The following is a 57,280-nucleotide window of genomic DNA, read 5'->3' as shown; positions in this document are numbered from 1 at the left end:
CTTCGGCGCGTATCCGAACGCCTTGTGCGCCAGCTTGACCACCGCCGGGTCGCGATCGGGCGGGGTCATCGGCACCGCCGCCTCGAGCGTGGCAGCGATATGCGTCAGCGCGGCGATCCGCGCCGCCTTCTTGTTGTTGCCGTCGATCACCTTCCACGGCGCCCAGCGCGTATCGGTCTGTTCGAACATGTCGTGCATCGCGGCCAGATACGCCTTGCGCTTCGACCGGTTGCGATAATCCTCGGCGCCCGTCTTCCACCGCTTCCACGGATCGTCGAGCCGGTCGGCAAAGCGCTTGTCCTGCTCCGCCTGCGTGACGTGCACGAACAGCTTGACCAGATGCGTGCCGCTGCCGGTCAGCTGCGCCTCGAATTCGTTGATCTCGTCATACCCCTTGCGCCACTCGCCCTCGCTCGCGAAACCCTCGACGCGCTCGACGAGCACGCGGCCGTACCAGCTGCGGTCGAAGATCGAGATTTCGCGGTTGCCCGGCAGCCGTTTCCAGAAGCGCCAGAGGAAATGGCGCGCCTTTTCCTCCTCGCTCGGGGCGCCGATCGGCCACACTTCGAAAAAGCGCGGGTCGAGCGACGCGGTCAGCCGCTGGATGATTCCGCCCTTGCCCGCAGCATCCCAGCCTTCGAGCATGATGACGCTGCGTTGCCGGTGCGCGATATGCGCCGCCTGCAACCGTTCGAGACGGCCCTGCAACGCGGCAAGGTCGTCGGCGTAGGCGCCGTCATATCTGGCGCCGGATTCGAAGTCGGAGAGCGAAATGGTCATGCCGCACCCTAACCGATGGGACGGCCGAAGACCAAGGCCGAGATCGCCGCCTGTCGCCCTTTGGGACAGGACGGGCCCCGGGCAGATGCGTCAAAGCGCCGTGGCGATGAGTGCGGCGATGCGCCCGGGGTCTTCCATCGGGATGAAGTGGCTGCGTTCGGCCCAATGTTCGTCGCGCGCAGCGTTCAGCGCGGCGCCAAGCCCGGGCCAGGTCGGGCTGACCGAGAAATCGAGGCCGTTCGCGCGCTCGCCCGTCCGCGCGCGGATCACGCTGACCGGCGCCGCGATCCGTCCGAACCAGCCGTGCGGATCGGTACGCAGCGCGCTCAGATAGACCGACGCCTCGACCGCGGGGGGGCATGCGAGATCCCAACCCTCGCCATCCGCGGCGGGCAGCAGGCCGTGGCGGCAATAGTCGCCGAGCACCTCGGGCTGCCAGTGCATATAGGGCGGCCGCTGCGCAAAATGCGCGGCCATCGCCTCCCAGCCATCCCAGCGGTTCCGCCGCCGCGCGACCGGATGTTCGGCGGGGTCGGGCAGCGGCGCATCGGCGGCGCCCGCATAAAAGCCCGGCTCCATGATCACCGGATCGATCAGGAAGAGATGCCGGAAGGCTTGCGGCCGTTCGGCGGCGAGCCGGGTGAGCAGATAGCCGCCCATGCTGTGCCCGCAGCCGACGAGCGGCGTGCCCGCGAAGCGATCGACGAGCGGCAGCAGGAAATCGGCGGTGACCGACCAGTCGAACAATGCCGGCGGCTTCGCGCTGCGCCCGTGGCCGAGGCTGTCGGGCGCGATGACATGCGTCCCCGCGGGCAGGGCCGCGACAACGCGGTCCCACAGCCGCGCGTGGAAGCCCGTCGCGTGGAGCAGCAGCACCGACGGCCGGTCCGACGGGACACCCCATTCGAACCAGCTGATCTCGCCCGCCGGCGTTTCCAGCCGGTGCTCGCGCGACGCGTCGCTCATGCTCAGCCCTTCGGGCCGTCCACGATGCGGATGCTCAGTTCCTTGAGCTGCTTTTCGCTGACCGGCGCGGGTGCGCCCATCATCAGGTCCTCGGCCTTCTGGGTCATCGGGAAAACGATGACTTCGCGGATGTTGGGCTCGTCGGCGAGCAGCATCACGATGCGGTCGACGCCCGGCGCCGACCCGCCGTGCGGCGGCGCGCCGAACTTGAAGGCGTTGATCATGCCGCTGAAGTTCGCGTCGACGTCGGCCTGCGAATAGCCCGCGATCTCGAACGCCTTGTACATGATGTCGGGGCGATGGTTGCGGATCGCGCCCGACGACAGTTCGACACCGTTGCAGACGATGTCATACTGATAGGCGAGGATATCGAGCGGATCCTTGTTCGTCAGCGCGTCCATCTCGCCCTGCGGCATCGAGAAGGGATTGTGGCTGAAATCGATCTTGCCGGTGTCCTCGTCGGCCTCGAACATCGGGAAGTCGACGATCCAGCAGAATTCGAAGCGGCTCTTGTCGATGAGATCCAGCTGATCGGCGACGCGCGTGCGCGCAAGGCCGGCGAGTTTCGCCGCCTTCGCTTCGACGCCCGCGGCGAAAAAGATGCCGTCGTTCGGGCCGAGGCCCATCGCGTCGGCGATCGCCTTCATGCCGTCCTGGCCATGGTTGTTGGCGATCGGGCCGCCGAACACGCCGTCCTTCTGCGTCGCATAGCCGAGCCCCGGGAAGCCTTCCGACTGCGCCCAGCTGTTCATCTCGTCGAAGAACTTCCGGCTCTTTTCATGCGTTTCGGGGGCGGCGACGGCGCGGACGACCTGGCCTTCCTCGACCATCGTCGCGAAGCGGCCAAAGCCCGATCCCTTGAAGAAATCGCCCACGTCATGGACGAGCAGCGGGTTGCGGAGGTCGGGCTTGTCGCTGCCGTATTTGAGCATCGATTCGCGGTACGGGATGCGCTTGAACGGCAGCGGCGATACGGTGCGGCCCTTGCCGTCGAAATCGGCGAATTCCTCGAACACGCCGTGCAGCACGGGTTCGATGGCGGCGAAGACGTCGTCCTGCGTGACGAAGCTCATCTCGAAATCGAGCTGGTAGAATTCACCGGGGCTGCGGTCGGCGCGCGCATCCTCGTCGCGGAAACAGGGCGCGATCTGGAAATAGCGGTCGAAACCCGCGACCATCAGCAGCTGCTTGAACATCTGCGGCGCCTGCGGCAGCGCATAGAATTTGCCGGGATGGACGCGGCTGGGCACCAGATAGTCGCGCGCGCCCTCGGGGCTCGACGCGGTCAGGATCGGCGTCTGGAATTCGGTGAAGCCCTGATCGATCATGCGGCGGCGCAGCGACGAAATCACGTTCGACCGCAGCACGATATTCTTGTGCAGCCGCTCGCGGCGGAGATCGAGGAAGCGGTTGGTGAGGCGGATTTCCTCGGGATATTCGGTCTCGCCGAACACCGGGAGCGGCAGGCGGTCGGCGGCCGACTGGACGGTCACCGCGCTCGGATAGATTTCGATCTCGCCGGTCGCGAGCTTCGGGTTGAGCGTCTCGGGCGAGCGCGCCGCGACCTTGCCGGTGAAGGTCAGAACCGATTCGGGGCCGAGGGCATTGACCGTCGGATAGAGGTCCGAACCCGTCTCCACGACGATCTGGGTGATGCCATAATGGTCGCGCAGATCGACGAAGAGGACATTCGCATGCTCGCGCGTCCGGTGCACCCAGCCAGAGAGACGAACTTCCTCACCGACGTTGGCGGCGCGAAGATCGGCGCATGTATGGGTACGATAGGCGTGCATTTCAGGGTCTTTCAATGTCCGGGAAGGCGCGCGGGAAATACGCGCCGATATGGCCGCGCCTAAGGCAGGTCGGCGCGCCATTTGTCAAGGGTCGAGGCGGATTCAGACCGTCAGGCCGAAGCCGTCGAGCACCGCGCTGCCGAACAGCGCGCGATGCGACGGATCGGGCAGCAGCCGGTCGCGCGCGGCGCGCCAGCGCCCGAGGTCCGCGCCATAGTCGGCGGCGATGCGGGCGGCGTCGAGGCGGCAGCTCTTGGCCCAATGGCGCGTGAAGGCCACCCCCTCGCGATCGAGCCGTTCGACGACGCGCGCATAGGCGTCGGCGGTGCGCTGGCTGCGCGGACCGTCGAAGTCGATCACCGCATTGTGCGCGAAACGCGCGGGCGCGAGCAGCCCCTCCGCGCGTTCCATGAACCGCACCGTGACCGCAGTCGACCCGCCGTGGCGGGTAAAGACGGCGCAGATCAGTTCGAACACATGCGCAAGATCGGCGCGGTCGATCGTCACCGAGGCGTTGAACAGGTCGGCGAGCGGACGATGCGTGTCGAGCCCCTCGCCCCAGGTGCCGAGGACCGGCGGATCGTCGACATCGGGCCCCGCGGCATAGCCCTGCTTCATCGCGAATTGCAGCAGCGCGCCGCGCGCCCACGGCCAGTCGTCGAGCAGGCGTCCGAGCAGGCTGAGCGCGTCATACCCCGCGCCGAGCTCGCCCGGCGTCGCGTGGGGATAGTCGGGCCGCCAGGGCTCGCGGTAGAGAAAGCGCAGCATCGCCGGCCGCTTGAACGGCTTGTACGGGTTGACGATCATCTGGACGAAGTCGGGATCGCGGTCGAGCGCATAGGCCGCCGAGAAGCGCCGAAAATCGCCCGCCGCGAGCCAGTCGAGCGCGGCGCAGTCGACGCGCCGCAGATTCTGGATCGGGCGCACGAGGAATTTCGGCACGCTGTCGACGACGAGCGCGGTGATGATGCCGAGCGCGCCCACCGGCAACTGAACCGCGGCAAAGACGTCGTCGTCGCGCAGCGGGACCGATCCGGTCGCGGCGATGAAGGCGTCGCCCATCACCCCCGCCGCGGGTTCGACCCAGTGGATGCCAGCCGGCGTCACGACCTGCACCGCGCGGATATGATCCTGAATGCCGCCGTGCGCCACCATCGACCCGTGCGTGCCCGTCGCGGCGGCGCCCGCGAAGGTCTGGCCGTTGCCCGCGCCGCTGGTCCACAGCGAACGCCCCTGTTCCTCGAGCTTGTCCGACACCTCGTCGACGAGCGCCCCGGCCTCGACCAGCATCAGCCCCGACGCGTCGATGCCCGGCCGCACATCGGCAGCCCCGATGCGGAAGCAGCGGTTGAAGCGGCGCGTGTGGAGCAGCCAGGCGTCGGCGCAGATGTTGACGTTCGACGGCGACCAGCCAGCCCCCAGCGGCCGCACGCGCCGGCCCTGCTGCTGCGCACGCGCGAGCCAGTCGTGCACCGCCGCCGCCGCCGCCGCCAGTTCGTCGCGTCCGCGCGCGGCATCGCCGCTGCGCAGCGCAAAGCGCGTCGCGCCCTCGCACACGCCGGTGCCGTGATAATTGGTCCAGTCGCCGGGTTCGCCAAGCTGCACGATCGGCATCACGCGTCTCCCAGCGGCAGGATGCCGGCATGCGCGCGCCATGCGACGGTGACCGGTCGCACGAGCCCCGCGGTCGCGAGCGCCACGAGAATCTGGCGCCGCGTCGCATAGACCCGCACGTCGCAAAGCCCGTGGTCGGATTCGGGGGTCACGAAGGGCTGTCGCGCCTCCGCCGCCAGCCCCCACCAGCGCAGCGTGACGACCATGCGGTACTCGTCGAGCGGCCGCGGATTGGCGATCGATACGAAAACATCCGCCTGCCCCGCCAGATACTGGCCGAAAAGCAGGATGATAGCGAGCGCCGCAAGCGCCCAGCCGGCCCACATCATATCCAAATCCCCTTCGTCTTTCCCCCGCCGGCATTCCGGCTCCGCGACCCGAAGAGTACAGGCAATTTTTCCTGCCAGTATACGTCAACTAGCTGTATAGGCGCGGCATGCAAGTCCATCCGCTCATCGAAACCAGCGCCGCGCTCGTCGAATTCTGCGACCTCATCAAGAACAGCGATTTCATCGCGGTCGATACCGAGTTCATGCGCGAGAACACCTTCTGGCCCGAACTCTGCCTGATCCAGGTCGCCGACAGCGCGCATGCCGCCGCGATCGATCCGATGGCACCCGGGATCGACCTCCAGCCGCTGCTCGCGATGCTCGTCGACAATGAGGATATCCTCAAGGTCTTCCACGCCGGCGGACAGGATGTCGAAATCATCTTCAACATGACCGGCAAGACGCCGCACCCGATCTTCGACACGCAGATCGGCCAGATGGCGCTGGGACAGGCCGAACAGGTCGGCTATTCGAACCTTGTCGAGGCATGGCTCGGGCTGCACCTCGACAAGGGTGCGCGCTTCACCGACTGGAGCCGCCGCCCGCTCGACAAGCGCCAGATCGATTATGCGATCGGCGACGTCACGCATCTCGCGAAGATCTTTCCGATGATGCTCAAGAAACTCGTCAAGACGGGCCGCGGCCACTGGCTCGACGAGGAGATGGAAAAGCTGGCCGATCCGTCGAACTATAATGTCGACCCCGAAGAGGCCTGGCACCGGATCAAGATTCCCTCGCGCAAGCCCGACGTCCTCGGGCGGCTGAAGGCGCTGGCGGCATGGCGCGAACGCGAGGCGCGGAACAAGAATCTGCCGCGCGGCCGCATCGTCAAGGATGAGACGCTCGCCGATCTCGCCGCGCATCCGCCAAAGGACCAGGACGGGCTCGGCCGCGTTCGCGGGTTGTCGGCGACGTGGAAATCGAACGACATCGGCGGCCGCCTGATGGACGCGCTCGACCATGCCCAGCCGCTCGGCCGCGACGACATGCCCGACCGTGCGCCGCGCGGCCCCGGGCTCGGCAAGGAAGGCGTGCTCGTCGCCGACCTGCTCAAGCTGCTGCTCAAGATTCGCGCGCGCGAACTCAATGTCGCTGCCCGGCTGATCGCGCGCAGCGACGATCTCGAAGCGCTCGCCGCCGGCCGCCGCGACGGCATTCCGATGCTGCAGGGCTGGCGCAACGAGGTGTTCGGCCATGCCGCGCTCGATCTGGTCGAAGGACGCATGGGCTTTGCGGTCAAGAACGGCAAGCTGGTGATGAGCGAGATCGACACCGCTGCCGCAACCCCGGTCGACGCCGCCTCCTAGAGCATCATGCGGTAAATTCGCATCATCCCCGGGCCCGTTTGTGCTGAGCCCGTCGGGCCGAGGGCGGCCGCAGGGCTACCCCCGTTCCTCTTCCTTCACCGTTGGAAGAAAGAACGCCCCGCGACAGGCTCGGGGCGAACGGTGCATATGCAACGCACGATATCCTAAAGCAGGACCAGTTCGGGCTTGGCGTCGAGCGTCTGCGCGAGCGCGCGCAAGCGGCGATCGACCGACTCGCCCGCCAGATGGTGCCAGCCGGACTCGAGGCCGAGGACCAGCTTGCCGTCGACGTGCGCGATGCGGCTCGCCTGCAGCGGCGCCTCGAGGCCGCCGGTCAGGCGCTGCGCAAGACGGATCGCAAGTCCCCATTGGCGCGCCCGCGCAAGGCGCGCTTCCGAAACCAGCGTCCCCATCGCCGGGAAATCGGCGTCGGCGCCGCCGAAGCCGGCGTGCAGCGCGCGCGCGAGCAGGATGCGGCCGGGAATGTCGATGCCGCGCCAATTGCCGTGAAGACCGATCTCGGTGCCGCGTTCGGCTCGGAAATCGGGGTTCGCCGACCAAGCGACATCGCTGAGCAGGCTCGCGGCGAGCCGGATGCGGCTGTCGGATTCGGCCTCCGACGCGAAGAGCGGCGCGATCCACCCGGCGATGGCGGGACCGTGCGGCGCGAAGCGCGCGAGGCGGCGTCCCTCGAACTCGGCGGCGACGATCAGCGGGTCCTGCGCGCGCGTCGCGGCATCGAGCGCCTGGTAGAGCAAGCCTTCGCGCAGCCCCGACGAGGAGACCGTCATTTCGGGCGCGTCGATGATGTTGGCGAGGCTGGCGAGCAACGCGGCCGCGTCGGGCAGCGTCGCGGCGCGGTTCGAGGCCATTCCGGGGATCGCCCGCAATTCCTCGAAACTCAGTCGCTTGGTCGCCCGGAGCAGGCGGCGCAGCGCGGTACGCGGCAGCGCGTGCTGATCGAGCACCGCGAGCGGGTCCTTCGTCAGTTCGAGATCGAGGCGCGCGAGCGCGCGCCACGAGCCACCGACCAGATAGAGCGGCTGCCCCGCACAATCGCCCGGCCAGCCCTTTTCGCGCAGCATCTTGCGCAGCGTGCGTTCGAACGCCTGCGGACCGCCCTTGCGGAGCGCCGGAAGGCGCAGCACGCCGAGCGGGAAGCTGTTGCGGCGTCCGACCTGTCCGTCCGCGACCTGCGCGAGTTCGAGGCTGCCGCCGCCAAGGTCGATCGCGATACCCCGCGCGTCGGGAATCGCCGCCAGCACGCCGTGTCCCGCGGCCTCGGCCTCTTCCTGTCCCGACAGGAGGCGGATATCGAGCCCCGCCTCGGCGGCACCGGCGATGAAGTCGGGGCCGTTGGTCGCATCGCGGACCGCGGCGGTCGCGACGCATTGCAGGTCCGCGACCTCCATATGCCTCGCGAGCAGCGCGTAGCGGCGCAGCGCATAGAGGCCGCGCTCGGCGTCCTCGGGCGCGATGCGGCCATCGATCGCCAGCCCGCGGCCAAGACCCGCGGCGACCTTTTCATTGAAGATCACCGCGGGTGCGCGCGGCGGACCTTCATAGACGACGAGACGCACCGAGTTGGACCCGATGTCGATGACGGCCGAACGGTGAACCTTCGGAGCGGGGGTACGACGCAAGGTTTCAGTCTTCGCGCATGTTGAGGAGCAAAGTCGGCACATCCTGGCGCTGGTGCAGCGCGGTGCCGCGGCCCGAGAGCGACGGATTGGTCATGAAATAGCGATGCAGGTTGAACGGCTTGTCACTCGGGGTCAGGCGCACATAGGTTCCATCGGGTTGCAATACCCAGCTTTGTTCATTGTCGATCAGGTTCGCGACGAGCACCTGGTCCAATATCTGGTCGTGAACGGTCGGGTTCTCGATCGGGATCATATATTCGACGCGGCGGTCGAAGTTGCGCGGCATCCAGTCGGCGCTGGAGATATAGAGTTTTGCTGCGCTGTGCGGCAGGCGCGCGCCATTGGCGAAGGCCCAGATGCGGCTGTGTTCGAGGAAGCGGCCGACGACCGATTTGACGCGGATCGTCTCCGACAGGCCGGGCACGCCCGGACGCAGGCAGCAGATGCCGCGCACGATGAGCTCGACGGGAACCCCCGCCGCGCTCGCCTCATAGAGCTTGTCGATGATGTCGGGATCGACGAGGCTGTTCATCTTGGCCCACAGCCCCGACGGACGCCCTGCCCCGGCCGCTGCGATCTCGGCGTCGATCAGCTGGCACAGGTGCTGGCGCATGTTGAGCGGCGACATGGTGATCATGTCGAGCCGCTCGGGTTCGACATAGCCGGTGATGTAATTGAACAGCTGCGCCGCATCGCGCCCGGCGCGCGGGTCGGCGGTGAAAAAGCTGAGGTCGGTATAGATGCGCGCGGTGACGGGGTGATAATTGCCGGTGCCGAAGTGGCAGTAGGTGCGATACCGCTGTCCCTCGCGGCGCACGACCATCGAGATCTTGGCGTGCGTCTTCCACTCGATGAAGCCGTAGACGACCTGTACCCCGGCGCGTTCGAGCTGGTTCGCCCAGAGCAGATTCTGCTCCTCGTCGAAGCGCGCCTTGAGTTCGACCACCGCGGTCACCGACTTGCCCGCCTCGGCCGCCTCGATCAGCGCGCGGATCACCGGCGACTGGTCGCCGGCGCGATAGAGCGTCTGCTTGATCGCAACGACGTCGGGGTCGGCCGCCGCCTGCCGCAGGAAGGCGAGCACGACGTCGAAGCTTTCATAGGGATGGTGGACGAGAATGTCCTTCGAGCGGATCGCCGCAAAACAATCGCCGCCATGCTCGCGGATGCGTTCGGGAAAGCGCGCCGAAAAGGCGGGGAATTTGAGGTCGGGACGGTCGACCTCGACCAGCGCCGACAGCGCCGCGAGCCCGACGAAGCCGTCGATCTTGGCGACGATCGCCTCATGTCCCTGGATATCGGCATTGAGCACCGCAGCGAGTTCGCCGGGCATGTCGGCTTCGAGTTCGAGCAGGATGACGCGCCCGCGGCGGCGGCGGCGGATCGCGGTGCGGAACAGGCGGACGAGATCCTCGGCCTCTTCCTCGAGTTCGATGTCGCTGTCGCGGATGATGCGGAACACCCCGCGCGAGCGGACGCGAAAGCCGGGGAAGAGCACGTCGGCGAAGATTTCGATCAGATATTCGATCGGCACGAACGCCCCCGCCTCGCCCGGGACGGGAACGAAGCGCGCGAGCGACGGCGGGATCATCACCAGTTCGCGGACCGTTTCGCCGTCGGTGCGGCGTTCGAGGTCGAAGATGACACCGAGCCCGCGGTTGGGGATGAAGGGAAAGGGGTGCGCGGGGTCGAGCACCTGCGGGGTCAGGATCGGGAAGATCTGGTCGATGAAATATTGGCGCAGCCGGGTGCGCAGCGCCTCGACGTCGGAGCCCTCGCCATGGACGATGATCCCCTGTTCGCCGAGCAGATCGTGGAGCCGCTGCCACTCGCCCTGCTGCTGGTCGACGAGGCGGTTCACCTCGGCCTCGATTTCGGCAAGCTGTTGCCCCGGCGAGCGCCCGTCGGCACTGGGATCGTCGATGCCCTGGAGCTGCTGCCCCTTGAGCCCGGCGACGCGGACCATGAAGAATTCGTCGAGGTTGCTGCCCGAGATCGACAGGAAGCGCAGCCGTTCGAGCAGCGGATGCGCGGGATTGAGCGCCTCCTCCATCACCCGCCGGTTGAAGGCGAGCCAGCTGAGTTCGCGGTTGAAGAAGCGTTCGGGGCCGAAGCGGGGCTGCCCGGCATCGGCATCATTGTCTGCACGCAAGGGTCCGCCGGCTGTCGACATTCTTTCTTCGTCCTGTCGTTGCGGAGCGTTCAGTCGCGCTCCAGGAGATCGGGATCGATCAGCCCCTGTGACAGTAATGTTTCACGCGTAAGACGGATTCCGATGCCGCGCCCGCGTTCGAGCGACGCGGCGTCGAGCGCGGCGACGACGCGGTGGAGCATCGCGTAGCTGCGCTCCATGCGCGGCACGATATAGGCGGCGACCTCGGGCGCGAGCGCCATGCCGCGCTGCGCGAACAGCGCCTCGATCAGGTCGCGCGCAAGGCAGTCGTCGGGCTCGCCGATCGCGAGCACCGGCACCGCGCGCAGCCGCGAGGCCAGATCGGGAAGCCCGATTCCCCAGTCGGCCGGCGGCGCATCGGCGATGATCAGCAGCGGCGCGCCGCTCGCCTGCGCGGCGTTCCAGGCATGGAACATCGCCTCTTCGGACACGCTCGCCGGGCCGTCGATCACGCGCCCGCCGGTCTCGCGCACGAAGAGCCGGCCCATCAGGCTGCGCCCCGATCCGCGCGGACCGGTGAGCACCGCGGTGCGCACCGGCCAGGTCGAGACGTGGCGCAGATAGCGCACGGCATCGGCATTGCTGGTGCCGACGATCAGCGGACCGTCGTTGCTGCCCCCCGCGCTCCAGTCGAGCGGGAGCGCGATCTGTCCCGAGGCGCGTGCCATCAGCGGCTGATCCTGAACGTGTTGCCGCTTCCCTGAACCTTGAAGCCGCGCGCCTCGAGCGCCGCCTTGAGCGCGGCGCCGTCGCCGCGGAAGGTCACGCGCATCACCGACGTGCCGCCGAGCGCGAGGCTGGAGGTCGACGCCGACTGGACACCCGATACCCCCGCGACCGCGCGTTCGGTCGACGATACCGATTCGACGTCGGGCGAATTATACTGGACGGTGAAGCTCTGCGCGCCCGCCGAGGGCGTCGTCGCCGCCGTGCTGCTGTCGGTTTCGGCGGGCAGCGCGTCGCCGTCGGCCGGTGCCTCGGGCAGTTCCTCGACCGCCACGGGTTTTTCGAGCACCAGATAGGTGTCGGTGCGCAGCACGCCGGCGGCGAGCGCCTGCGTGTAGATTTCGTCCATCCGCGCGACCGCCTTTTCCATCATGTCGGGCAGCGCGCGCGGGCTCGGCCCGGTCATGGTGAAGCTGGAAATCAGCTTGTTGTCGGGTCCGAAGCGCGCGGTGAAATGGCCGGTGACCGGCCCGCCCGGATAGCTATATTCGACGCGCGCGATCGGCGTCAGCACGTCGGCAGCGCCATATTGGTCGAGGATCACGCGCCACCAGACGCGGCCGCGGCGACCGGTCTGCCCCGCATTGAGCAACAGCGTGTCGACGCCCGTGCCCGCGGTGCGGACATAGTCGATCGCGCTCTGTCCGGTGTTGTATTCGGCCCAGGCGCGTTGCCACGCGCTGCGATGTTCGAACACCTGCGGCAGGCCGTCGATCGAATAGACGGGGATGACGAGCAAGGGCGGCGAGCGCAGCGTGCGGCCGCTGACCCCCAGGATCTGGCCCGCGCGGACGCGGTCGAACTGGACGCCCAACGTCGCGACATAGCGGCGCGGCCCGATCTGTTCCCTTTCGACGACGATCGCGGTGACGATGCCGTCGAGCACCGAATCGCCGAGCGCCGGGCCATCGCTGCCGTTGGTCTTGCGATAGAGCTGCGCCCACGCCTTGCGCTGTGCCTCGCGCCAGCCCTTTTCGCGCGCATCGTCGGCATTGTCGCCGGTCACGTCGACCTGGATGCCGCCGGTCAGGAAGTCGCCGCTGCTGTTGATCGGCGTGATGCCGCGGTCGCCGCGCGCGATCTGGCCCTGCACCACGCCGACGACGAGCGCGAGGGCGATCACACCGAGAAGCGCGGCGATCCGCCAGTCGCGGCGCAGCAGGCCGGCCGGGTCGAAACGCGAAAGCGAGCGGGGGAAAGCGGCGGAAGTCATCTCGTCTCTGTGCTTTGCCCCGAACCGGGGGGCGCGGGCAAGGAAATCATGGCATTTGTCGGCTGAAACCGTTAGTCGCGCGTGCCATGGATTCCAAGCACAACCAACCCGCCGCCTATACTTATGCGCAGGCCGGTGTCTCGATCGACGCCGGCAATGCGCTGGTCCGTGCCATTGCTCCGCTCGCCCGTGCGACGCGCCGCCCCGGCGCCGACGCCGACCTCGGCGGATTCGGCGGCTTCTTCGACCTGAAGGCGGCCGGGTTCAACGACCCGCTGCTCGTCGCCGCCAACGACGGCGTCGGCACCAAGCTCAAGCTCGCGATCGATTCGGGGCAGCATGACGGGGTCGGGATCGACCTTGTCGCGATGTGCGTGAACGATCTGATCGTCCAGGGCGCAGAGCCGCTGTTTTTCCTCGACTATTATGCGACCGGAAAGCTCGACAACGACGTCGCGACCGCCGTGGTCGCGAGCATCGCCGAGGGGTGCAAGCAGGCCGGCTGCGCGCTGATCGGCGGCGAGACCGCCGAAATGCCGGGCATGTACAGCGAAGGCGACTATGACCTTGCGGGCTTCTGCGTCGGTGCGGTCGAGCGCGATCAGGTACTCACCGCCGACAAGGTCGCGGCGGGCGACGTCATCCTCGGCCTCGCCTCGTCGGGGGTGCATTCGAACGGCTTTTCGCTCGTCCGGCGGCTCGCTGCCGACAAGGGGTGGAAACTCGACCGCCCCGCCCTGTTCGACCAGAATATCCGCCTGATCGACGCGCTGATGGCGCCGACGCGCATCTATGTGAAAAGCCTTCTCCCGCTGGTGAAGACCGGCAAGGTGCACGCGCTCGCCCACATCACCGGCGGCGGGCTGCTCGAGAATATCCCGCGCATCCTGCCCGTGACGCTGCACGCGCATATCGACGCCGACGCCTGGGACCAGCCGCGACTGATGGCGTTCCTGCAGGCGCAGGGCAATATCGAGCCCGAGGAAATGGCGCGTACCTTCAACTGCGGGATCGGCATGGCGGTCGTCGTCGCCGAAGCCGATGTCGACAGCGTTACCGCGGCGCTGACCGAAGCGGGCGAGACCGTCCATCGCATCGGCCATATCGCCGAGGGACCAAAGGGCTGCACCGTCACCGGCGGTGCCGAGACGTGGAGCGCGATGGGCGCGTGGAGTGCCACGCACAATGCATGAAATCCTCCCTGTTGCACAGCAATGGGGAGGTGGCAGCCCCGCAGGGGCTGACGGAGGAGCAATGCGCGCAACGTTTCCGCCCCTCCACCACGCCCTTTGGGCGCGGTCCCCCTCCCCACGCTTCGCGCAGGGAGGATTGGCGTGAAGGCCAAAGTCGCCGTCCTGATCTCGGGCGCCGGAACCAATATGGCGGCGCTGCTCTATGCCGCGAAAGCCGCCGACTGCCCCTATGAACTGGTGCTGGTCGCAAGCAATGTTCCGGGCGCGGCGGGGCTCGCCATCGCGAAGGCCGAGGGCATCGCGACCTGGGCGCATTCGCACAAGGGGCTGGACCGCGACGCCTTCGACGCGCTGGTCGACGAACAATTGCGCGCAGCGGGCGCCGAGTTCGTCGCGCTGGCGGGTTATATGCGCATCCTCAGCGACGATTTCGTCGCGCGCTGGGCGGGCCGGATGCTCAACATCCACCCCAGCCTGCTGCCCCGATACAAGGGGCTGAACACGCACGCGCAGGCGATCGGCGCCGGCGACTCGCATGGCGGATGCAGCGTCCATGTCGTCACCCCCGCGCTCGACGACGGGCCTGTGCTCGCGCAGACCCCGGTGGCGATCGCCCCGGGCGACGATGCCGAAAGCCTCGCCCGGCGCGTGCAGTTCGCCGAACATCAGCTTTACCCCGCGACGCTCGCCGCTTTCGTGATGCGCGAACGCTCGCCCGACTGGCTGCGCGACCGGGTGCGCGAGCTCGCGATGGCGCTGCCCGAGGCCGACGAGGTGACCTCGCACGGCATGCCGTGCTTCGGCATCGCGAAGGGCAAGAAATTCGCCTATTTCACCGAGGATCATCACGGCGACGGCAAGATCGCGCTGCTGGTCAAGATCAGTGGCGCCGACGAACAGGCGGCGTTGATCGAGATGGACGCGGAACGCTATTATCGCCCCGCCTATTTCGGCGACGGCTGGGTCGGCATAAGGCTCGACCTCGGCGATACCGACTGGGACGCGATCGGCGAATGGCTGCGCAAGAGCTGGCTCGCGGTGGCGCCGAAGAAGCTGGCGGGGCTGATGGGGGTTGCGGAGGAGTTTTGATGGTCGCTATTTCAGTTCACGACACTATAGCCCAGCAATTCCGCGATCAGTTCGTTTGTATCGACGGGCAATATTATTTCTCCGTGCCAAACATTGACTGGATGCTACCGGTCGATGAAAATATTCCATGGAAGAAAGAAAATCTGTTCGGAACGATTTATGGCTTTATGCGCGCCATTGTATGGGCACTGACCATCGGAATGGCGATCTACATTTTTCTTCATCAGAGCTGGTCCTCCTTCTTAATTCTGATACCGTTCTTTATCGTCGGGACATCTGTCCACGTATTAGCGCTTGTGCTCCCTAACCTCGACCTTTGGCGCCGCTTGCGCGCCTTCAACGCGCAACCCGATGAGATCAGATCACAACTTTTAGTCCGCAAACCTGAGACGCCATAGAAAAGGCCGCCGGATCGCTCCGGCGGCCTCTTTCATGCCTTGCGGCGTGTGTCGTTTAGCCGACAATTTCTTCGGGCTTGAAGAAATAGGCGATCTCGATCGCGGCATTTTCGTCGCTGTCCGAACCATGAACCGTGTTGGCTTCGATGCTCTCGGCCAGTTCCTTGCGGATCGTGCCCGGCGCTGCGTCCTTGGGGTTGGTCGCGCCCATGATGTCGCGGTTCGCCTGCATCGCATTCTCACCTTCGAGAACCTGGACGACGACGGGGCCGCTGATCATGAAGTCGACGAGCTCACCGAAGAAGGGGCGTTCCTTGTGGACCGCGTAAAAGCCTTCGGCCTGCTCACGGCTCATGTGGATACGCTTCGACGCGACGACGCGCAGACCGGCTTCTTCCAGCATCTTGGTGACGGCGCCGGTGATGTTGCGACGCGTCGCGTCGGGCTTGATGATCGAAAAGGTGCGGGTGACCGCCATGGGAAAGCTCCTGCGTGGGTGTGTTTTGTGATGCGCGCGCCTCTAGCGGCGCTTTTGCTGCACCGCAAGGAGAGAGCGCAACGCCGCGCCGCGCCGCGCGTCAGCCGCCGGTGCCATAGGTGATCGCACCGGTCACCGTGCCGCCTTCCTGCGTCGCGGTGACCTGGACGCCCTGCTTGCCGCCCTCGCCCTTTTCGGCGCTCAGCATCATCGTGTCGCCGGCCTTGATCTCGCTCGTCACCTTCATCCCCGCCGCCTCGGCCTGCTTCCTGAAATGGGCGATGACGTCGGCGGCCTGCCCCTTGGCCTCGAAGCTCGCCATGCCGCTTTCGCCGTCCTTGTTCGTCGCCGACATGCCGCCGGTCATCTTCGCGCCGGGATAGGGGGTGAAGCCTGCCGGCAGCTTGGCATTCGCGCCGCCGCCGCCGAAGTTCATCTCGCCATCGGCGGTCTTGATGCTGACATTGCCGTCTTCGCCGTCGCCGCTCGACGTGACCTTGTAGTCGGCGGTCTCGCCCGTTTCGGGGTCGGTATAGGTGCCGCTGGCGACTTCCTTTTCCGACTTCGATCCGCAGGCGGCGAGCAGCAGCGCGGTTGCGGCGGTGGCGGCGAGAAGGGAAAGACGGGATTTGATCATCATCGGCTCCTGTTGCTGTTCGCGCCGTTCCTAGCAGGCCCGCGCGCGACGGGGGTGACCGGGGTCACAGCCTATGGCCCTTCGGACCAGCGGCCATTCTCATCCTGTTTCCAGAAGCGGTTGTCGACCTCTGTACGCGCCGCGAGCGCGCGCCAGGTCGCGCGGGCCTCGTCGATGCGGCTGTTGTCGAAGAAGAGGAAGGCGCGGTCGAAGCCGAGCGCGCCCTCGCGCCATTCGCCGTCGGCAAGCGCGACGAGGCGCGCACCATTGGGCGGCGCGGCGTCGAGCGTGCCCGACAGCAGGATCGGCTCGATCGCTTCGTCGGGCGATCCCGCGGCGCCGTGCGGCAGGAAGCTGGCGGGAACGAGCGACCACAGTGCCTCGTCGATCGCCTGCCGCTGCATCGCGGGGCCGGCGACGACCAGCAGCCGGTCGCCATTGCCCAGGATGCGCGTCGCAATGGCGGGGAGTACGCGCTCGACCGGGTCGCGGGTCAGCCGGTAGAAGTCGACGCGGGGCATCGACTACAAAATCGTCGTCATTGCGAGGAGCCGAAGGCGACGCGGCAATCCGGAGCAGGCGGCTCCCCGCTCCGGATTGCTTCGCTTCGCTCGCAATGGCGAGGTGAAAGACATCAGCCCTCGAAGTTGGCCGCGACGAAGCGGTCGAGCAGGCGCACGCCATAGCCCGTCGCGCCCTTGGCATAGACCGGGCCGTCCTTGTCGGCCCATGCCATGCCCGCGATGTCGAGGTGCGCCCACCGCACGCCCTCGTCGACATAGCGCTTCAGGAATTGTGCGGCGGTGATCGATCCGCCTTCGCGCGGGCCGATATTCTTCATGTCGGCGATCGGGCTGTCGATCAGCTTGTCGTAGGCGGCCGACAGCGGGAAACGCCACAGCTTGTTGTTCGACGCGTCACCCGCCTCGAGCAGCTGCGCCGCCAGGCCGTCGTCGTTCGCGAACATGCCCGCATATTCATGGCCGAGCGAGATCACCATCGCGCCGGTCAGCGTCGCAAGATCGACGATCACCGCGGGTTCGTACACCTTCTGCGTCCAGGTGATCGCGTCGCACAGCACTAGGCGGCCCTCGGCGTCGGTGTTGAGCACCTCGACCGTCTGGCCCGACATGGTGGTAACGATGTCGCCGGGGCGCATCGCATTGCCGTCGGGCATATTTTCGACGAGGCCGACGACGCCGACGACATTCGCCTTCGCCTTGCGGCCCGCGATCGCCTTCATCGCGCCCGCGACCGCGCCCGCGCCGCCCATGTCCCACTTCATCATGTCCATGCCCGGTCCGGGCTTGAGGCTGATGCCGCCGGTGTCGAAGGTGACGCCCTTGCCGACGAAGGCGACGGGCTTGTCCCCCGCCTTGCCGCCGTTCCAGCGCATGGCGAGCAACCGCGGCGGGCGCGTCGAGCCCTGCGCGACACCGAGCAGCGCGCCCATGCCGAGCGCCTGCATCTGGCGTTCGTCGAGGATTTCGAGCTCGACGCCCAGATCGGCGAGGTGGCGGCAGCGTTCGACGAAGCTTTCGGGGTACAGGATGTTGGGCGGCTCGGCGACGAGCGTCTGGGTGAAGGCGACCCCGTCGGCGACCGCCTGCACCTCGGCCCAGCCGGCCGGCGTGCCGTGCGGCGACGCGATGACGATGCTGCGCAGGCTGGGCTTCGCCGTGTCGGCGAGACGGGTGCGATAGGTGTCGAGGCGCCAGTTGCGCAGGAGCGCGCCCGCCGCGAAAGCGAGCACGTCATCGGGATCGCTTTCGCCCGCGCTCGCGAAGTCGACATGGACCGTGGCGACGCCGCTGGTCTGGAGCTTCGCGGTCAGCGCCGCGCCGCCGCGCTCGAGGTCGTGAACGCTGCCCTCGCCGATGCCGACGAGCAGCAGCCGCTTCGCCTTGTCGCCGTCGATCGCCGCGGTTTCGGCGACCGCACCCGCCGCGCCGTCGAAGCGCGCCTGCGTCGCGGCGGCGCCGAGCAGCGCGCCGAGCGCCGCCGCGCCACCCTTGCGGACCGGAAAGGCGACGACGTCGGCCGATGCGTCGACTTGCGCGACAAACTGAATGTCCATCCTGTGACTCTCTTATGCGATGATTGATTGGAACGTGCCGGACCGATAGGGGTTTCGCTTGCGAGTTGCAAAAACAAAGCGGGCGGTCCAAGCGGGCTGAAGGCACCAATATATGGGACAAAGGCGGTAAATGAAGGGGACTTTGTTCCAGGGACGCGCGGCCCGGCCCTTGTGGTTTGCGACCGCCAGCGCCGCGGCGCTGCTCGCCGTCCCGGCGACGGCGCAGGATGATGTCCAGCCGCCGGTCGTTCCCGCACCGCAGGGCGAACCCGACCTCCAGACCCCCGACGTGCCGGCCGCCCCTGCCGATGCCCCGGCGGTCCCGAATAGCGAACAGGTGGGCTTTGCCGCCGACAACCTGAATTACGACAGCGACGCCGATGTCGTGGTCGCCGACGGCAATGTGCAGATGAATCGCGAAGCGATCCGGTTGCGGGCCGACAAGGTGACGTGGAACCGCAAGACCGGCGAGGTCGTCGCCGAGGGCGACGTCGCGATCACGAATCCCGAGGGCGACACCGCCTATGGCGACCGCATCGTCCTGACCGACTCGCTGCGCGACGGCATCGTCCAGAATATGCTGGTGGTGCTCGAGAACGGGTCGCGCCTCGCCGCGGTCAAGGGCACGCGCTTCGAGAATGGCAATATCGAGCTGGAGAACGCCGCCTACACCCCCTGCCCCGTCGAGACCGCAGACGGCTGCCCCAAGAAGCCGAGCTGGCAGATCCGCGCCGTGCGCGTCATGTACGACAAGGCGAAGAACAAGGTCCGCTACAAGGGCGCGCGGGTCGAGATTTTCGGGCTTCCGCTGATTCCGCTCCCCGGATTGAGCCATCCCCTCAACAACCAGTCGAGCAGCGGCCTGCTCGTCCCCGAGGTCCGCTTCGACCGCACCAACGGCTTCGAGATCGCGGTGCCCTATTATCTGCGCATCGAACCCGACCGCGACCTGACGCTGACCCCGCACCTCTATACCGGCGCGGCGCCGATGCTCGAGGGCGAGTTTCGCGCACTGACCGACATCGGATCGTTCCGCGTCAACGGCTATGCAACCTATAGTTCGGTCGTGCCGCTGACCGGCCCGCAGGTGCGCGGCGACGAAGATTTCCGCGGCTATCTGGAAAGCGCCGGGCGCTTCCAGCTCAGCCCGCGCTGGAGCGCCAGCTACTCGGGACGCATCGCGACCGACCGCACCTTCCTGCGCCGTTACGATATCAGCCGCGACGACCGGCTGCGTTCGACCTTCGAGGTCGAGCGGATCGGCGGCCAGAGCTATCTGTCCATCGCCGGCTGGGCGACGCAGACGCTGCGCGCGGGCGACAAGCAGGGGCAGCAGCCGATCGCGCTCCCGATCCTCGACTATCGCCAGCGGCTGACCGACCCGGTCTTCGGCGGCCAGTTCGAACTCCAGCTCAACACGCTCGCGATCGGCCGCACCGCGGGACAGGACACGCAGCGCGCCTTTGCCGGGGTGCGCTGGGACCTCCGGCGCCTGACGACGCTGGGGCAGGAAGTCACCTTCACCGCACTGGTGCGCGGCGATATCTATCACAGCGACCAGAATCTGCTCACCGACATCGCCGGCTATCGCGGCAAATCGGGCTGGGAGGGCCGCGGCATCGCCGCCGCGGCGGTCGACATGCGCTGGCCCTTCATCGGCGAATTCATGGGCGGGACCCAGACGCTGACCCCGCGCGTCCAGATCGTCGCGACGCCGAAGATCAAGAATCTCGACATCCCGAACGAGGATTCGCGCGCCTTCGACCTCGAGGACAGCAATTTGTTCGCGATCAACCGCTTCAACGGTTACGACCGGTTCGAGGACGGTGCGCGCATCACCTATGGCGTCGAGTGGAATTTCAGCCGCCCCGGATTCAACATCAACAGCATCGTCGGCCAGAGCTATCGCCTGTCGGAGAAGCCGAGCCTGTTCCCCGACGGCACCGGGCTGACCGACCGCACCTCGGACATCGTCGGCCGCACCACGGTGGCGTACAAGGATTTCCTGCGCCTGACGCACCGCTTCCGGCTCGACAAGGACAATCTGGCGGTTCGCCGCAACGAATTCGACGCGACGATCGGCAGCCGCTCGACCTATGCCGTGCTCGGCTATTCGCGCCTCAACCGCGACATATTGCTGCTCGGCGAGGATCTGCAGGACCGCGAGGAAGCCCGCGTCGGCGGACGCGTCGCGGTGGCAAAGAACTGGTCGGTCTTCGGGTCGGCGATCGTCGACCTCACCGGCCAGCGCGACGACCCGCTGGGCCAGGCCGACGGATTCGAACCGATCCGCCACCGGCTGGGCGTCGCCTATGACGACGAATGCCTGTCGATCGCTCTGACATGGCGCCGCGACTATATCGACACCGGCGACGCGAAGCGCGGCAACAGCTTCTCGTTCCGGGTCGCGTTCCGCAACCTGGGGTTCTGAACGCGGCGTCCGCCCACCCCGGCCTTCGCCGGGCGAGCGCTCAGTTCTGGCTGGTCGTGACCACCGTCTTGGGGATCAGCGCCTCGGCGGCGACGACCTTCTTCTCGGCGTTCGCGGCGATCGCCTTTTCGAGTGCGGCGACCTGCGGGCATTTGTCCTTGCACGCGCGCTGGGCCTCGGCGAGCTTTTCGCGCGCCAGTTCGAGCGCTCCCTTGTCGGCGAGCGCCTCGCCCTGCCCGGTCAGCGCCACCACGTCGTTGGGATCGAGGTTCAGCGCCTCGCGATAGAGGCCGATCGCCTTGCCCGGCAGTCCCTGCGCGCGGGCGACCTGCGCCAGCGCAACGATCGCCGAACGGTTGCGCGGATCGGCGGCGAGTGCGGCTTCATAGGCGTCGATCGCGCCGTCGAGATCGCCCGCGGCCTGCGCCTTCACGCCCTGTTCCTGGAGCGCCAGCGAAACCGGAAGAATGTCGTTGTCGGCGCGCTGCGCATCGGAGGCCGTGGGCAGGCTGGCAAGGACAAGACCCGCGCCGAGGGCCAGCAAACTGATGCGCATCGCATTCTCCCATCGCTTGATTGCCGGCGAAGCTAACATGGGCGTGTCAGCCGTGCGAGGAAAAATCCGTCGCAGCCGTCGTGCGCCGGCGTGAGCAGGAATCCCGCGCCCGCGGCGCGTCCGATGCCGTCCGGAAGATAGCCGCAATCGGCGGTCCAGCCCGGATGCCGGGTGATAAAATCGTCCACCTGTGCCCGCCCCTCGCGTGCGATGATCGAGCAGACAGCATAAAGGAGTTTGCCGCCCGGCGCCACCAGTTCGGCGCCGAGGTCGATCAGCTTCGCCTGATCGGCGAGGTGGCGTTCGAGCCGGGCGGGGGTGAGCCGCCAGCGCAGTTCGGGACTGCGGCGCCAGGTGCCGCTGCCCGAACAGGGCGCATCGACGAAAACCCGGTCCGCACGGCCCATCGCGTCGGCGAGCATCGCCGCCTCCTGCCCCGGGTTGAGCAGCCGGGTCTCGATGCGCGTCGCGCCGGCGCGTTCGGCGCGCGGGGCCAGCTGCTGGAGGCGTGCGCGGTTGGTGTCGCAAGCGAGGATCGCCGCGTCGTTCGCGGTGAGCGACGCGATGGCGAGCGTCTTGCCGCCGCCGCCCGCGCACAGATCGACGATCGTCTGCCCCGGCGCGGCATCGAGCGCCGCCGACGCATATTGGCTCGCGGCGTCCTGCACCTCGAAGGCGCCCGTGGCATAGGCGGGGTGCTGCGCCGCGGCGGTTTCGGGGGGCAGGCGCCAGCCGTCCGCGGCGCCCACGATCGCTTCGCCTTCGGGAAACAGCGCCGCAATCTCGTCGCGGCTGGCCTTCAGCCGGTTCGCGCGCAGATCGAGCGATGCGCGGGCGAGCATCGCTTCCGCCTCGCCGTCGCCGACCAGCGGGTCGAACAGCTCGACGAGCGCCGGCGGCGCGAGCCCCGTCTCGGCGCGCGGCTCACCGGCATCGATGGCCGCGGGACCATAGGCCGCGCCATCGAACAGCGCAGCAAGATCGGGATCGGTATCGGCGAGGACGAGCATCGCCGCCCGGCCCGACACCGGCGCCGAACGCACCGCGCGGATCGCGTCATAGACATGGCCGCGGATCGCACGGCGGTCCTTCGACCCTGCATAGCGCCGCGCGCGCATCGCCTCGGCAAAGATCGCGTCGGCCGGCGCCCCGCCCTCGCGCGCGGCAAGCGCGATGACATCTAGAATCTCGATCGCGGTCTGGATGCGCGCAGCGGGCGTCATTGGTTTCCCTTATCCCGTCATTGCAAGGAGCGCAGCGACGAAGCGATCTCCAGCTGTCGTTGCGAATGGGCGATAGCTGGAAATTGCTTCGCGACGCTCGCAATGACGGCCCCAATCACCCCACCGGGTAATTCGGCGCCTCGCGGGTGATCGCGACGTCGTGGACATGGCTTTCGCGCAGGCCTGCATTGGTGATGCGCACGAATTTGGCGCGCTCGCGCAGATCCCCCAGCGTACGGCTGCCGGTATAGCCCATCGCCGCCTTCACGCCGCCGACGAGCTGGTGGATCACGTCCTTCGCGGGTCCCTTGAACGGCACCTGCCCTTCGATCCCCTCGGGCACCAGCTTCATCTGGTCCTTGATGTCCTGCTGGAAATAGCGGTCGGCCGAGCCGCGCGCCATCGCGCCGACGCTGCCCATGCCGCGATAGCTCTTGTACGTCCGGCCCTGGAACAGGAAGGTCTCGCCCGGCGCCTCGGCGGTGCCCGCGAGGAGCGAACCGACCATCACGCTCGACGCACCGGCGGCGAGGGCCTTGGCGATGTCGCCCGAGGTGCGCAGCCCGCCGTCGGCGATCACCGGAACGCCCAGCTTCGACGCCGCCTCGACGCTGTCGAGGATCGCGGTGAGCTGCGGCACGCCGACGCCCGCGACGACGCGCGTCGTGCAGATCGAGCCGGGGCCGATGCCGACCTTGACGCCGTCGGCGCCGCAATCGATCAGCGCCCGGGTCGCGTCGCCGGTCGCGACATTGCCCGCCAGAACCTGGACGCGGTTCGACAGTTTCTTGATCTTCTCGACCGTCGCGCCGACGCCCTTGCTGTGGCCGTGCGCGGTGTCGACGACGATCAGGTCGCATTCGGCGTCGAGCAGCGCCTCGGCGCGTTCGATGCCGCTGTCGCCGGTGTTCGTCGCCGCCGCGACGCGCAGCCGGCCGCCCGCGTCCTTGGTCGCCTCGGGATAGTTGACCGCCTTTTCCATGTCCTTGACGGTGATCAGACCGATGCAGCGATAATCATCGTCGACGACGAGCAGCTTTTCGATGCGGCGCTGGTGGAGCAGCTTGCGCGCCTCGTCCTGCCCGACCCCGGGGCGGACGGTCGCCAGATTCTCGGCGGTCATCAGTTCGCGCACCGGTTGGCCGGGATTGTCGGCGAAGCGCACGTCGCGGTTGGTCAGGATGCCGACCAGCTTGCCACCCGGCTCGACGACCGGAATGCCCGAAATCTTGTGCTGCGCCATCAGCGCGGTCGCATAGGACAGCGGCGCGTCGGGGGTGATGGTGATCGGGTTGACGATCATCCCGCTTTCGAAGCGCTTCACCTGGCGCACCGCCGCCGCCTGCTCCTCGATCGTCAGATTGCGGTGGAGCACGCCGATGCCGCCGATCTGCGCCATCAGGATCGCCATGTCGGCCTCGGTCACCGTGTCCATCGCCGAGGAGAGGATCGGGATGTTCAGGCTGATCTCGCTGGTCAGCTGGGTCGACAGATTGGCGTCCGACGGGAGGATGTCCGACGGGCCGGGGACCAGCAGCACGTCGTCGAAGGTCAGGCCGGTGATGATTTCCATGAGCTGCCACTTTCTGCTTTTGGCGGCGCCTGCCCGGGGCGGAGGGGCGGCACGCGCGAGTCGTTTAGTGGCGGCCCATGTAACCAGTCGGGCGGCGGCGCGCCAGTGGGGGACGCACGAATATTTCGCGGTGCAGCAAGCCGGGCCGACTTCCTAACATAGCTTACTAACTGGACTTGCGGAGCGCCGCGGTTCGGTGCATCGCCCCTGCAACGAACGGGGTGACAGGATGATCGACTATCGGCAGGCGCTGGGCGCCGCGCAGGACTATCGGACCGCGGCGCAGGCCGCGCTGGCGGCGCGGCTCGCGAACGCCCCGATCGACCGCGAACAGCGCGCAGCGCACGGCTTTGCGTGGATCGCGACGACGGTCGCCGCGCTCGAAGCGACGCTCGACTGGGCCGAAGCCGCGGGCGATGCCAGTCGGGTCGACGCGCTGGTCGTGCGGCTCGCCTTCGCCGAGGGAATCGCGCAGCTCGTCGGCGGGCTGCCGATGGGCCAGAACGAGCTCAGCCGCCCAGCCGACCTGGGGCTGACGCGCGAAGCGGCGAAGCTGGCCGACGCCTGCGCCGCGCTGGTCGAGGCCGATCATGCCGCGGCACGCGCCGAGCTGACGCAGCTGTTCGCGGCCGGGCGATGGCCGAGCGAGACGTTCCACGACGCCGACCTCGACGCGATCCGCGAGCAGTACCGGCGCTTCACCGATGCCGAGATTCTGCCGCACGCGCACGGCTGGCACCTCGCCAACGCGCTGATCCCCGATACGACCGTCGCCGCAATGGCCGACCTCGGCACCTTCGGCGTGTGCATCCCCGAGGAATATGGGGGGCTCGGCCTCGGCAAGCTCGTCATGTGCATCGTCACCGAGGAATTGTCGCGCGGTTGGATCGGCACGGGCTCGCTCGGCACGAGGTCGGAGATCGCGGGCGAACTGATCGTGCTCGGCGGCACCGACGCGCAGAAGGCCGAATGGCTGCCGCGCATCGCGAGCGGGGAGATATTGCCCACCGCGGTGTTCACCGAACCCGACGTTGGATCGGACCTCGGCTCGCTCCAGACGCGCGCCCGGCGCGACGGCGATCATTGGGTCATCGACGGCGCCAAGAACTGGATCACCCATGCCGCGCGATCGGACCTGATGACCCTGCTCGCGCGCACCCTGCCTGACGCGAAGGGCTATGCCGGGCTGTCGATGCTGCTGGTGCCCAAGCCGCGCGGCAGCGAGGAAAGCCCCTTCCCCGCCGCTGGCATGACCGGCAGCGAGATCGAGGTGCTCGGCTATCGCGGCATGCGCGAATATGCGCTCCAGTTCGACGGGATGACCGCACCCGCCGACGCGCTGCTCGGCGGCGAGGAAGGCCAGGGGTTCAAGCAATTGATGCGCACCTTCGAGGGCGCGCGCATCCAGACCGCGGCGCGCGCGGTCGGCGTCGCGCGGCGCGCGCTCGAACTCGGGCTCGACTATGCGGTGACGCGCAAGCAGTTCGGCCAGCCGATCGTCCATTTCCCGCGCGTCGCCGACAAGCTGGCGATGAGCCTCGTCGACTTCGTCACCGCGCGCGAGCTTTCCTATGCCGCGGCGCGCGCCAAGGACGGCGGCAAGCGCTGCGACATCGAGGCGGGCATGGCCAAGCTGCTCGGCGCGCGCGCCGCCTGGTCGAACGCCGACGCGAGCCTCCAGATCCACGGCGGCAACGGCTATGCGATGGAATATGAGATCAGCCGCATCCTGTGCGACGCGCGTATCCTCAACATCTTCGAGGGCGCGGCGGAGATCCAGGCGCAGGTGATCGCACGCGGGCTCGCCGGGGGCCGCAACTGATGGCGGGCGGGTCCGCCCCGCCCCCTGCCCGCACCTCGCCGCTCGCCCCGTTCCGCTTTCCTGCCTTTCGCGCGATCTGGATCGCCAACCTCGCCTCGAACATGGGGTCGATGATCCAGTCGGTCGGCGCCGCCTGGCTGATGACCGAGCTGACGCAGTCGCACCTGCTGATCGCGCTGGTCAACGCCGGCGCGACGATCCCGATCCTGATGCTCGGCGTCTTCGCCGGTGCGATCGCCGACAATTACGACCGCCGCCGGGTGATGCTCGCGGCGCAGCTCCTCATGCTGCTGATGTCGGCGGGGCTCGCCGCCGTGACCTGGGCCGGCGCCATCGGGCCGCTCTCGCTGCTCTTCTTCACCCTCGCGGTCGGCTGCGGCACCGCGGTCAACTCGCCCGCCTGGCAGGCGTCGGTGCGCCAGCAGGTCGGGCACGCCCACCTGCCGCAGGCGATCGCGCTCAACAGCATCGCGTTCAACCTCGCGCGCAGCGTCGGCCCCGCGCTCGGCGGGCTGCTCATCTCGCTCACCGGTCCCGCGGCCGCCTTTGCGCTCAACACATTGAGCTACCTCGCGCTGATCATCGTCCTGCTGCGCTGGAAGCCCGAGACCGACCCGCCCCAAAAGACCCCGATGCTCGCCGCGATCGCGACCGGGCTGCGGTTCTGCGCGCAGTCGGACCCGGTGCGCCGCGTGCTGATGCGCGGTTTTTCCTTCGGGCTGGGCGCGGCCGCCTTTCAGGCGCTGCTCCCGTCGCTCGTCCGCGACCAGCTGAAGGGAACCGAACTCGTCTATGGCCTCTGCCTCGGCGCCTTCGGGCTCGGCTCGATTGTCTGTGCCTTGTGGGTCAGCGCGGCGCGGCGGCGCTGGGGAAGCGAAGCGGTGGTCGGAACGGCGACGCTGGGCTTCGCCGCCGCGATGGTCCCCGTCGCGCTGACGCAGGCGATTGCGGCGGTGCTCGCCGCGGCCTTCGTCGCGGGCATGGCGTGGGTCGGCACGCTTACGACGCTCAACGTCGCGATGCAGCTCCGTTCGCCCGACGCGATCCTCGGGCGGTGCCTGTCGATCTACCAGGCGGTGACCTTCGGCGCGCTGGCGCTCGGCGCCTGGCTGTTCGGGCTGGTCGCCGATCTGTGGTCGCTGCCCGCCGCGGTGCTCGCGGGCGGCGGCTGGCTCGCGCTGTCGGTGCCGGTATTGCGTTTCGCGGCGCCGATGCCGGGGCGCGACGAAGGACGTGTCGCGCCCTAGCTGCACGCCTCCGCGCTCGGCGGCGGCGCGTCATAGTGCGCGTCCCACCACGCCTTCCAGCGCGCCTCGAGCGCAGCGAAGGCGGTGTCGGACAGGCCATAGCTGGTCAGGATCACCATCCCGCGCCCGTGCGGCGCCGTATCCTTCACCGACTTGTCGGTGGCGATCAGCAACCCGTCGCCCCACCCCGGCACGGTGAGGCCGAGTTGCCAGGGAGTACGGTGCCACGCCATCCCTTCGACGACCTCCCCGGTCGGCAGGTCGGCGACGAAGGCGGCGCCGTCGGGGACATCGCGGAGCCCCGCCAGCCCGAGCGCGGCGATCGGGCCCGATCCGCCGGGTTTCGCATGCCCCTCGAAATAGAGCGTGCGCCGCGGAGCAATGTCGTGCCGCTCGATCGCAAGGCGGAGTTGCTGGACGAAGCTGATCCAGCCCTCGACCATATCCTCATAGATTCCGTCCCAGCTCTCGCCCGCGGGGGAGGCGCGCACGACGCGCAGGATACAGTGATCGGCGCCGCGCGGCTCGACCTCGAAACGGTCGGGCACCCCCTCGAACCACAGGATGCCCGCACCCTCGTCGGGGCGGGTGTGCTGAAAGAAGATATAGTCGACCTCTTCGGCCAGGCTCGGCGCGTCCCAGCCGAACCATTGGAGCAGCTTGTCGCGGTCGCGCAGCGCATCCCACACCGCGGCGGCGGGCGCGGCGATCGTCATTTCGACGAGGATGCGGTCGACGGTCGGCCGATCGGCAGCTTCGGTCATCTTGCGTCTCCTTTCAGTTGATCGCGGGCGGCTCGCGGGTTGCGGCGGCGGGATGGCCGGCGATGGTGACACGGTAGCGCCGCGCTTCGCCGGGCGACGCAAAATCGGCGGCGATCGCCGCCAGCGCATCGGCCACCCGCGCCGCGAAACACTCGATATCCGAGGGCCGCGCGAAGGCGACATCGGCCTCGACGGTGAAAGTCAGCAGACGGCTGCCTTCGTCGGCCGCCGCCTCCTGCATGCGCGATACGTCGCGGACGATCCCCGCCGCGGTGCGCACCAGGTGCGCGGCGGCAAAACGGTCCTGCTTGCCGGCCGCATCGGCGCCGGCCGGGGCGAGCAGCATCGGATCGATGAGCCAGGCGCCGCTGCGCGCCTCGAACAATGTTTCGGTGAAACCGCGGCGCTTGCGGGTCGATACGGCGCCAATCAGCCCCGCCTTTTCGAGCACGCGCAGATGATAGCCGATCTTCTGGCGCGGCACCCCCAGCGCCTCGGCGAGCCCCGCCGCCGAAGCGGGTTCGCGCAGCCGCGCCAGCAACTCGCGGCGCAGCGGCGACAGCGCCACCCGCGCGGTGCTGGCATCGTCCAGCATGGCAAGCGTCTCGTCCATGGGAGCTGGATATAATAGACAAATTATATTGTCAATTTGGGAAGGATTGGCGGTGGCGAAGGAGGGTTCGGAGACCGGAATGAGGTGGAAAGCGGATCTCCGCGACGCCGTTCAGAGCTTCGCCGGCTCTATACCAAAGTCCGTATAAATCTTCTCGAAAGTCCGAATGTCAGAGATGGGGGTCAATTCCTCAATGTTTTTCACGACGAGCCAGCGCATCCCGCCTTTTGTGGCGAACTTACATGTCGCCTTGATGCGCAACGGAACGAGGGAAAACCCAAACCTACTCGACGCCGCCGCCTTCACGATGCTCTGGTGACCGTCGTATCCAGCCGATATCGGAAAGATTTTCTCGTCGGAGCTGAGTCCGGCACTTCCATCTATCGGAGAAGCGAGAATATCCGCTGCGATCCGACCATTGTCGCACGCATCCTCACCTTTTCCATGGCCTACGGCGATTGCAAGTATGAAGCCGACAACCACAGCTAGAGCGAGGAAGATTGCATATAGTGGATTTTGGCGCTTCATGCAGCTCTCCGCCTTCTTGTAACGTAGGCGATTGCCCCAATGTCCGCAATCGGTCGCTTTTCGTCGCTCCTCCCGGTCGCGCAGCGATGGGGAGGTGACAGCCCGCAGGGCTGACGGAGGGGCGGCGTCGCGCGGCCTTTCAGCCCCTCCACCACACGCTGCGCGAGCGGTCCCGCTGGCGCTGTGCGCCGTCTTCGACTCCCCCAAGGCCTGCAGCCACAGGGAGGGTCGAAATCGTCAAATCGCGGACGGGGGCCGGAAGCCGGCGTCACCCGCTCAAGCGGCCCGCTTCATCGCGCCCGGCATGCCCTGCTCGTCGGCGCGCAGGGTCAGGACCGACACGCCCGAGGCGGTGACCGCGACGGTATGTTCGAATTGCGCCGACAGCGATCCGTCGCGGGTCACCACGGTCCAGCCGTCGGGTTCGGTGCGCACGCTCCGGCGCCCGCGGTTGAGCATCGGTTCGATCGTGAAGACCATGCCCTCGCGCAGCATGAGCCCCGTCCCGGGTTTTCCGAAATGCAGGATCTGGGGATCCTCGTGCATCTCGCGGCCGATGCCGTGGCCGCAATATTCGCGCACCACCGAATAACCGTTCCGCCGCGCGTGGCGCTCGATCGCCCAGCCGATGTCGCCGAGGCGCGCGCCGGGACGCACCGCCGCAATGCCCATCCACATCGCCTCATAGGTGGTCCGCACCAGCCGCCGCGCGGCCGAGTTCACCGTGCCGATCAGGTAGGTCTTGCTCGAATCGGCGATATAACCGTTCTTTTCCAGCGTGATGTCGAGGTTGACGATGTCGCCGTCGCGCAGCACCTCGTCGGCCGAAGGCACGCCGTGGCACACGACATGGTTCACCGACGCGTTGAGCACGAAGCCATAGCCATATTGGCCCTTGCTCGCGGGGCGTGCCCGAAGCTCGTCGACGATGAAGCGCTCGACCATCGTGTCGATCGCCAGCGTCGAGAGGCCGGCGAGCGGGATGCGGTCGAGCCATTCGAACACCGACGCCAGCAACCGGCCCGATTCGGCCAGCAGCGCCAGCTCCTCAGGCCGCTTCGTCACGCGGCTCCCCCGTCGTCGACGCCGCCGAAACCCCTGCCTCGCGCAGTTCGCGCGCGACGATTTCGGCAAAGCTCAGCGTCGGATTGGTCTCGCACAACAGGCCGATCCGGATCCAGTAGGCGGCCTGCGCATTGATCGAACGGCACGAGACCCGGCTGGCCCGGCGCAGCTGATCGTGCAGTTCCTCGTCGATGTTCACAATACCCATGCGAGTCTTCCGAATATATGATTCATATATGAACCATATGCAACGAAGCCGACAAGGGCAAGGTCGCGGTCGCAGCCGTGCGGCTACCCGCGTGCCAAATTGCGGTAGCCGTCAACCGGAAGCCGGTATCGCGGGTCAGATCAGCCCGGCGAGCGGGCTCGACGGATCGGCATATTTGCGCAGCCCCATGCGTCCGGCGCGATAGGCGTCGCGCCCCGCCTCGACCGCATGCTTCATCGCGCGCGCCATCAGGATCGGATCCTTCGCTTCGGCGATCGCGGTGTTCATCAGCACGCCGTCGCAGCCGAGCTCCATCGCCACCGCGGCATCGCTCGCGGTCCCGACGCCCGCATCGACGAGCACCGGCACCGACGCGCCCTCGACAATCAGGCGGATCGTCACGCGGTTCTGGATGCCAAGCCCCGACCCGATCGGCGCACCGAGCGGCATGATCGCGACCGCGCCCGCATCCTCGAGCTGCTTCGCGGCGATCGGATCGTCGACGCAATAGACCATCGGCAGAAAGCCCTCTTTCGCGAGCACCTCGGTCGCCTCGAGCGTCTCGCGCATGTTGGGATAGAGCGTCTTCGCCTCGCCGAGCACCTCGAGCTTCACAAGGTCCCAGCCGCCGGCCTCGCGCGCGAGCCGCAGCGTGCGGATCGCGTCGTCGGCGTTGAAGCAGCCCGCGGTGTTGGGGAGGTAGGTGATCTTTTTGGGATCGATGAAGTCGGTCAGCATCGGTGCGGTCGGGTCCGACACATTGACGCGCCGCACCGCGACGGTGACGATCTCGGCCCCCGACGCTTCGACCGCGGCCGCATTCTGCTCGAAATCCTTGTATTTGCCGGTCCCGACAATCAGCCGCGACGAAAAGGTCCGTCCGGCAACGCTCCAAGTGTCGGTCAACAACCGCCTCCTACAAAATGAACGATTTCGAGCGCATCGCCCTCGGCGAGCGCGACGTCGGCAAGCGTCGAACGCGGGACGATCGCGCGGTTGCGTTCGACCGCGACCTTCTTCACGTCGAGCCCCAGCGAGGCGACGAGATCGGCGATGCTGCCTTCGCGCACCTGCCGCGGGTCGCCGTTGAGGATGATCGAGATCACGTTGAAACCCACCTCGCTTTGCCTTTTGCCGAGCAGCCCATATAGGGGGCGCCATCGAGGCCGCAACCGAAAGCCCGCAACTTGACCGACCTGCCCACCGTCTATGTCCTCTCCGGCCCCAATCTCAACCTGCTCGGCACGCGCGAGCCGGAGATTTACGGGCATGACACGCTGAACGACATTCATGCGCGGCTGGAGGCGCAGGCGGCCGGCCTTGGCCTTCGCCTCGAATGCCGCCAGACCAACCATGAAGGCGTGCTGATCGACTGGCTGCACGAGGCTTATGTTGCGGGCGCCAAGGCGGTGCTGCTCAACGCCGGGGGCTATACGCACACCTCGATCGCGCTCCACGACGCGATCAAGTCGATCAAGGTGCCGGTGATCGAGGTCCATCTGTCGGATCCGATGAAGCGCGAATCCTTTCGGCATATCAGCTACATCGGCATGGCGGCGGTCGCGCATTTTGCCGGTCACGGCGCGGCGAGCTATACGCTGGCGCTGGACGCCGCCGCGTCTCTCTGACAAGAGGCCGATCAGAACAGGGGTCGAGCGCCGTCGCCACGGCGCCGCAACAGCAGGAACAGACACATGGGTGACCATAAAGAGCACGGCATCAACATCGATCCGGCCTTCGTCCGCGCATTGGCGGAACTTCTCGACGACACGCAATTGTCGGAGATCGAGGTCGAGGACGGCGACCGCAAGGTGCGCGTCGCGCGCACGCTGACCGCCGCCGCCGCGCCGCTGGCCTACGCCCCCGCCCCGGTAGCAGCTCCGGCCGCCGCGGCCCCGGCAGCAGCCGCGCCGGCCGCGCCCGCCGTCGACAGCTTCGCCGATGCGGTAAAATCGCCGATGGTCGGCACCGTCTACCTCGCCCCCGAACCCTCGGCGCCCAATTTCGCGACCGCCGGATCGACCGTCAAAGCCGGCGACACCATCCTGATCATCGAGGCGATGAAGGTGATGAACCCGATCACCGCGCCGACGTCGGGCACCCTCAAGGCCGTGCACGTCGAGAACAGCCAGCCGGTCGAATATGACCAGCCGCTGTTCACCATCGGCTGAGGCTGAAGGCAGATTTTGGCATGACCATCGAGAAACTGCTGATCGCCAACCGCGGCGAGATCGCGTTGCGCATCCACCGCGCGTGCCACGAAATGGGCATCAGGACCGTCGCGGTCCATTCGACCGCCGACGCCGACGCGATGCACGTCCGGCTGGCGGACGAGGCCGTCTGCATCGGCCCGCCCGCGGCAAAGGACAGCTATCTCAACATCCCGGCGATCATTTCGGCCGCCGAGGTCACCAACGCCAATGCGATCCATCCGGGCTACGGCTTCCTGTCGGAGAACGCGCGCTTCGCCGAGATCATCGAGGCGCATAACCTGATCTTCGTCGGGCCGAAGCCCGAGCATATCCGCACCATGGGCGACAAGGTCGAGGCGAAACGCACCGCAGTCGCGCTGGGCCTGCCCGTCGTTCCGGGTTCGCCCGGCGCGGTGACCTTCAGCGACGAAACCAGGGCGCTCGCCGAAGCGATCGGCTATCCGGTGCTGATCAAGGCCGCCTCGGGCGGCGGCGGGCGCGGCATGAAGGTCGTCGCCGACGCCGACAGCCTCGAAAGCCTGATGGGACAGGCCTCTTCGGAGGCCGCGGCCGCCTTCGGCGACCCGACCGTCTATATGGAAAAATATCTCGGCAACCCGCGCCACATCGAATTCCAGGTGTTCGGCGACGGCAACGGCAACGCCATCCATCTCGGCGAGCGCGACTGCTCGCTCCAGCGCCGCCACCAGAAGGTGCTCGAGGAAGCCCCCTCGCCCGTCATCTCGGCCGAGGAACGCGCACGCATGGGCAAGGTCTGCGCCGACGCGATGGCGAAGATGCACTATCGCGGCGCGGGGACGATCGAATTCCTGTGGGAAAACGGCGAATTCTTCTTCATCGAGATGAACACGCGCATCCAGGTCGAGCATCCGGTGACCGAGATGATCACCGGTTTCGACCTCGTCCGCGAACAGATCCGCATCGCCGACGGCCGCGGGCTGTCGGTGCGGCAGGAGGATCTCGAATTCCGCGGCCACGCGATCGAATGCCGCATCAATGCCGAGGATCCGCGCAGCTTCCTGCCCTCGCCCGGCAAGGTCACCGCCTATCATCCCGCGGGCGGCATGCACGTGCGCGTCGATAGCGGACTCTACGCCGGCTATTCGATCCCGCCCTACTACGACAGCATGATCGGCAAGCTGATCGTCTATGGCCGCAGCCGCGAAAGCTGCATGATGCGGATGCGCCGCGCGCTCGAGGAAATGGTCGTCGGCGGGGTCAAGACGAACATCCCGCTCCACCAGGCGCTGCTCGCCGACCCCGACGTCATCCACGGCGATTATACCATCAAGTGGCTCGAGGAATGGCTCGCGCGCCAGGACGAAACCGCCGCCTGAACCTCGCTGCACGCCCGCGACCCCGGCACGAGCCGGGGTCCGCGGCGGCACGACGAGCTGTGCCCCAGCTCACTTTCACTGGGGCGGCTTTTTGGCTATGGGCCTAGGCCTATGGTCAAACGCTCCCCCCTCGCCGCCCCCCTGCTGCTCTCGCTGACGCTTGCCGCCGCCCCCGCGCTCGCCCAGACCAACGTCAAGGAGGATTCGGTCGTCCTCCAGCCCGACAAGGTCACCGACGATGCGCCCGAGGTCGAAAGCGCGGACGAGGCCAACCTGCCGAACTGGTCGAAGGGCAACGCCGAAACGCTGCTGCGCGTGATCGAGGGCATCGGCGCCGAGGGGCTGTTCGCCAAGGACTACAATCCCGAAGGTCTCGCCGCCGCGATCGTCAGCGACGATCAGGCGCGGCTCGACCGCACCGCCACCGACGCCTTCCTGCTGCTGGCGACGCACCTGCGCGACGGCCGCACCCCCAACGCCGCGCGCAAGCAGTGGTTCATGGTCGACAGCGACGCCGATCACATGCCGCTGATCGCGCTGCTCAACCAGTCGCTGGTCGCGGGCACGGTGGCCGAAACGCTCGCCGCCTTCGATCCGGTCCACCCCGATTTCGCGGCGCTGAAGGCCGCGCTCGCCACCGCCAAGACCCCCGCCGACGCCAATGTGATCCGTGTCAACATGGAACGGTGGCGCTGGATGCCCCGCGACCTCGGCAAGCGCTATATCGTCAGCAACGTCCCCGAATATCTGACCCGCGTCGTCCACAGCGGCAAGATCATCGCGACGCACAAGGCGGTCGTCGGCAAGGCATCGACCCCGACGCCGCAGCTCAATCCGATGGCGACCGGCGTCATCGTCAACCCGACCTGGACGCTGCCGCGCAGCATCATCAACGAAGGCATCGGCGCGACGATCGCGAACAATCCCGCCTCGGCACGCGCGCAGGGCTACACCTGGACGGGCAGCGGCAAGACACTGTCCGTGGTGCAAAAGGCCGGCCCGAACAACGCGCTCGGCGTGATGAAGCTCGAAATGCTCAATCCGCACGCGATCTACCTGCACGACACCCCGTCGAAGGGCGCGTTCAACGCCGCCGCGCGCGCGTTCAGCCACGGCTGCATCCGCACCGAGCGCGCGCTGCACTTCTCGGGCCTGATGGCGGTGATGTTCGCGGGCAAATCGCCCGAGGAATTCGGCGAGGCGATCGCGAGCGGCGCAACGACGCGCTTCGGCTTCGACGACCCCTTCCCCGTCTATGTCGCCTATTGGACGGCGATTCCGGGCGACAAGGGCGGGGTGAAGAAGCTCGCCGACATCTACGGCCGCGACGCGCCCGTCGTCGCGAGCTTCGCCAAACCCGGCCGCCCCGCCGCGTCGATGATCGCCCCCACCGTGGTGCCGACGATCGCGAGCGCCGCGGGCAAGGCCAGCGGCGGGCAGTGAGCCGATCCTGAAAGCGAAGGGCCGGAACGGGGTGGGAGCGAAACTTGCTCCACCCATTTTCGTCATCCCGGACCTGATCCGGGATCCATTCCTTCAACGCTGCAGGAGACCCCGGATCAAGTCCGGGGACGAAATCAAGGAAGATCGGGTTCCGGTCGCCTGCCGCTGATCCTCCCCGCCGCGCGGCGATGCGGAGGATTCACAAGCGCGCCGGCCGACGCGCGACCAGCCGCGCCGGCTCAATCGGCGGTTTTGGGAAGGCTGCCCTGCTGCGCGTGGGTACGGATGATATTCTCGGTCCCCGGCGCCGGAATCTCGAACGGCGGCGGCGCCGGCGGCGCGACGCTCAGCTTGTCGGCGAACAGCAGCCGCCCCGGGCCGAGCTTGTAGAGGATCTGCGGCAGCAATTCCTCGCCGAACACGAAACAGCCCTCGCTGCGCCCCAGCTTGCCCTGCGTCGCGATCAGCGACGGTTCGGCGTACCAGGCGCCGTGGACGACGATCGCCCGCACGTCGGCATTGTTGTTGTCGGGTTCCAGCCCCGCGAGGCGCATCGACGAGCCGTTGGCACCCCAGTAATAATCGCTGGTGCGATAGGCGCCGCGCGAGGTGGCGAGGCTGCCGACGCGGTTCGAAAAGCTCTTGAGCCAGCCGTCGTGCTGCGGGTCCGACCCGCGGCCGTGGGTGACGGGGTACATGTCGACGCGCCCTGCGACCATGTCGACCAGCGCGAAGCGCGGCCGCGACGACGGCAGGCCGAAATCGACGATACCGACGCGGTCGCCCTGCGGAATGTTGCGCCCCTGCATCGCGAGCTGGCGCTTCGCGACGGCGAGATAGTCGACCGCGGGCTGCGCGCCCGGCAGCGACTGCACCCATCCGGGCATCTGCGCGCGGAGCGGCATCGCGGCCAATGCTCCCGCACCGGCGGCCGCTGCTCCCAGCATCGATCGGCGATCGATCATCTTGTTCACTTGCAACCCAACCCCGTCTGCCGCCCGTGGCGATCCCTCTTGGGGTCATTAGCCGCAGCTTCGCCCCGAAAGGCAAGCAGCTTCATCGTCGTCATGCCGCCAGTTGTGGCATATTCGCCATGAACAGCGGGTTTACATCGCCGGTCCCGGCACGATAGAGCCGCGCGCATGAAAGCGACCATCTGGCACAACCCCGCATGCGGCACCTCGCGCAAGACGCTGGCGATTCTCGAAGAGACGCCGGGCGTCGAGGTCACCGTCGTCGAATATCTGAAGCAGCCCTACACCGCCGGCAAGCTGGAACAGCTGTTCAAGAGCGCCGGCATCGGCGCCCGCGACGCGCTGCGCCTGCGCGGCACCGACGCCGAGGAACGCGGGCTGAAGGATGCCGACGAAGCGACGATCATCGCCGCGATGGCCGCCAACCCCGCCTATGTCGAACGCCCCTTCGTCGAAACCGACAAGGGCGCGCGGCTGTGCCGTCCGCAGGACAAGGTGCACGAAATTCTTTGACGGCGACCGGGTGGAAACGTCCGCTATGGGGTGGGGAGCGGACTGGCCGCTCCTCCCTGTCGCGCAGCGATGGGGAGGTGGCAGCGCGAAGCGCTGACGGAGGGGCCGACGCCGTCAGGCGTCGCGCGACCTTTCAGCCCCTCCACCACGCCCTGCGGGCGCGGTCCCCCTCCCCATGGCTTCGCCACAGGGAGGATTGAACGTCCGCAACCGGGCGCTTCCCGCCAATCCTCCCTGTCGCGCAGCGATGGGGAGGTGGCAGCGCGCAGGGCTGACTGAGGGGCCGACGCCGTCAGGCGCCGCGCGGCCTTGCGTTCGCTTCGCCGGGCCTCCTACGCTGCCCACTCCGCCGGGTCATCCTCCTCGCCGATGAGCGCCAGCCCGTGCGCGATCGAGGTCAGCTCGCCGCCGGTCGCGATCCGCTCGCGCCCGAACCGCCGCGCGAACAGCGCGCGGATCGCCGGGATCATCGACGATCCGCCGGTCAGGAACACCCGGTCGATCGTTTCGGGCGCGGCCTGTGCCCGCACCAGCGCCGCGTCCATCGCCGCCTCGACGCGATGCAGATCGTCGGCGATCCAGCGCTCGAAATCGGCGCGGCGCACCGATGCCGAAATTTCGACCCCGTCGCTGCGAAAGGCGAAATCGGCCTCCTCGGCATCGGACAGCGCGCGCTTGAGCCGCCCGACCGCGTCGTAGAGCGGGAAACCCTGCTCGTGCTCGATCAGCGCGATCATCCGCCCGATCGGTTCGGGATCGACCGCGTCGCGCTGCAACCGCCGGAGTTCGTCGAGCGTGCGGCGGTTGCGCATCAGCGCGAGGCGCGACCAGTCGGCGAAGTCGGCGAAATAGCCGCCCGGGATTTCGAGCAATTTGTCGAACGAGCGATAGCGCCCGCCCTTGCCGAGCAGCGGCAGCACCAGCCGGTCGACGATGCGGTAGTCGAAGCGGTCGCCCGCGATGCCGATCCCCGACGAGGCGAGCGGCACACAGCGCCGCGGCGCGCCCGGTTCAGCGACGCGGACGATCGAAAAGTCGGTGGTGCCGCCGCCGAAATCGGCGACGAGGATCGTCGCGGGCTCGGTCAGCCGCGCGGCATAGCTGTGCGCGGCACCCAGCGGTTCGTGGACATAATATATCTCGGTCCCGAAGGCTTCGAGCATCGCGTCGTAGCGCCGCCGCGCCAGCTCGGGGTCGGGGCGCGCGCCGGCATATTCGACCGGCCGCCCGACGATCACGCGGCGCGGGCGCGTGTCGAGCCGCCCGCCCGCGTGCGCGACGAGCCGCTGGAGGAACAGCCGCCCCATGTCCTCGAAGCGATAGGGGCGATTGAAGATCAGCGCGCGTTCGAACGACGCGCTCGCCGCGACGCTCTTGAACGACTGGACGAAGCGGCTGTCGAGCGGTGACTGGAGATATTCGGCGATCGCCCACGGTCCCGCCTCGTGCGCGATCCCCTGCCAGGCGCACTCCTCTTCCCAGAAGCAGAGCGCCGAGCGGAACACCGCGCCGGTGGCGTCGTCGCCCGCATATTCGACCAGTTCCGACCCGCCGCATCCGTCGGCGAGCGCGACGACGCTGTTGGTCGTCCCGAAATCGAGGCCGAGCGCGGTTGCGCTCGCGGTCGCGTCGCGGGTCATGGGATGCTCCTGTGCGGTCGGGCTGCGCGGGGCCGGCGCCTATTGCACAGCCGCCGGCGGGCGGCAAGCCGCGCGGGACCGCTCGCCGGTACGCACCGGCCGGCCTGTCAGGGCCGGAATTCCTTCTTGTCCCACGGCGACCCGCGATCGCCCGCCGCACCGGCCTTCGCCGCGGGACAGGGCGTCAGCACCGCGGGTTCGGGCTCGCGCAGCGTGAAGACGCCGTCGTTCAATATCTCGACCGCGCCCGACGCCGACCGCCGCGCCATCACCGTGATGCAATAATCGCCGTGATGCGGCCAGATCGCCTCGAACTGCGCCGCAGGAACCGCGATATCGGTACCGCTCTTGACGTCAAAAGGGTCGATCTCGAACGAATCGCGCCGGCCGCGCCGGCCGTGGCTGGCGTAAGTGATGGGGTAGCTGGTCGGGTGATATTCGGCCGACGACAGCCCGAACGCGTGCCAGTCGGCGATGCGCCACGCGGCCTGATCGCCGACAAAGCCCGTCATGACCGGCAGGAACAGCAGGATCGCGAACTTCTTCAAAGCGCCCATCGGTTCAGCGGGCCGCGCGACGGTGAACAGCGCCAGCAGCACCCCGACGATCAGGCCGATCCCGCGCATGACGTTGCGGAGCGTCTCGTCGATCGGCGTGATCAGCGACGTGCCCGACAGCATCGCCTCGATGCACAGCATCCCCAGCAGCCCGCCGAAGCCATAGCCCGCCAGCCGCAGCGGCGCGATGCGTCGCCCCGTGTCATCGGCAGCGAAGACGTGAGCCGGCGATGCATTCGCACTGCGCGGCGGGGATGGTGCATCCGTCAGCGACGCGCGGCGACGTCCGAAACCGCCGCCCGTCAGATCACCCCGTCGTTCCATCGCCGCGCCCCTTTCCGGGACGGGTTAGCGTCGAAGCGATAATTTGCCGTTACCGGGCGTTACCCCGGCGCGATCCGCCCACCCGCGATACGAAAGCGCGTCACCGGGCCCGGCATGTCCTCGAACAGCGCCGCCTCGGTGCCGGTCAGCCACGCCTGCCCGCCCTGCCCGGCGAGACGCTCGTAGAGCGCGGCGCGGCGCATCGGGTCGAGATGCGCGGCAACCTCGTCGAGCAGCAGCACCGGGCGCTGCGCCCGCGCGCGCGCGACGCAGTCGCTGTGCGCAAGGACGAGCGAGAGCAGCATCGCCTTTTGTTCGCCGGTGGAACAGCGCGCCGCGCCGCGTCCCGAGGCGGCGTGGATCGCGGCCAGATCGTCGCGGTGCGGCCCCGCGGTCGCGCGGCCCGCCGCGGCGTCGATGCGGCGGCGCTCGGCGAACAGCTCGCGCAGCGCCTCGGCCGTCCACGGCGCGTCGCGCGGCGCACCCCCGGCATCGACCAGCGTCAGCAGCGGCCGCGCGAACGGCGCGTCGGGCTGCCCCGCCAGTTCGGCCGACAGCGCCGCCAGCGCCCGCTGCCGCGCCGCATCGATCGCCGCGCCATGCTCGGCGAGCTGCGCCTCGAGGCTCGCCAGCCACTGGCGGTCGGCGCCCGCGAGGTCGGTCAGCAACTTGCCGCGCGCGCGCATCGCGGCTTCGTAGCGATTGCCGTGCTGCGCGTGGCGCGGGTCGAGCGCGAGCACCAGCCGGTCGAGGAAGCGCCGCCGGTTGCCCGCGGTCTCTACGAACAGCCGGTCCATCGCCGGGGTCAGCCACAGGATCGCCAGCCAGTCGCCGAGCGCGGTCGCCGCCGCCGCCGCGCCGTTGATCCGCACAATGCGCCGTTTGGGATGCGCAGGCTCGATCCCGGTGCCCAGCGCGACGGGGGGCAGCGCGGCGTCGGGCTGCACCTCGGCGAACACCGCGAACCCGCCGGCCGCGCCGTCGCGCACCATGTCGGACAGCGGCGCGCGGCGCAGCCCGCGCCCGGGCGCGAGCAGCGAGATCGCCTCCAGGATGTTGGTCTTGCCCACGCCATTGTCGCCGTGCAGCGCGACGAGCCCCGGCGCGGCGACCAGCTCCGCGGCGGCATGGTTGCGAAAATCGGTCAGCGAAAGGCGGGCGAGCGTCATCGGTCTTTGCGACTAGCTGAACGCCCGGCACCGCGCCAGCCCGGGGCTCGTCGACCGCATCACAATTTTTTACCGCCTTATGGGAATTAATCCATGTTAGCGGGAAATTACGCATTGAAATAAAGTTTCCAGCACGGAAAAACCGCGCTTAACCGCCAATGAATGAAATTGGCACGCCTCCTGCATTACATTGGGCATCCACCGGATGGTCCGGCTGGAAGGATACAGGAAGGACAAACTCATGGCCCACTTCAACGCCCACGCCGTCAAGAGCTACGCGCTCGCCGCTTTCGCTTCGCTCTATGCGTCGATCATGCTGCTCGCGATCGCCGGTCAGAATGGTGCGCAGGTTGGTCAGCTGATCGTCTGATCGGCTGGCCCCGCCACCACGCCACCTAAAACGCCGGCCTCCCTGGCCGGGATGGAAAGGACAGAAATGAAACAGGGTTTTCGCAAGAATCGTCGCGATGGCATGGTCTTCGGCGTCTGCGCCGGCATGGCCGACCACTTCGGCATCGACGTCTTGTGGACGCGCGTCGGCTTCGTCGGCCTGACGCTTCTGGGCTTCGGCCTGCCGCTGCTGCTGTATATCACCGTCGCGATCCTCGCGCCGTAACGCAGCCCCGGGCCGGCCGCCGTTCAGGCGCCGTCGCACCGGCCCGCATATTTCCACGCACAGGGGCCCGCCGGTCTGACCGGCGGGCCTTGCGTCGGGGTCCGCGGCTCAGCGGGCCGACGATGTCGCGAGCTTCAGCCCGAACGCGACAAAGATACCGCCGGTCAACCGGTCGAGCCCGCCGATTGCGCTCGGTTTGCGCAGGAACTTTCCGAGCGGCGCGGTCGCCGCGATCAGCACCGCGAACCAGACGAGGGTCAGCAGGATGTGCACCCCCGCGAGGAAGAAGGAATATCCGGCGACATCCGCCCCCGCCGGCACGAACTGGGGCAGGAAGGTAATATAGAATATACCGATCTTCGGATTGAGCATGTTCGTCAGGAAGCCCCTGCCGAATGCATCGCGGCGACTGCTCGCGGCGCCGTCCGCGGCGCCTTCCAGCACCGCGCGCGGATGCAGCAGAAGCTTCGCGCCCAGCCAGACAAGATAGGCCGCACCGGCAAATTTGACGACCGCATAGGCCAGTTCCGATGCCTTCAGCACCGCCCCCAGCCCCAGCGACACCGCAGCGCCCCAGATCAGGCAGCCCAAGATGATCCCGGCGGAAGCCGCGATGCCGGCCCGGCGGCCGTCGACGGTCGCCGCGCGCAGCACCATCGCGGTATCGACCCCGGGGGTGACCGTCAGGATCGCGGCAGCGACCAGAAAAGCGAGAAACAAGGGAACATCGATCATGCCGGCCGCCCTACCACCGCCGCCACCCCGCATTCAAATCAAACCGGCGCCGCGGGGCGCGCGCATCGCACCGCCACGCGCATGAAAAAGCCCCGCCGGATCGCTCCGGCGGGGCTCTTTTTCATTCAGGCCGGAAGGCCGCGGCGCTTACGCCTCGCCTTCATCCTCCGGGCGATCCATCACCGCGACATCGTCGGTGGTGAAGTCCTCGCCCTGCACCTTGCCGAGCGGATCGTCGCCGATCGCGGCTTCGGGACCCTGCGCCAGTTCGGCGGCATGTTCCTCGGCGGCGGTCTGCGGCGCGATCAGATGCTCCTGGTTCGCGGCGCGCATCGCGGCGCGAAGCGCGGCATCCTTCGACGAAGCGGTCACGCGGACGCGGTTCATCGCCGCGCCGGTACCCGCCGGGATCAGGCGGCCGACGATGACGTTTTCCTTGAGACCCTGCAGCGAGTCGATCTTGCCCTGCACCGAAGCCTCGGTGAGGACGCGGGTCGTCTCCTGGAAGGACGCCGCCGAAACGAAGCTGCGGGTCTGCAGCGACGCCTTGGTGATGCCGAGGAGGACCGGACGGCCTTCCGCGGGCACGCCGTTCTTCGGCAGCTTGGCGTTATACTCCATCATCTCCAGATAATCGAGCTGCTCGCCGGGCAGCAACGTGGTGTCGCCGCCCGCCGTGATCTCGACCTTCTGCAGCATCTGGCGAACGATCACCTCGATGTGCTTGTCGTTGATCTTCACGCCCTGGAGTCGATAGACTTCCTGGATCTCCGCGACCAGATATTCGGCCAGCGCCTCGACGCCCATGACGTCGAGGATGTCGTGCGGGTTCGGCGAACCGCTGATCAGCGCGTCGCCGCGCTTGACCTGGTCGCCTTCCTGCACTTCGAGGACCTTCGACTTGGGGATCAGATACTCGATCGGATCGCCTTCTTCCGGAACGATCGCGATCTTGCGCTTCGCCTTGTAATCCTTGACGAATTCAATGCGGCCGCTGATCTTCGCGATGACGCTGTTGTCCTTCGGAATACGCGCTTCGAACAGCTCGGCAACACGCGGCAGACCGCCGGTGATGTCGCGCGTCTTCGACGCTTCGCGGCTGACACGCGCCAGCACGTCGCCCGCCTGCACTTCCTGGCCGTCCTCGACCGACAGCATCGTGCCGACCGCGAGCAGGTAGCGCGCAGCTTCGCCCGACTGGTCGTCGAGCAGGGTCAGGCGCGGCTGCAGGTCTTCCTTCTTCGACCGGCCCGCCGAGCGATATTCGATCACGACGCGCTGGGCGATGCCCGTCGCTTCGTCGACCTGTTCGATCAGCGTCTTGCCGTCGGCCAGATCCTGATACTTCACGACGCCCTGCTTTTCGGTGATCAGCGGCATGGTGAACGGATCCCATTCGGCAATCCGGTCGCCCTTCTTCACCTTCTCGCCGTCCTTGTGCATGATCTGCGCACCATAGGGCAGCTTGTGCGACGCGCGCTCGCGGCCTTCGCTGTCGATGATCGCGATCTCGCCCGAACGCGACAGCGCCAGACGGCGGCCGCGCTGATCGACGATCGTCGCCATGTCGCGATATTCGATCGTACCGTCCGAAATCGCTTCGGCGTTCGACTGCTCGTTGACCTGCGCCGCGCCACCGATGTGGAAGGTACGCATGGTCAGCTGCGTGCCGGGTTCACCGATCGACTGCGCGGCGATGACGCCGACCGCTTCACCGATGTTCACCGGCGTACCGCGAGCCAGATCGCGGCCATAGCATTTGCCGCACACGCCCAGCGTCGCTTCGCAGACCAGCGGCGAACGGATCTTGACCGACTGCACCTCGGCATCCTCGATCCGCTGCGTCGTCGCTTCGTCGAGCAGCGTGCCGACCGGCGCGATGATGTTGCCGTCCTTGTCGGAGACATCTTCGAGCGTCGTGCGGCCGAGGATACGTTCGCCGAGCGAGGCGATCGTCGAACCGCCCTGCACGATCGCACGCATTTCCATACCGCGGGTGGTGCCGCAATCTTCCTCGATCACGACGCAGTCCTGCGACACGTCGACCAGACGGCGGGTCAGGTAACCCGAGTTCGCCGTCTTGAGCGCCGTATCGGCAAGGCCCTTGCGTGCACCGTGGGTCGAGTTGAAATACTCGAGAACGGTCAGGCCTTCCTTGAAGTTCGAGATGATCGGCGTTTCGATGATCTCGCCCGACGGCTTGGCCATCAGGCCGCGCATGCCGGCAAGCTGCTTCATCTGCGCCTGCGAACCACGCGCACCCGAATGCGCCATCATGTAGATCGAGTTGATCGGGGCCAGACGGCCGTCGTCGAGCTTCGGCGTCGCACGGATTTCGTCCATCATCGCGTTCGCGACCTTGTCGCCGCACTGCGACCAGGCGTCGATCGCCTTGTTGTACTTTTCCTGCTGCGTGATCAGACCGTCCTGATACTGCTGCTCGAAGTCCTTCACGAGGGCGCGGGTCTCGTCGACCATGCCTTCCTTCGACGCCGGGATGATCATGTCGTCCTTGCCGAAGGAAATGCCCGCCTTGAACGCGTTGCGGAAGCCCAGCGCCATGATGGCGTCGGCGAACAGCACGGTCTCCTTCTGGCCGGTGTGGCGATAGACCTGGTCGATCACGTCGCCGATTTCCTTCTTGGTCAGAAGGCGGTTGACGACGTCGAAGGGCACCGTGTGCGACTTCGGCAGACATTCGCCGATCAGCATGCGGCCCGGGGTGGTCTCGAAGCGCTTCAGATATTCATTGCCCTGCTCGTCGGTCTGCGGGACGCGGCTCACCACCTTGGTGTGCAGCGTCACCGAACCGGTGAACAGCGCCTGGTGCACTTCGGCCATGTCGGCGAGCAGCATGCCCTCGCCCGGCTCGCCTTCGCGCTCCAGCGAGAGATAATAGAGACCCAGCACCATGTCCTGCGAAGGCACGATGATCGGCTTGCCGTTCGCGGGGCTCAGGATGTTGTTGGTCGACATCATCAGCACGCGCGCTTCGAGCTGGGCTTCCAGCGACAGCGGCACGTGGACCGCCATCTGGTCACCGTCGAAGTCGGCGTTGAACGCGGCGCAGACCAGCGGGTGGAGCTGGATCGCCTTGCCCTCGATCAGCACGGGCTCGAACGCCTGGATGCCGAGGCGGTGGAGCGTCGGGGCGCGGTTCAGGAGGACCGGGTGCTCGCGAATGACTTCGTCGAGGATGTCCCAGACTTCCTTGCGTTCCTTTTCGACCCACTTCTTCGCCTGCTTGAGGGTCATCGACAGACCCTTGGCGTCGAGGCGCGCGTAGATGAAGGGCTTGAACAGCTCGAGCGCCATCTTCTTGGGCAGGCCGCACTGGTGCAGCTTGAGTTCGGGACCGGTCACGATGACCGAACGGCCCGAATAGTCGACGCGCTTGCCGAGCAGGTTCTGACGGAAGCGGCCCTGCTTGCCCTTGAGCATGTCCGAGAGCGACTTGAGCGGACGCTTGTTGGCACCCGTGATCGTGCGACCGCGGCGGCCGTTGTCGAACAAGGCGTCGACGGCTTCCTGCAGCATGCGCTTTTCGTTGCGGACGATGATGTCCGGCGCGCGCAGTTCCATCAGCCTTTTCAGACGGTTGTTACGGTTGATCACGCGGCGGTACAGGTCGTTGAGATCCGACGTCGCGAAACGGCCGCCGTCGAGCGGCACCAGCGGGCGCAGTTCGGGCGGGATGACCGGAACGACTTCGAGGATCATCCACTCGGGGCGGTTGCCCGATTCGATGAAGCTCTCGACGACCTTCAGGCGCTTGATGATCTTCTTGGGCTTGAGCTCCGACTTGGTGGTCGCGAGATCTTCCATCAGGTCGACGCGTTCCTGCTCCAGATCGAGATTTTCGAGCAGCACGCGGATCGCCTCGGCGCCGATCCCGGCGCTGAACGCGTCTTCGCCATATTCGTCCTGCGCGTCGAGCAGTTCGTCTTCGGTCAGCAGCTGGAACTTCTCCAGCGGCGTCAGGCCCGGCTCAAGAACGATATAGGCTTCGAAATAGAGGACGCGCTCGAGCTGCTTGAGCTGCATGTCGAGCAGCAGGCCGATGCGCGACGGCAGCGACTTCAGGAACCAGATGTGCGCGACCGGCGCGGCGAGCTCGATATGGCCCATGCGCTCGCGGCGGACCTTGGTCACCGTGACTTCGACACCGCACTTCTCGCAGACGATGCCCTTGTATTTCATGCGCTTGTACTTGCCGCACAGGCACTCATAATCCTTGATCGGACCGAAGATGCGTGCGCAGAACAGGCCGTCGCGCTCGGGCTTGAACGTGCGGTAGTTGATCGTCTCGGGCTTCTTGATCTCGCCGAACGACCACGAGCGGATGCGCTCGGGGCTCGCGATGCCGATCTTGATCATGTCGAAGGTTTCGGGCTTCGCGACCGGGTTCATGAAATTGGTAAGCTGGTTCATATTTCAGGCTCCATCTTCCCCTCCCGCCGAAGCGGGAGGGGTGAGGAAAAGATCTTATTCGGCGGCTTCGGGAAGGGCGTCCGGGCCTTCGTCGGGATCTTCGTCCGCGTAGGACGAAAGCTCGACGTTGAGGCCCAGCGAACGCATTTCCTTGACGAGCACGTTGAAGCTTTCGGGAATGCCCGCCTCGAAGGTGTCGTCGCCCTTGACGATCGCTTCGTAGACCTTGGTGCGGCCGATCACGTCATCGGACTTCACCGTCAGCATTTCCTGCAGCGTGTACGCCGCGCCATAGGCCTGGAGCGCCCAGACCTCCATTTCACCGAAGCGCTGGCCGCCGAACTGCGCCTTGCCGCCCAGCGGCTGCTGGGTAACGAGGCTGTACGGCCCGATCGAACGCGCGTGGATCTTGTCGTCGACGAGGTGGTGGAGCTTCAGCATATAGATGTAGCCCACGGTCACCTTGCGATCGAACTTGTCGCCGGTGCGGCCGTCGTACAGGTCCGACTGTCCCGAGTCATGCAGCCCCGCGAGGGTCAGCATGTTCGACACGTCGGCTTCCTTGGCGCCGTCGAACACCGGGGTCGCGAACGGCACGCCGACCTTCAGGTTCGACGCCAGCTCGACGATGCTGTCGGCATCGCGCGCACGGATATCGTCCAGATATTCGGCGCCATAGACGTGCTCGAGCGACTCCTTGACCGCTTCGGGCATCTGGCCGCCGGTCGCGTCGGGGTTGGCGTCGCGCCAATCCTCCAGCGCCTGCGTGACCTGCCGCCCGAGGCCGCGCGAAGCCCAGCCGAGGTGCGTTTCGAGGATCTGCCCGACGTTCATGCGCGACGGCACGCCCAGCGGGTTGAGCACGATATCGACCGGCGTCCCGTCTTCGAGGAACGGCATGTCCTCGTTCGGCAGGATGCGGCTGATGACGCCCTTGTTGCCGTGACGGCCGGCCATCTTGTCGCCCGGCTGCAGCTTGCGCTTCACCGCGACGAAGACCTTGACCATCTTGAGCACGCCGGGGGCGAGTTCGTCGCCGCGCTGCAGCTTTTCGACGCGATCTTCATACTTCGCGTTGATCCGCTTGATCGCGTCGTCATACTGCGCCTTGATCGCTTCCAATGCGGTCTGCGCATTGTCCTCGACGACCGCGAGCTTCCACCAGTCGGCGCGGTCGAGTTCGACCAGCATCTCTTCGGTGACGGTGTCGCCCTTCTTCAGGCCCTTGGGCACCGCGCTCGTGACCTGACCGACCAGCAGGTCCTTCAGGCTCGAGAAGGTCGCGCGGTTGAGGATCGCGCGCTCGTCGTCGGCGTCCTGCTTCAGCCGCTCGATTTCCTCGCGTTCGATCGCGATCGCACGCTCGTCCTTGTCGATGCCGTGACGGTTGAAGACGCGGACCTCGACGACGGTGCCCGACACGCCCGGCGGCAGGCGGAGCGAGGTGTCGCGCACGTCGCTGGCCTTTTCGCCGAAGATCGCACGCAGCAGCTTTTCTTCCGGCGTCATCGGCGATTCACCCTTGGGGGTGATCTTGCCGGCCAGGATGTCGCCCGGGCCGACTTCGGCGCCGATGTAGACGATGCCCGCCTCGTCGAGGTTGCGGAGCGCTTCCTCGCCGACGTTCGGGATGTCGCGAGTGATGTCTTCGGGCCCGAGGCGCGTGTCACGCGCGGTGACTTCGAATTCCTCGATGTGGATCGAGGTGAAGACGTCGTCCTTCACGATGCGTTCGCTGATGAGGATCGAGTCCTCATAATTGTAGCCGTTCCACGGCATGAACGCGACGAGCACATTCTTGCCCAGCGCCAGTTCGCCCAGCTCGGTCGACGGACCGTCGGCGATGATGTCGCCGGTGCGGACGACGTCGCCCACCTTCACCAGCGGACGCTGGTTGATACAGGTGTTCTGGTTCGAACGCTGGAACTTCTGCAGGCGATAGATGTCGACGCCCGACTTGCCGGGTTCGATCATGTCGGTCGCACGGATGACGATACGCGTCGCATCGACCTGGTCGATGATGCCGCCGCGGCGCGCCGCGATCGCGGCGCCCGAATCGCGCGCCACGGTGCCTTCCATGCCGGTGCCGACCACCGGCGCCTCGGCGCGCAGCAGCGGGACCGCCTGGCGCTGCATGTTCGATCCCATCAGCGCGCGGTTGGCGTCGTCGTTCTCGAGGAAGGGGATGAGCGAGGCGGCGACCGAAACCAGCTGCTTCGGCGACACGTCCATCAGCGTGATCTGCTCGCGCGGCGCCATCAGGAATTCGCCGGCTTCGCGCGCCGAGATCAGCTCCTCGATGAAGCTGCCGTCGGGGTTGAGGTCGGCGTTCGCCTGCGCGACGGTGTGCTTCGATTCCTCCATCGCCGACAGATAGACGACCTCGTTGGTCACCTTGCCGTCGATGATGCGGCGGTACGGCGTCTCGATGAAGCCGTACTTGTTGACGCGCGCAAAGGTCGCGAGGCTGTTGATCAGACCGATGTTCGGGCCTTCGGGCGTTTCGATCGGGCAGATGCGGCCATAGTGCGTCGGGTGGACGTCGCGGACTTCGAAGCCTGCGCGCTCGCGCGTCAGACCGCCCGGCCCGAGCGCCGACACGCGGCGCTTGTGGGTGACTTCGGACAGCGGGTTGGTCTGGTCCATGAACTGCGAAAGCTGCGACGAACCGAAGAATTCGCGCACCGCGGCGACCGCGGGCTTCGCGTTGATCAGATCGTTCGGCATCACGGTCGACACGTCGACCGAGCTCATGCGCTCCTTCACCGCGCGCTCCATGCGGAGCAGGCCGACGCGATACTGGTTTTCGAGCAGCTCGCCGACCGAACGCACGCGGCGGTTGCCGAGGTTGTCGATATCGTCGATCTCGCCCTTGCCGTCCTTGAGGTTCACCAGCTCCTTGACGACGGCGAGGATGTCCTCGCTGCGCAGCGTGGTGACCGTGTCCTCGGCGTCGAGGCCAAGGCGCATGTTGAGCTTGACGCGGCCGACGGCCGACAGGTCATAGCGTTCGCCGTCGAAGAACAGGCCGCCGAACAGGGCTTCGGCGGTTTCACGCGTCGGCGGTTCGCCGGGGCGCATGACGCGGTAGATGTCGCTCAGCGCCTGGTCGCGATCCTCGGCCTTGTCGGCCTTCAGCGTGTTGCGGATCCACGGACCGGTGTTGTTGTGGTCGATGTCGAGCAGGACGAGCTGGTCGATGCCCGCAGCGTCGATCTTCTCGAGATTTTCGGCGCTCACTTCGTCGCCGGCCTCGATGTAGATCTCGCCGGTCGCTTCGTTGATCAGGTCATAGGCGCTGTAGCGGCCGAAGATTTCCTCGGTCGGGATCAGCAGCGTGTCGAGACCGTCCTTCGCCGCCTTGTTGGCGAGGCGCGGGCTGATCTTGTGGCCGGCGGCGAAGACGACTTCGCCGGTCTTGGCGTCGACGACGTCGAACGCGGGCTTCGACCCGCGCCAGTTTTCGACGACGAACGGCACCTTCCAGCCATTTTCGGCGCGCTCGAAGACGAGGCGGTCGTAGAAATCATTGAGGATTTCCTCGCCCGACATGCCCAGCGCGTAGAGCAGGCTGGTGACCGGCAGCTTGCGCTTGCGGTCGATGCGGACGTTGACGATGTCCTTGGCGTCGAATTCGAAGTCGAGCCACGACCCGCGATACGGGATCACGCGCGCGGCGAACAGGAACTTGCCCGACGAGTGGGTCTTGCCGCGGTCATGGTCGAAGAGCACACCCGGCGAACGGTGCATCTGCGACACGATGACGCGCTCGGTGCCGTTGACGAAGAAGGTGCCGTTCTCGGTCATGAGCGGCATGTCGCCCATGTAGACGTCCTGCTCCTTGATATCGAGGACCGAACGGGTGTCGGTTTCGCTGTCGACTTCAAAGACGATCAGGCGCAGCGTGACTTTCATCGGCGCCGCATAGGTGATGCCGCGCTGACGGCATTCCTCGACGTCGTACTTGGGGTCTTCGAGTTCGTAGTGGACGAAGTCGAGCTCGGCGGTGCCGGCAAAGTCGCGGATCGGGAAAACGCTGCGCAGCGTCTTTTCGAGGCCCGAGACATAACCCGTCGCCGGATCCGAGCGCAGGAACTGCTCATAGGATTCGCGCTGCACCTCGATGAGGTTGGGCATTTCCACCGCTTCGTGGATGTTGCCGAACAGCTTGCGGATTCGCTTGCTTGCGGTTGCCTCGAGGGCCTTGCCCACCGACTTCGCCTTGGTCGCCATAAGTGATTGTCTCGCCTTCAAAAAATTCAGCTCGCGAGCGCGTCGACGCGAAAAAAGCCGCAGGCAACCGTTGCCGGTTTACCGCAGCTTTCCAACGCCTGTCGAAATCCCCGCCGCCCTATCCGTACAGCCCGCTGCGCAAAGTCAGGCTCTATCTCGGACGATGGGGTGTGACGGCGATATAGGATTGGGGGGGCGCCGAGTCAACGGCCCCGCCCCGAACGCGGCGCGGCGCGTTCTCACTTGTCGCAATTCTTGGCGCTCGATTCGGGCACCGGGATCAGAAAGGACATCTGGTCGGTATAGCGCTCGTCGGTCTTGGGATAAGTCGCCAGTTCGAACTCGAGCCCGCAAACGCTGGCGGTGACGGTTTCGCCGGGCTCGAAATCGGCGAAATAGCCGGGAATCCGGCGCAGCAGCGTCGAAGCCGACGCGTTCGGCGTATAGACTTCGACCGGCATGATATATTGCTCGAACGCGCCCTTCTTGCCGTCGCCCTGGATCTTCATCACCGAACCGTCGGGCAGCTTCTCGATGTCCGACAGGTCCACCCAGGCCTTCACCTCGAGCCGCGGCGGGCGCGGCACCTCTTCGGCCGTCGCAAAATCGCCGAGCAGGAAATAGATCGCCGCCGAACCGGTGACCACCACCACGGCCAGCACGTTGATGATGCGCGCCAGCAGGATGTTGCGCCCGGTAAAGAAGATTCCCGTGACCGCGAGCAGCACGAACGAGACGAGCGCGATGACCAGAAAGGTCTGCGTGCTCGCCCCCGAGAAAAAGGTGACGATCGGACCGAATATGCCGACAATCCCCGACAGCACGGTGATGACCTGCTCGACCCGCTTCGGGATGACGACCGCATCCTTGCCCTCTGCGCCGGTCGCGCGCCGATTGTTCGTTTCCGCCATAACCCTCTCCCAATGGCATGCCCCGGGGGCGGGTCAGGACGCCGCCGGCGCCGTGGCAGGACGGCGGCCGATATGGAGGAGGTGATAGAGGATGACCGTCACCAGCGTCGCGCTGACGATACCGCTGATCTCCGCTCCATAGAATTTGAAGGTCAGGTTCCCGGCCCCGACGACCAGCCCGATGCCGACCACCAGCAAGGTGCGGGTTTCGAGGAAGTTGATCGTCCCCTGCCGGATGCCGCGCTGCCAGATCGACCCGGCCGCCGCCGTGATCAGGCCGAACATCGCCAGCGACAACCCGCCGATGACGGGCATCGGGATCGACTGGATCACCGCGCCGAACTTGGGCGAGAAGCCGAGGACCATCGCGAAGAGGCCCGCAACAACGAAGGTCACCGACGCGAAATTGTTGGACAGGCGCATCACCGCCATATTTTCGGCATAGGTCGTCAGCCCCGGACCGCCAAGCATGCCCGAAAAGGTCGTGCCGATCGCGTCGCCCAGAAAGGTCCGCCCGACCTGATCGTTCAGGTCGCGATCGATCATCGCGCCGATCGCTTTCACATGCTCCAGGTTTTCGGCGACGAGCACGATCACCACCGGCGCGACGGTCAGGCACGCCTGGAGATTGAAGACCGGCGCGGTGAAGGTCGGCAGGCCAAACCATGGCGCGGCGGCGATCGCCCCCATGTCCACGGGATCCGCGCGGCCGAACATGTTCGCGCCGACCACGTAAAAGGTGTAGCCGGCCAATCCGCCGATGATGATCGGCACGATCTCGAAGATCCGCAGCATCGGATTGCCCGAGCGCGCGCCGCGCGCAAAGCGGCCCGGCGCATAGACGCTCCACGCCACGACGACGCCCAGCGTCAGCAGCGCGGCCATGACACCAAAGGGATCCGCACCGATCTGGTTGATCGCGACCCCCGCCAGGCTGATGCCGATGATGCCGACGATCGTTCCGCTCACCACATCGGGAAACAGCCGCTCGATGAACCGGTACCCCGCCAGCATCACGACGATCGCGACGATGCCGTACAGGATGCCGGCAACGACGATGCCGCCCAGCGCGACGGGAAGATTGGGATTGGGCCCGTTGCCCGAATAGCCAGACGCCACGGCAACCGCGGCGATGAAGGCAAAGGAGGACCCCAGATAACTTGGAACGCGCTTCCGCGTGACCAGAATGAAGACGATCGTTGCAATACCCGACAGGAAGATCGCCGTATTCGGATCGAAACCCATCAATATGGGGGCCAGAACGGTGGCTCCGAACATCGCCAGAACATGCTGGATACCCAGCGTCGCCGCGAGAGGAAGCGGAACTTCATCCTCGGGCAAATAGACGTGATTTTCGGTGGCGGTAACGTGATCAGTCATTGCTTCCCCCCGGAGCATCTGGTCAATATTTACCACGTCAGATTACGTCATTTCCATTTCACATCAAGCATCTGTTTCACCAATAAATATCCATTGCGGAACAAGGATTCAAATCAAGGAATCTACCAAAATAAATGGAAAAATATTCCTTCTATTAAATGGTTAGCACGGACCACCCAATAGTGTCCGCGATCGGGGCCCGCCCGGCCTTTGCCGCACGACGATGCTCCATTTCCGCGCTTTTGGACCGGCGCCGCGACCGCGACCGCGAATCACGCCGCCATGCGCAGCCGGTTCCGTCCCGCGCGCTTGGCGGCGTAAAGCGCCTCGTCGGCGCGCTCGAGCAATTCCTCGACGCCGGCCTCGCCCGAATAGACCGCCAGCCCGATACTGACCGTCGCCCCCGGGGCCCCGTCGGCAGCGCTGTCGTCAGCCGCGATCGCCGCACGGACGCGTTCGGCGACCAGTTCGGCGGCGTGGGCGCTGGGCCCCTGAAAGATGCACACGAACTCCTCGCCGCCGAAACGCCCGACCACATCCTCCTCGCGCAGCGACGCCTTGGCGCGTCGCCCGACGCGGCGGATCACCAGATCGCCGACCGCATGCCCGTGCACGTCGTTGACGCGCTTGAAATGGTCGATGTCGAAGATCCCGACCGCGAGCGGCGCCCCGGTACGCGCCGCACGCTCCATCGCGTCGGCCAGCACCGCCAGCGTGTAGCGCCGGTTCGGCAAGCCGGTCAGCGCATCGGTGTTCGCCGCCGCTTCGGCATCGTTGCGCGCGGCTTCCAGCATGCGCGCATTCTCGACGCTCTGGGTGACGTCCTGAATCGTGCCGAAAATGCCTACGGGCTTGCCCCCGCGCCCGAACTCGACCGATCCGTGCGAGGAAATGTCGCGTACCTCGTCGTCGGGGCGGATGATCTGGCCCTGATATTCGAACGCGCCGCCGCTGCCCACCGCCTGCATCAGCATCGCGCGCATCCGCGTCGCGTCTTCGGGCACGTAGAGGTCGAGGCTGCTCTCGATCGTCATCGGCGTGCCGGGTTCGATGCCGTGGATGCGATAGGCCTGGTCCGACCACTGGATCGTCCCGCGCACCAGGTCGACGCGCCAGTGGCCGACGAGCGCCGCCGCCTCGGCCTGGAGCAGCCAGCGGTTGCTCTGTTCGAGCCGCTTGGCGAGCCGCTGGCGCCCGACGAGCAGCGCCGCGAGCGGCAAGGCCGTTGCGAGCAGCGTCAGCAGGTAGAATTGCAGGAAGAGGACGATCACCTCGGGCCGCGCATCCATGCCCGCGATCGGCCCCATCCCGCGGCCCGTCATCCACGAGGTGATGATGGTGACGATCAGCACGCCCGCCGCGGCGCCGAACGGGCCGAGGCGGTAGGCGGCGATAACGACCGCGACGCAGGGAAGGAACGTCACCGGGAATTCGGCCTGCGAGAAACAGGCGACGGTGATCGCCGCACCGCCCGTCAGCATCACCACCGCCTCGGCGATCGTCGCGCGGCCGGTCTGGCGCAGCAGGCCCGAGGCGGCGAGCCGCGCCAGCATCACGATCGGCGGCGCGACGATCAGCATGCCCAGCGCGACGGTCGTCAGCCACGACCGGAAAAAATCGAAGCTGCCACCCGTCAGCACGGTCGCCAGGCTGGCGCTGACGAAGCTTGCGGTGATCGTGCCGACGCAGAAGTTGACCACCGAACGCGGCACCATGAACGACAGGACGCCCTTTTCGCGGGCGTTGATCAGCCACAGCGCGACCGCGCCTTCGACCGTGTTGGCCGTGGTCAGGGCCACCGACGGCAGCAACGGTGCGCCGCTGAGCAGGTTGGCGGCGCCGCTGGCGAGGATCATCCCGCCAAAGGCCGCCGCGCGCGCGCGCGGCGCCATCAGGAGCAGCAGCGCGAGGAAATAGCCGCTCGGCGCCCAGACCGCGGCGACATTGTCGGCGCCCTTCGTCGCGTTGAGCGACAGGCTGGCGAGCAGAAAATAGCCAAGCGCCACCAGCAATGCCCATAAGAGCGCCTCGACCCGGGGGGACTGCGACCGCGTCATGCCGGCACGCTGGCCGACAATGGCAAAGAAAGCGCTAACATAATTGGCAGATAGCGCCGATTTGCGACAAAGCGAAGGCTCAGGCGACCCCGCCGAAAGTCAGACCGACGACATCGGCGACCATCGCCTCGTCCCAGTCGATGCGGCGATCGAGGATCAGCATCGCGAGGCCGTGGACCAACGACCAGGCGTGGAGCGCGGCCACGTCGGGATTGGTCACCCCGGGCAGCGCCTCGCCCACCCCGGCGCGGAGCAGGTTATAGGCGACCTCGCCGCCGTCGCCCTCTTCCTTGCGATCGGGCATCCGCCGCGTGAAGCTCAGCCGGAACAGCGCGGGCTCGTCGTGCGCGAAGCGGACATAGGCGATCCCCGTCGCCCTGAACCCCGCCGAGCCGCCCCCGGCCTTGAGCCAGGCCTGCGCCTGCAGGGCGCCGAGCCGCCGCAACCCTTCGTCGGCAAGCGCATCGAGCAGCGCTTCCTTGTCGGGGAAGTGGCGATAGAGCGCGGTCGCGCTCACCCCCACGTCGCGCGCCAGCGCGCGCAGCCCCAGATCGTCCTCGCCCGCCGCAAGCCGCTCCAGCCCCGCCGCGATCACCGCCGCGCGCAGGTCGCCGTGGTGATAGGCGCCGCCCTTGCCCGCCGCCTTCGCATCCGTCCCGCTTTTCATGTTGACACTGTTACCTTCGATCGCCACAATGATAACGACGTAAACATTTCGAGTCGGCCGCGCAACCCCACGGTGCGCGGCACCTTCGCCAACTTCCACCGGGAGCATGACCATGGCCAGCCACGTCGAAACGATCATCCGCAGCGCCGTCACCAAGGGCATCGGCAAGGTCGCCGATTTCAACCGCAAGCGCCTCCCCCGCCCCACCGACGCGCACCCCTTCCTCACCGGCATCCACACCCCGATGACCGAGGAGTTCACGCTCGAGGCGCTGCGCGTCGACGGCGAGATCCCCGCCGGCCTCACCGGCCGCTACCTGCGCAACGGCCCCAATCCCGCGATCGCGCCCGATCCCGCGAGCTATCACTGGTTCACCGGCGCCGGCATGGTGCACGGCATCCGCATCGAGGGCGGCAGGGCCGACTGGTATCGCAACCGCTGGGTGCGCGGCACCGAGGCGTGCGCGCATCTGGGCGAAGAACTGCCTCCGGGCCCGCGCGAGGATCGCAACGATGCCCCCAACACCAACGTCGTCGGGCTCGCCGGCCGCACCTTCGCAATCGTCGAAGCGGGCGGCAAGCCGGTCGAACTCGACTATGAGCTGGGCACGATCGCGCACAACCCCTTCGACGGCACCCTCGCGGGCCCCTACACCGCGCACCCGCACCACGACCCCTTCACCGGCGAAACCCACGCGATCACCTATCGCGGCGACGAGCCGAACAAGGTCTGGCACGTCGTCCTCGACAAGGACGCCCATGTCGTGCGCGAGGAAGCGGTCGCGGTCAGCGACGGCCCGTCGATCCACGACTGCGCGATCACCGAAAATTACGTGCTGGTGTTCGACCTGCCCGTGACCTTCTCGATGAAGATGCTGCTTGCGGGCTATCGCTTCCCCTATGCGTGGAACGACGCGCACCCCGCGCGCGTCGGCTTGCTGCCGCGCCATGCTAACGGTGACAACATCGTCTGGGTGCCGGTCGAACCCTGCTATGTCTTTCACCCCGCCAACGCCCATGAGAGTGCCGACGGCAAGGTGATCGTCGATGTCGTCGCGCACGAGACGATGTTCGCCACCTCGAAACGCGGCCCCGACAGCGAAAAGTCCCGCATGGAGCGCTGGACGATCGATCCCGCCGCGGGCACCACGACGCGCACCGTCATCCACGACCATGCGCAGGAATTCCCGCGCTATGACGAGCGGCTGACGACACGGCCCTATCGCTACGCCTATTGCGTCGCGATCCCCGACGGCGAACGCGCCGAATGGCAGCTCGCCGATACCCGCCTGTTCCGCCACGACCTCGAAAGCGGCACCACGGCCGAACGCGATTTCGGCCCGGGCCGCCATCCCGGCGAATTCGTCTTCGTGCCGCGCAGCGTGCAGGGGGCCGAAGACGATGGCTGGCTCATCGGCCTCGTGGTCGACATGAACGACGAGACCACCGACCTCGTCATCCTCAACGCCGACGATTTTACCGGGGCACCGCAAGCCGTCGTACACCTGCCGCACCGGGTGCCGCCCGGCTTTCACGGCAATTGGGTGGCCGACTGACCGCAGCGCGCCGCCCTCGACCGCTGCTGACGGCACCCTCCAGCAAAGGCACCTGATCGTTTTCCCGACCGGATTCAGC

The 57,280-nt window shown here is 67.1% G+C and carries 49 protein-coding genes (1 of these 49 cut by a window edge); 15 read left to right on the top strand and 34 right to left on the bottom strand.

What is annotated here, in order from left to right:
• The 5 genes from EAO27_RS04365 to EAO27_RS04345 all read right to left on the bottom strand — a co-directional run.
• Nucleotides 1-780: the 5' portion of a polyphosphate kinase gene (locus EAO27_RS04365; protein WP_242777474.1), read on the bottom strand. It extends 6 nt beyond the left edge of the window; the window shows 780 of its 786 coding nt (coding positions 1-780); its start codon is at nucleotides 778-780; the stop codon falls past the left edge of the window.
• A 90-nt stretch (nucleotides 781-870) separates the two neighbouring features.
• On the bottom strand, nucleotides 871-1,746 hold the full coding sequence (locus EAO27_RS04360) for an alpha/beta hydrolase (protein ID WP_242777472.1): 876 nt from the start codon (nucleotides 1,744-1,746) through the stop codon (nucleotides 871-873).
• Between the two features lie 2 nt (nucleotides 1,747-1,748).
• On the bottom strand, nucleotides 1,749-3,539 hold the full coding sequence (gene aspS, locus EAO27_RS04355) for an aspartate--tRNA ligase (protein WP_242777471.1): 1,791 nt from the start codon (nucleotides 3,537-3,539) through the stop codon (nucleotides 1,749-1,751).
• 102 nt (nucleotides 3,540-3,641) lie between these two features.
• Entirely contained in the window at nucleotides 3,642-5,153 is a 1,512-nt protein-coding gene (locus tag EAO27_RS04350) for an FAD-binding protein (protein WP_242777469.1), read from the bottom strand.
• The gene (locus EAO27_RS04345) at nucleotides 5,153-5,482 is read right to left on the bottom strand and encodes a hypothetical protein (RefSeq protein ID WP_242777467.1); all 330 of its coding nucleotides are present in this window, start codon (nucleotides 5,480-5,482) and stop codon (nucleotides 5,153-5,155) included. Before EAO27_RS04345 ends, EAO27_RS04350 begins: the two co-directional genes overlap by 1 nt.
• Before the next feature lie 107 nt (nucleotides 5,483-5,589).
• Here EAO27_RS04345 and rnd point away from each other — a divergent pair, with 107 nt between their 5' ends.
• Nucleotides 5,590-6,789 (top strand): ribonuclease D, encoded by a 1,200-nt coding sequence (gene rnd / locus EAO27_RS04340; RefSeq protein ID WP_242777465.1) that lies wholly within the window; start codon nucleotides 5,590-5,592, stop codon nucleotides 6,787-6,789.
• Between the two features lie 164 nt (nucleotides 6,790-6,953).
• Here the strand turns inward: rnd and EAO27_RS04335 are convergent, their stop codons facing one another.
• From EAO27_RS04335 to EAO27_RS04320, 4 genes are read right to left on the bottom strand one after another with little or no spacing between them, the layout of a single operon-like run.
• A complete protein-coding gene (locus tag EAO27_RS04335; RefSeq protein ID WP_242777463.1) occupies nucleotides 6,954-8,432 on the bottom strand; it encodes a Ppx/GppA family phosphatase in 1,479 nt (492 codons plus the stop codon).
• Nucleotides 8,433-8,436: 4 nt separating this feature from the next.
• The gene (locus EAO27_RS04330; protein WP_242777461.1) at nucleotides 8,437-10,605 is read right to left on the bottom strand and encodes an RNA degradosome polyphosphate kinase; all 2,169 of its coding nucleotides are present in this window, start codon (nucleotides 10,603-10,605) and stop codon (nucleotides 8,437-8,439) included.
• A 29-nt stretch (nucleotides 10,606-10,634) separates the two neighbouring features.
• The gene (locus EAO27_RS04325; protein ID WP_242777459.1) at nucleotides 10,635-11,273 is read right to left on the bottom strand and encodes a chromosomal replication initiator DnaA; all 639 of its coding nucleotides are present in this window, start codon (nucleotides 11,271-11,273) and stop codon (nucleotides 10,635-10,637) included.
• Complete coding sequence (locus tag EAO27_RS04320) at nucleotides 11,273-12,544, bottom strand: heavy-metal-associated domain-containing protein (protein WP_242777457.1); 1,272 nt, start codon at nucleotides 12,542-12,544, stop codon at nucleotides 11,273-11,275. Before EAO27_RS04320 ends, EAO27_RS04325 begins: the two co-directional genes overlap by 1 nt.
• 86 nt (nucleotides 12,545-12,630) lie before the next feature.
• Between EAO27_RS04320 and purM the strand changes: the two genes are divergently transcribed.
• The 3 genes from purM (at nucleotide 12,631) to EAO27_RS04305 (ending at nucleotide 15,224) form a co-directional block, all read left to right on the top strand.
• Nucleotides 12,631-13,737, top strand: coding sequence for a phosphoribosylformylglycinamidine cyclo-ligase (purM, locus tag EAO27_RS04315; protein WP_242777455.1), 1,107 nt, complete (start codon nucleotides 12,631-12,633; stop codon nucleotides 13,735-13,737).
• 141 nt (nucleotides 13,738-13,878) lie between these two features.
• The gene (gene purN, locus EAO27_RS04310; RefSeq protein WP_278190127.1) at nucleotides 13,879-14,826 is read left to right on the top strand and encodes a phosphoribosylglycinamide formyltransferase; all 948 of its coding nucleotides are present in this window, start codon (nucleotides 13,879-13,881) and stop codon (nucleotides 14,824-14,826) included.
• A complete protein-coding gene (locus EAO27_RS04305) occupies nucleotides 14,826-15,224 on the top strand; it encodes a hypothetical protein (RefSeq protein ID WP_242777453.1) in 399 nt (132 codons plus the stop codon). The genes purN and EAO27_RS04305 overlap by 1 nt, the downstream gene beginning before the upstream one ends.
• A 55-nt stretch (nucleotides 15,225-15,279) precedes the next feature.
• On the opposite strand, the gene ndk is transcribed toward EAO27_RS04305, so the two are convergent.
• From ndk to EAO27_RS04285, 4 genes are all read right to left on the bottom strand, one after another.
• Nucleotides 15,280-15,702 carry a nucleoside-diphosphate kinase gene (ndk, locus tag EAO27_RS04300; protein ID WP_242777451.1) on the bottom strand — a complete coding sequence of 141 codons (423 nt, stop codon included), beginning with the start codon at nucleotides 15,700-15,702 and terminating at the stop codon, nucleotides 15,280-15,282.
• A 100-nt stretch (nucleotides 15,703-15,802) separates the two neighbouring features.
• Nucleotides 15,803-16,342: a hypothetical protein gene (locus tag EAO27_RS04295; RefSeq protein ID WP_242777449.1), complete on the bottom strand. Its 540-nt coding sequence runs from the start codon at nucleotides 16,340-16,342 to the stop codon at nucleotides 15,803-15,805.
• 68 nt (nucleotides 16,343-16,410) lie between these two features.
• A complete protein-coding gene (locus EAO27_RS04290; RefSeq protein WP_242777447.1) occupies nucleotides 16,411-16,860 on the bottom strand; it encodes a DNA polymerase III subunit chi in 450 nt (149 codons plus the stop codon).
• A 113-nt stretch (nucleotides 16,861-16,973) separates the two neighbouring features.
• Nucleotides 16,974-18,416, bottom strand: coding sequence for a leucyl aminopeptidase (locus tag EAO27_RS04285; RefSeq protein ID WP_242777445.1), 1,443 nt, complete (start codon nucleotides 18,414-18,416; stop codon nucleotides 16,974-16,976).
• A gap of 130 nt (nucleotides 18,417-18,546) precedes the next feature.
• Here EAO27_RS04285 and lptD point away from each other — a divergent pair, with 130 nt between their 5' ends.
• Nucleotides 18,547-20,847, top strand: coding sequence for an LPS assembly protein LptD (gene lptD, locus EAO27_RS04280; RefSeq protein ID WP_242777442.1), 2,301 nt, complete (start codon nucleotides 18,547-18,549; stop codon nucleotides 20,845-20,847).
• Between the two features lie 40 nt (nucleotides 20,848-20,887).
• Here lptD and EAO27_RS04275 read toward each other — a convergent pair whose 3' ends face one another.
• The 3 genes from EAO27_RS04275 to guaB form a co-directional block, all read right to left on the bottom strand.
• Complete coding sequence (locus tag EAO27_RS04275; protein ID WP_242777440.1) at nucleotides 20,888-21,403, bottom strand: tetratricopeptide repeat protein; 516 nt, start codon at nucleotides 21,401-21,403, stop codon at nucleotides 20,888-20,890.
• Between the two features lie 32 nt (nucleotides 21,404-21,435).
• Entirely contained in the window at nucleotides 21,436-22,626 is a 1,191-nt protein-coding gene (locus EAO27_RS04270) for an RsmB/NOP family class I SAM-dependent RNA methyltransferase (protein WP_242777438.1), read from the bottom strand.
• A 115-nt stretch (nucleotides 22,627-22,741) separates the two neighbouring features.
• Complete coding sequence (gene guaB, locus EAO27_RS04265) at nucleotides 22,742-24,199, bottom strand: IMP dehydrogenase (RefSeq protein ID WP_242777436.1); 1,458 nt, start codon at nucleotides 24,197-24,199, stop codon at nucleotides 22,742-22,744.
• Between the two features lie 229 nt (nucleotides 24,200-24,428).
• On the opposite strand from guaB, the gene EAO27_RS04260 reads away from it, so the two are divergent.
• On the top strand, nucleotides 24,429-26,021 hold the full coding sequence (locus tag EAO27_RS04260) for an acyl-CoA dehydrogenase family protein (RefSeq protein ID WP_242777434.1): 1,593 nt from the start codon (nucleotides 24,429-24,431) through the stop codon (nucleotides 26,019-26,021).
• A complete protein-coding gene (locus EAO27_RS04255) occupies nucleotides 26,021-27,268 on the top strand; it encodes an MFS transporter (protein WP_242777432.1) in 1,248 nt (415 codons plus the stop codon). The genes EAO27_RS04260 and EAO27_RS04255 overlap by 1 nt, the downstream gene beginning before the upstream one ends.
• On the opposite strand, the gene EAO27_RS04250 is transcribed toward EAO27_RS04255, so the two are convergent.
• The 7 genes from EAO27_RS04250 to thiS form a co-directional block, all read right to left on the bottom strand.
• Entirely contained in the window at nucleotides 27,265-28,032 is a 768-nt protein-coding gene (locus EAO27_RS04250) for a hypothetical protein (protein WP_242777430.1), read from the bottom strand. The genes EAO27_RS04255 and EAO27_RS04250 overlap by 4 nt on opposite strands.
• Before the next feature lie 13 nt (nucleotides 28,033-28,045).
• A complete protein-coding gene (locus EAO27_RS04245; protein WP_242777429.1) occupies nucleotides 28,046-28,645 on the bottom strand; it encodes a helix-turn-helix domain-containing protein in 600 nt (199 codons plus the stop codon).
• Between the two features lie 111 nt (nucleotides 28,646-28,756).
• Entirely contained in the window at nucleotides 28,757-29,173 is a 417-nt protein-coding gene (locus EAO27_RS04240) for a hypothetical protein (protein WP_242777427.1), read from the bottom strand.
• A gap of 276 nt (nucleotides 29,174-29,449) precedes the next feature.
• Nucleotides 29,450-30,238, bottom strand: a complete 789-nt coding sequence (map, locus tag EAO27_RS04235) for a type I methionyl aminopeptidase (protein ID WP_242777425.1) — start codon at nucleotides 30,236-30,238, stop codon at nucleotides 29,450-29,452.
• The gene (locus EAO27_RS04230) at nucleotides 30,222-30,446 is read right to left on the bottom strand and encodes a ParD-like family protein (protein WP_242777423.1); all 225 of its coding nucleotides are present in this window, start codon (nucleotides 30,444-30,446) and stop codon (nucleotides 30,222-30,224) included. Before EAO27_RS04230 ends, map begins: the two co-directional genes overlap by 17 nt.
• 135 nt (nucleotides 30,447-30,581) lie before the next feature.
• Nucleotides 30,582-31,352 carry a bifunctional sulfur carrier protein/thiazole synthase protein gene (locus tag EAO27_RS04225; RefSeq protein WP_242777421.1) on the bottom strand — a complete coding sequence of 257 codons (771 nt, stop codon included), beginning with the start codon at nucleotides 31,350-31,352 and terminating at the stop codon, nucleotides 30,582-30,584.
• Nucleotides 31,349-31,564, bottom strand: coding sequence for a sulfur carrier protein ThiS (gene thiS, locus EAO27_RS20960; protein WP_242777419.1), 216 nt, complete (start codon nucleotides 31,562-31,564; stop codon nucleotides 31,349-31,351). Before thiS ends, EAO27_RS04225 begins: the two co-directional genes overlap by 4 nt.
• Before the next feature lie 69 nt (nucleotides 31,565-31,633).
• Between thiS and EAO27_RS04215 the strand changes: the two genes are divergently transcribed.
• The 4 genes from EAO27_RS04215 to EAO27_RS04200 all read left to right on the top strand — a co-directional run bounded on the left by EAO27_RS04215 (nucleotide 31,634) and on the right by EAO27_RS04200 (nucleotide 35,439).
• A complete protein-coding gene (locus EAO27_RS04215; RefSeq protein WP_242777417.1) occupies nucleotides 31,634-32,074 on the top strand; it encodes a type II 3-dehydroquinate dehydratase in 441 nt (146 codons plus the stop codon).
• Between the two features lie 66 nt (nucleotides 32,075-32,140).
• Nucleotides 32,141-32,617, top strand: coding sequence for an acetyl-CoA carboxylase biotin carboxyl carrier protein (gene accB, locus EAO27_RS04210; protein ID WP_242777415.1), 477 nt, complete (start codon nucleotides 32,141-32,143; stop codon nucleotides 32,615-32,617).
• A gap of 20 nt (nucleotides 32,618-32,637) precedes the next feature.
• Complete coding sequence (gene accC, locus EAO27_RS04205) at nucleotides 32,638-33,996, top strand: acetyl-CoA carboxylase biotin carboxylase subunit (protein ID WP_242777413.1); 1,359 nt, start codon at nucleotides 32,638-32,640, stop codon at nucleotides 33,994-33,996.
• A 111-nt stretch (nucleotides 33,997-34,107) separates the two neighbouring features.
• Complete coding sequence (locus tag EAO27_RS04200; RefSeq protein WP_242777411.1) at nucleotides 34,108-35,439, top strand: L,D-transpeptidase family protein; 1,332 nt, start codon at nucleotides 34,108-34,110, stop codon at nucleotides 35,437-35,439.
• A gap of 239 nt (nucleotides 35,440-35,678) precedes the next feature.
• Here the strand turns inward: EAO27_RS04200 and EAO27_RS04195 are convergent, their stop codons facing one another.
• Complete coding sequence (locus EAO27_RS04195) at nucleotides 35,679-36,404, bottom strand: murein L,D-transpeptidase catalytic domain family protein (protein ID WP_242777408.1); 726 nt, start codon at nucleotides 36,402-36,404, stop codon at nucleotides 35,679-35,681.
• Nucleotides 36,405-36,581: 177 nt separating this feature from the next.
• Here EAO27_RS04195 and arsC point away from each other — a divergent pair, with 177 nt between their 5' ends.
• Entirely contained in the window at nucleotides 36,582-36,926 is a 345-nt protein-coding gene (gene arsC, locus EAO27_RS04190; RefSeq protein ID WP_242777406.1) for an arsenate reductase (glutaredoxin), read from the top strand.
• A 332-nt stretch (nucleotides 36,927-37,258) separates the two neighbouring features.
• Here arsC and EAO27_RS04185 read toward each other — a convergent pair whose 3' ends face one another.
• The 3 genes from EAO27_RS04185 to recF form a co-directional block, all read right to left on the bottom strand.
• Entirely contained in the window at nucleotides 37,259-38,566 is a 1,308-nt protein-coding gene (locus EAO27_RS04185) for an Hsp70 family protein (RefSeq protein ID WP_242777404.1), read from the bottom strand.
• Nucleotides 38,567-38,673: 107 nt separating this feature from the next.
• Nucleotides 38,674-39,447: a hypothetical protein gene (locus EAO27_RS04180; RefSeq protein WP_242777402.1), complete on the bottom strand. Its 774-nt coding sequence runs from the start codon at nucleotides 39,445-39,447 to the stop codon at nucleotides 38,674-38,676.
• A gap of 59 nt (nucleotides 39,448-39,506) precedes the next feature.
• The gene (gene recF, locus EAO27_RS04175; protein WP_242777400.1) at nucleotides 39,507-40,616 is read right to left on the bottom strand and encodes a DNA replication/repair protein RecF; all 1,110 of its coding nucleotides are present in this window, start codon (nucleotides 40,614-40,616) and stop codon (nucleotides 39,507-39,509) included.
• Nucleotides 40,617-40,857: 241 nt separating this feature from the next.
• On the opposite strand from recF, the gene EAO27_RS20910 reads away from it, so the two are divergent.
• Together EAO27_RS20910 and EAO27_RS04170 are read left to right on the top strand one after the other, a co-directional pair.
• Complete coding sequence (locus tag EAO27_RS20910) at nucleotides 40,858-40,986, top strand: hypothetical protein (RefSeq protein WP_278190126.1); 129 nt, start codon at nucleotides 40,858-40,860, stop codon at nucleotides 40,984-40,986.
• Between the two features lie 66 nt (nucleotides 40,987-41,052).
• Nucleotides 41,053-41,232, top strand: coding sequence for a PspC domain-containing protein (locus EAO27_RS04170; RefSeq protein ID WP_242777398.1), 180 nt, complete (start codon nucleotides 41,053-41,055; stop codon nucleotides 41,230-41,232).
• Nucleotides 41,233-41,340: 108 nt separating this feature from the next.
• Here the strand turns inward: EAO27_RS04170 and EAO27_RS04165 are convergent, their stop codons facing one another.
• From EAO27_RS04165 to EAO27_RS04135, 7 genes are all read right to left on the bottom strand, one after another.
• A complete protein-coding gene (locus tag EAO27_RS04165) occupies nucleotides 41,341-41,967 on the bottom strand; it encodes a LysE family translocator (RefSeq protein WP_242777396.1) in 627 nt (208 codons plus the stop codon).
• A gap of 147 nt (nucleotides 41,968-42,114) precedes the next feature.
• Complete coding sequence (gene rpoC / locus EAO27_RS04160) at nucleotides 42,115-46,398, bottom strand: DNA-directed RNA polymerase subunit beta' (protein ID WP_242777394.1); 4,284 nt, start codon at nucleotides 46,396-46,398, stop codon at nucleotides 42,115-42,117.
• Between the two features lie 54 nt (nucleotides 46,399-46,452).
• A complete protein-coding gene (gene rpoB / locus EAO27_RS04155) occupies nucleotides 46,453-50,631 on the bottom strand; it encodes a DNA-directed RNA polymerase subunit beta (protein ID WP_242777392.1) in 4,179 nt (1,392 codons plus the stop codon).
• 239 nt (nucleotides 50,632-50,870) lie between these two features.
• Nucleotides 50,871-51,542, bottom strand: a complete 672-nt coding sequence (locus tag EAO27_RS04150; protein WP_242777390.1) for a hypothetical protein — start codon at nucleotides 51,540-51,542, stop codon at nucleotides 50,871-50,873.
• A gap of 33 nt (nucleotides 51,543-51,575) precedes the next feature.
• Nucleotides 51,576-52,922 (bottom strand): solute carrier family 23 protein, encoded by a 1,347-nt coding sequence (locus EAO27_RS04145; RefSeq protein WP_242777388.1) that lies wholly within the window; start codon nucleotides 52,920-52,922, stop codon nucleotides 51,576-51,578.
• A 272-nt stretch (nucleotides 52,923-53,194) separates the two neighbouring features.
• Nucleotides 53,195-54,979, bottom strand: coding sequence for a sensor domain-containing diguanylate cyclase (locus EAO27_RS04140; protein WP_242777386.1), 1,785 nt, complete (start codon nucleotides 54,977-54,979; stop codon nucleotides 53,195-53,197).
• 79 nt (nucleotides 54,980-55,058) lie between these two features.
• A complete protein-coding gene (locus tag EAO27_RS04135) occupies nucleotides 55,059-55,646 on the bottom strand; it encodes a TetR/AcrR family transcriptional regulator (protein WP_242777384.1) in 588 nt (195 codons plus the stop codon).
• Between the two features lie 112 nt (nucleotides 55,647-55,758).
• Here EAO27_RS04135 and EAO27_RS04130 point away from each other — a divergent pair, with 112 nt between their 5' ends.
• Nucleotides 55,759-57,201: a carotenoid oxygenase family protein gene (locus EAO27_RS04130; RefSeq protein ID WP_242777382.1), complete on the top strand. Its 1,443-nt coding sequence runs from the start codon at nucleotides 55,759-55,761 to the stop codon at nucleotides 57,199-57,201.
• Nucleotides 57,202-57,280: the final 79 nt, after the last annotated feature.

It is taken from the genome of Sphingopyxis sp. YF1 (assembly GCF_022701295.1).
Taxonomy (GTDB): Bacteria; Pseudomonadota; Alphaproteobacteria; order Sphingomonadales; family Sphingomonadaceae; genus Sphingopyxis.
The sequence above is the reverse complement of the archived record's forward strand: the minus strand, read 5'-3'. Positions and strand labels throughout refer to the sequence as shown.

Excerpts from the sequence above, each read along its gene's own strand:
- EAO27_RS04360 (WP_242777472.1), bottom strand. The coding sequence starts at position 1,746 with ATGAGCGACGCGTCGCGCGAGCACCGGCTGGAAACGCCGGCGGGCGAG.
- aspS (WP_242777471.1), bottom strand. The coding sequence starts at position 3,539 with ATGCACGCCTATCGTACCCATACATGCGCCGATCTTCGCGCCGCCAAC.
- EAO27_RS04350 (WP_242777469.1), bottom strand. The coding sequence starts at position 5,153 with ATGCCGATCGTGCAGCTTGGCGAACCCGGCGACTGGACCAATTATCAC.
- EAO27_RS04345 (WP_242777467.1), bottom strand. The coding sequence starts at position 5,482 with ATGATGTGGGCCGGCTGGGCGCTTGCGGCGCTCGCTATCATCCTGCTT.
- rnd (WP_242777465.1), top strand. The coding sequence starts at position 5,590 with ATGCAAGTCCATCCGCTCATCGAAACCAGCGCCGCGCTCGTCGAATTC.
- EAO27_RS04330 (WP_242777461.1), bottom strand. The coding sequence starts at position 10,605 with ATGTCGACAGCCGGCGGACCCTTGCGTGCAGACAATGATGCCGATGCC.
- EAO27_RS04325 (WP_242777459.1), bottom strand. The coding sequence starts at position 11,273 with ATGGCACGCGCCTCGGGACAGATCGCGCTCCCGCTCGACTGGAGCGCG.
- EAO27_RS04320 (WP_242777457.1), bottom strand. The coding sequence starts at position 12,544 with ATGACTTCCGCCGCTTTCCCCCGCTCGCTTTCGCGTTTCGACCCGGCC.
- purM (WP_242777455.1), top strand. The coding sequence starts at position 12,631 with ATGGATTCCAAGCACAACCAACCCGCCGCCTATACTTATGCGCAGGCC.
- EAO27_RS04305 (WP_242777453.1), top strand. The coding sequence starts at position 14,826 with ATGGTCGCTATTTCAGTTCACGACACTATAGCCCAGCAATTCCGCGAT.
- ndk (WP_242777451.1), bottom strand. The coding sequence starts at position 15,702 with ATGGCGGTCACCCGCACCTTTTCGATCATCAAGCCCGACGCGACGCGT.
- EAO27_RS04295 (WP_242777449.1), bottom strand. The coding sequence starts at position 16,342 with ATGATGATCAAATCCCGTCTTTCCCTTCTCGCCGCCACCGCCGCAACC.
- EAO27_RS04290 (WP_242777447.1), bottom strand. The coding sequence starts at position 16,860 with ATGCCCCGCGTCGACTTCTACCGGCTGACCCGCGACCCGGTCGAGCGC.
- EAO27_RS04285 (WP_242777445.1), bottom strand. The coding sequence starts at position 18,416 with ATGGACATTCAGTTTGTCGCGCAAGTCGACGCATCGGCCGACGTCGTC.
- lptD (WP_242777442.1), top strand. The coding sequence starts at position 18,547 with ATGAAGGGGACTTTGTTCCAGGGACGCGCGGCCCGGCCCTTGTGGTTT.
- EAO27_RS04275 (WP_242777440.1), bottom strand. The coding sequence starts at position 21,403 with ATGCGCATCAGTTTGCTGGCCCTCGGCGCGGGTCTTGTCCTTGCCAGC.
- EAO27_RS04270 (WP_242777438.1), bottom strand. The coding sequence starts at position 22,626 with ATGACGCCCGCTGCGCGCATCCAGACCGCGATCGAGATTCTAGATGTC.
- guaB (WP_242777436.1), bottom strand. The coding sequence starts at position 24,199 with ATGGAAATCATCACCGGCCTGACCTTCGACGACGTGCTGCTGGTCCCC.
- EAO27_RS04260 (WP_242777434.1), top strand. The coding sequence starts at position 24,429 with ATGATCGACTATCGGCAGGCGCTGGGCGCCGCGCAGGACTATCGGACC.
- EAO27_RS04255 (WP_242777432.1), top strand. The coding sequence starts at position 26,021 with ATGGCGGGCGGGTCCGCCCCGCCCCCTGCCCGCACCTCGCCGCTCGCC.
- EAO27_RS04250 (WP_242777430.1), bottom strand. The coding sequence starts at position 28,032 with ATGACCGAAGCTGCCGATCGGCCGACCGTCGACCGCATCCTCGTCGAA.
- EAO27_RS04245 (WP_242777429.1), bottom strand. The coding sequence starts at position 28,645 with ATGGACGAGACGCTTGCCATGCTGGACGATGCCAGCACCGCGCGGGTG.
- EAO27_RS04240 (WP_242777427.1), bottom strand. The coding sequence starts at position 29,173 with ATGAAGCGCCAAAATCCACTATATGCAATCTTCCTCGCTCTAGCTGTG.
- EAO27_RS04230 (WP_242777423.1), bottom strand. The coding sequence starts at position 30,446 with ATGGGTATTGTGAACATCGACGAGGAACTGCACGATCAGCTGCGCCGG.
- accB (WP_242777415.1), top strand. The coding sequence starts at position 32,141 with ATGGGTGACCATAAAGAGCACGGCATCAACATCGATCCGGCCTTCGTC.
- accC (WP_242777413.1), top strand. The coding sequence starts at position 32,638 with ATGACCATCGAGAAACTGCTGATCGCCAACCGCGGCGAGATCGCGTTG.
- EAO27_RS04200 (WP_242777411.1), top strand. The coding sequence starts at position 34,108 with ATGGTCAAACGCTCCCCCCTCGCCGCCCCCCTGCTGCTCTCGCTGACG.
- EAO27_RS04195 (WP_242777408.1), bottom strand. The coding sequence starts at position 36,404 with ATGATCGATCGCCGATCGATGCTGGGAGCAGCGGCCGCCGGTGCGGGA.
- arsC (WP_242777406.1), top strand. The coding sequence starts at position 36,582 with ATGAAAGCGACCATCTGGCACAACCCCGCATGCGGCACCTCGCGCAAG.
- EAO27_RS04185 (WP_242777404.1), bottom strand. The coding sequence starts at position 38,566 with ATGACCCGCGACGCGACCGCGAGCGCAACCGCGCTCGGCCTCGATTTC.
- EAO27_RS04180 (WP_242777402.1), bottom strand. The coding sequence starts at position 39,447 with ATGGAACGACGGGGTGATCTGACGGGCGGCGGTTTCGGACGTCGCCGC.
- recF (WP_242777400.1), bottom strand. The coding sequence starts at position 40,616 with ATGACGCTCGCCCGCCTTTCGCTGACCGATTTTCGCAACCATGCCGCC.
- EAO27_RS20910 (WP_278190126.1), top strand. The coding sequence starts at position 40,858 with ATGGCCCACTTCAACGCCCACGCCGTCAAGAGCTACGCGCTCGCCGCT.
- EAO27_RS04170 (WP_242777398.1), top strand. The coding sequence starts at position 41,053 with ATGAAACAGGGTTTTCGCAAGAATCGTCGCGATGGCATGGTCTTCGGC.
- EAO27_RS04165 (WP_242777396.1), bottom strand. The coding sequence starts at position 41,967 with ATGATCGATGTTCCCTTGTTTCTCGCTTTTCTGGTCGCTGCCGCGATC.
- rpoC (WP_242777394.1), bottom strand. The coding sequence starts at position 46,398 with ATGAACCAGCTTACCAATTTCATGAACCCGGTCGCGAAGCCCGAAACC.
- rpoB (WP_242777392.1), bottom strand. The coding sequence starts at position 50,631 with ATGGCGACCAAGGCGAAGTCGGTGGGCAAGGCCCTCGAGGCAACCGCA.
- EAO27_RS04150 (WP_242777390.1), bottom strand. The coding sequence starts at position 51,542 with ATGGCGGAAACGAACAATCGGCGCGCGACCGGCGCAGAGGGCAAGGAT.
- EAO27_RS04145 (WP_242777388.1), bottom strand. The coding sequence starts at position 52,922 with ATGACTGATCACGTTACCGCCACCGAAAATCACGTCTATTTGCCCGAG.
- EAO27_RS04140 (WP_242777386.1), bottom strand. The coding sequence starts at position 54,979 with ATGACGCGGTCGCAGTCCCCCCGGGTCGAGGCGCTCTTATGGGCATTG.
- EAO27_RS04135 (WP_242777384.1), bottom strand. The coding sequence starts at position 55,646 with ATGAAAAGCGGGACGGATGCGAAGGCGGCGGGCAAGGGCGGCGCCTAT.
- EAO27_RS04130 (WP_242777382.1), top strand. The coding sequence starts at position 55,759 with ATGGCCAGCCACGTCGAAACGATCATCCGCAGCGCCGTCACCAAGGGC.